The 57,671-nt window shown below is 40.1% G+C and carries 61 protein-coding genes, 1 pseudogene, 1 riboswitch and 1 other annotated feature (2 of these 64 running past the window's edge); of the genes and pseudogenes, 10 read left to right on the top strand and 52 right to left on the bottom strand.

Translation table 11 applies throughout. The features are described from left to right. Together J9537_RS04880 and J9537_RS04875 are read left to right on the top strand one after the other, a co-directional pair. Positions 1–708: the 3' portion of a 4Fe-4S dicluster domain-containing protein gene (locus J9537_RS04880; protein ID WP_218256928.1), read on the top strand. It extends 639 nt beyond the left edge of the window; only the last 708 of its 1,347 coding nucleotides appear in the window; its start codon lies off the left edge, out of view; it ends in the stop codon at positions 706–708. Next, positions 708–1,265, top strand: coding sequence for a BMC domain-containing protein (locus J9537_RS04875; protein ID WP_218256927.1), 558 nt, complete (start codon positions 708–710; stop codon positions 1,263–1,265). Before J9537_RS04880 ends, J9537_RS04875 begins: the two co-directional genes overlap by 1 nt. Positions 1,266–1,322: 57 nt before the next feature. On the opposite strand, the gene J9537_RS04870 is transcribed toward J9537_RS04875, so the two are convergent. The 18 genes from J9537_RS04870 to J9537_RS04785 form a co-directional block, all read right to left on the bottom strand. Further along, a complete protein-coding gene (locus J9537_RS04870; protein ID WP_218256926.1) occupies positions 1,323–2,507 on the bottom strand; it encodes an acetate/propionate family kinase in 1,185 nt (394 codons plus the stop codon). Between the two features lie 76 nt (positions 2,508–2,583). Further along, positions 2,584–3,300, bottom strand: a complete 717-nt coding sequence (locus tag J9537_RS04865) for an MIP/aquaporin family protein (RefSeq protein WP_218256925.1) — start codon at positions 3,298–3,300, stop codon at positions 2,584–2,586. 235 nt (positions 3,301–3,535) lie between these two features. Next, positions 3,536–4,654, bottom strand: a complete 1,119-nt coding sequence (locus tag J9537_RS04860; protein ID WP_218256924.1) for a 1-propanol dehydrogenase PduQ — start codon at positions 4,652–4,654, stop codon at positions 3,536–3,538. A gap of 15 nt (positions 4,655–4,669) precedes the next feature. After that, positions 4,670–6,055 (bottom strand): aldehyde dehydrogenase family protein, encoded by a 1,386-nt coding sequence (locus J9537_RS04855; protein ID WP_218256923.1) that lies wholly within the window; start codon positions 6,053–6,055, stop codon positions 4,670–4,672. Beyond that, a complete protein-coding gene (locus J9537_RS04850) occupies positions 6,048–7,049 on the bottom strand; it encodes a cob(I)yrinic acid a,c-diamide adenosyltransferase (protein ID WP_218256922.1) in 1,002 nt (333 codons plus the stop codon). Before J9537_RS04850 ends, J9537_RS04855 begins: the two co-directional genes overlap by 8 nt. Before the next feature lie 17 nt (positions 7,050–7,066). Further along, entirely contained in the window at positions 7,067–7,330 is a 264-nt protein-coding gene (locus tag J9537_RS04845; protein ID WP_010746534.1) for a EutN/CcmL family microcompartment protein, read from the bottom strand. Between the two features lie 87 nt (positions 7,331–7,417). Continuing rightward, a complete protein-coding gene (pduM, locus tag J9537_RS04840; protein WP_010746535.1) occupies positions 7,418–7,924 on the bottom strand; it encodes a PduM family microcompartment protein in 507 nt (168 codons plus the stop codon). Positions 7,925–7,980: 56 nt separating this feature from the next. After that, entirely contained in the window at positions 7,981–8,826 is an 846-nt protein-coding gene (gene eutJ, locus J9537_RS04835) for an ethanolamine utilization protein EutJ (RefSeq protein WP_218256921.1), read from the bottom strand. Between the two features lie 15 nt (positions 8,827–8,841). Continuing rightward, positions 8,842–9,474, bottom strand: a complete 633-nt coding sequence (gene pduL, locus J9537_RS04830; protein ID WP_218256920.1) for a phosphate propanoyltransferase — start codon at positions 9,472–9,474, stop codon at positions 8,842–8,844. Beyond that, the gene (locus J9537_RS04825; RefSeq protein WP_010746538.1) at positions 9,467–9,751 is read right to left on the bottom strand and encodes a BMC domain-containing protein; all 285 of its coding nucleotides are present in this window, start codon (positions 9,749–9,751) and stop codon (positions 9,467–9,469) included. Before J9537_RS04825 ends, pduL begins: the two co-directional genes overlap by 8 nt. A gap of 237 nt (positions 9,752–9,988) precedes the next feature. Beyond that, positions 9,989–10,564 carry a BMC domain-containing protein gene (locus J9537_RS20785; RefSeq protein WP_218256919.1) on the bottom strand — a complete coding sequence of 192 codons (576 nt, stop codon included), beginning with the start codon at positions 10,562–10,564 and terminating at the stop codon, positions 9,989–9,991. Continuing rightward, on the bottom strand, positions 10,561–10,938 hold the full coding sequence (locus J9537_RS04815) for a glycerol dehydratase reactivase beta/small subunit family protein (protein WP_218256918.1): 378 nt from the start codon (positions 10,936–10,938) through the stop codon (positions 10,561–10,563). The genes J9537_RS20785 and J9537_RS04815 overlap by 4 nt, the downstream gene beginning before the upstream one ends. Continuing rightward, the gene (locus J9537_RS04810) at positions 10,928–12,763 is read right to left on the bottom strand and encodes a diol dehydratase reactivase subunit alpha (RefSeq protein ID WP_218257329.1); all 1,836 of its coding nucleotides are present in this window, start codon (positions 12,761–12,763) and stop codon (positions 10,928–10,930) included. Before J9537_RS04810 ends, J9537_RS04815 begins: the two co-directional genes overlap by 11 nt. A gap of 38 nt (positions 12,764–12,801) precedes the next feature. Continuing rightward, entirely contained in the window at positions 12,802–13,314 is a 513-nt protein-coding gene (locus J9537_RS04805) for a diol dehydratase small subunit (RefSeq protein WP_218256917.1), read from the bottom strand. Between the two features lie 13 nt (positions 13,315–13,327). Continuing rightward, the gene (locus J9537_RS04800) at positions 13,328–13,993 is read right to left on the bottom strand and encodes a propanediol/glycerol family dehydratase medium subunit (protein ID WP_010746543.1); all 666 of its coding nucleotides are present in this window, start codon (positions 13,991–13,993) and stop codon (positions 13,328–13,330) included. Between the two features lie 309 nt (positions 13,994–14,302). After that, positions 14,303–15,964 carry a propanediol/glycerol family dehydratase large subunit gene (locus tag J9537_RS04795; RefSeq protein WP_218256916.1) on the bottom strand — a complete coding sequence of 554 codons (1,662 nt, stop codon included), beginning with the start codon at positions 15,962–15,964 and terminating at the stop codon, positions 14,303–14,305. 19 nt (positions 15,965–15,983) lie between these two features. Beyond that, a complete protein-coding gene (gene pduB / locus J9537_RS04790; protein ID WP_088931994.1) occupies positions 15,984–16,793 on the bottom strand; it encodes a propanediol utilization microcompartment protein PduB in 810 nt (269 codons plus the stop codon). Positions 16,794–16,810: 17 nt separating this feature from the next. Continuing rightward, positions 16,811–17,089, bottom strand: a complete 279-nt coding sequence (locus J9537_RS04785) for a BMC domain-containing protein (RefSeq protein WP_010746546.1) — start codon at positions 17,087–17,089, stop codon at positions 16,811–16,813. 283 nt (positions 17,090–17,372) lie between these two features. On the opposite strand from J9537_RS04785, the gene J9537_RS04780 reads away from it, so the two are divergent. Further along, a complete protein-coding gene (locus J9537_RS04780; protein ID WP_218256915.1) occupies positions 17,373–18,269 on the top strand; it encodes a PocR ligand-binding domain-containing protein in 897 nt (298 codons plus the stop codon). Positions 18,270–18,579: 310 nt separating this feature from the next. Further along, a riboswitch (cobalamin riboswitch) is annotated at positions 18,580–18,761 on the bottom strand. 10 nt (positions 18,762–18,771) lie between these two features. Here the strand turns inward: J9537_RS04780 and J9537_RS04775 are convergent. The 16 genes from J9537_RS04775 to J9537_RS04700 all read right to left on the bottom strand — a co-directional run bounded on the left by J9537_RS04775 (position 18,772) and on the right by J9537_RS04700 (position 30,592). Then, complete coding sequence (locus J9537_RS04775) at positions 18,772–19,212, bottom strand: EutP/PduV family microcompartment system protein (RefSeq protein ID WP_218256914.1); 441 nt, start codon at positions 19,210–19,212, stop codon at positions 18,772–18,774. 3 nt (positions 19,213–19,215) lie between these two features. Continuing rightward, positions 19,216–19,566 carry a BMC domain-containing protein gene (locus J9537_RS04770; RefSeq protein WP_218256913.1) on the bottom strand — a complete coding sequence of 117 codons (351 nt, stop codon included), beginning with the start codon at positions 19,564–19,566 and terminating at the stop codon, positions 19,216–19,218. Between the two features lie 144 nt (positions 19,567–19,710). Beyond that, on the bottom strand, positions 19,711–20,907 hold the full coding sequence (locus tag J9537_RS04765) for an acetate kinase (RefSeq protein ID WP_010746550.1): 1,197 nt from the start codon (positions 20,905–20,907) through the stop codon (positions 19,711–19,713). Between the two features lie 48 nt (positions 20,908–20,955). Next, complete coding sequence (locus J9537_RS04760; RefSeq protein ID WP_010746551.1) at positions 20,956–21,963, bottom strand: class I SAM-dependent methyltransferase; 1,008 nt, start codon at positions 21,961–21,963, stop codon at positions 20,956–20,958. 166 nt (positions 21,964–22,129) lie between these two features. Then, positions 22,130–22,450: a competence type IV pilus minor pilin ComGG gene (comGG, locus tag J9537_RS04755; RefSeq protein ID WP_218256912.1), complete on the bottom strand. Its 321-nt coding sequence runs from the start codon at positions 22,448–22,450 to the stop codon at positions 22,130–22,132. After that, on the bottom strand, positions 22,443–22,865 hold the full coding sequence (comGF, locus tag J9537_RS04750) for a competence type IV pilus minor pilin ComGF (protein WP_218256911.1): 423 nt from the start codon (positions 22,863–22,865) through the stop codon (positions 22,443–22,445). The genes comGG and comGF overlap by 8 nt, the downstream gene beginning before the upstream one ends. Then, positions 22,852–23,133 carry a competence type IV pilus minor pilin ComGE gene (gene comGE / locus J9537_RS04745; protein WP_245001291.1) on the bottom strand — a complete coding sequence of 94 codons (282 nt, stop codon included), beginning with the start codon at positions 23,131–23,133 and terminating at the stop codon, positions 22,852–22,854. Before comGE ends, comGF begins: the two co-directional genes overlap by 14 nt. Next, a complete protein-coding gene (comGD, locus tag J9537_RS04740) occupies positions 23,111–23,578 on the bottom strand; it encodes a competence type IV pilus minor pilin ComGD (RefSeq protein ID WP_218256909.1) in 468 nt (155 codons plus the stop codon). Before comGD ends, comGE begins: the two co-directional genes overlap by 23 nt. Beyond that, positions 23,550–23,819: a competence type IV pilus major pilin ComGC gene (gene comGC / locus J9537_RS20585; protein ID WP_010746556.1), complete on the bottom strand. Its 270-nt coding sequence runs from the start codon at positions 23,817–23,819 to the stop codon at positions 23,550–23,552. The genes comGD and comGC overlap by 29 nt, the downstream gene beginning before the upstream one ends. Further along, positions 23,816–24,829, bottom strand: coding sequence for a competence type IV pilus assembly protein ComGB (gene comGB, locus J9537_RS04730; RefSeq protein WP_218256907.1), 1,014 nt, complete (start codon positions 24,827–24,829; stop codon positions 23,816–23,818). The genes comGC and comGB overlap by 4 nt, the downstream gene beginning before the upstream one ends. Then, positions 24,808–25,740, bottom strand: a complete 933-nt coding sequence (gene comGA, locus J9537_RS04725; protein ID WP_218256906.1) for a competence type IV pilus ATPase ComGA — start codon at positions 25,738–25,740, stop codon at positions 24,808–24,810. Before comGA ends, comGB begins: the two co-directional genes overlap by 22 nt. 93 nt (positions 25,741–25,833) lie before the next feature. Continuing rightward, positions 25,834–26,484: a tRNA (guanosine(46)-N7)-methyltransferase TrmB gene (gene trmB / locus J9537_RS04720; protein ID WP_010746559.1), complete on the bottom strand. Its 651-nt coding sequence runs from the start codon at positions 26,482–26,484 to the stop codon at positions 25,834–25,836. 424 nt (positions 26,485–26,908) lie between these two features. Further along, positions 26,909–27,691 (bottom strand): phosphotransferase family protein, encoded by a 783-nt coding sequence (locus J9537_RS04715; RefSeq protein WP_010746560.1) that lies wholly within the window; start codon positions 27,689–27,691, stop codon positions 26,909–26,911. An 89-nt stretch (positions 27,692–27,780) separates the two neighbouring features. Further along, positions 27,781–28,650 (bottom strand): D-amino-acid transaminase, encoded by an 870-nt coding sequence (gene dat / locus J9537_RS04710; RefSeq protein WP_218256905.1) that lies wholly within the window; start codon positions 28,648–28,650, stop codon positions 27,781–27,783. A gap of 3 nt (positions 28,651–28,653) precedes the next feature. After that, positions 28,654–29,862 carry an ABC transporter permease gene (locus J9537_RS04705; protein WP_218256904.1) on the bottom strand — a complete coding sequence of 403 codons (1,209 nt, stop codon included), beginning with the start codon at positions 29,860–29,862 and terminating at the stop codon, positions 28,654–28,656. Continuing rightward, on the bottom strand, positions 29,855–30,592 hold the full coding sequence (locus J9537_RS04700; protein ID WP_218256903.1) for an ABC transporter ATP-binding protein: 738 nt from the start codon (positions 30,590–30,592) through the stop codon (positions 29,855–29,857). Before J9537_RS04700 ends, J9537_RS04705 begins: the two co-directional genes overlap by 8 nt. 192 nt (positions 30,593–30,784) lie before the next feature. On the opposite strand from J9537_RS04700, the gene J9537_RS04695 reads away from it, so the two are divergent. From J9537_RS04695 to J9537_RS04670, 6 genes and pseudogenes are all read left to right on the top strand, one after another. Next, positions 30,785–31,210 (top strand): HIT family protein, encoded by a 426-nt coding sequence (locus J9537_RS04695; protein ID WP_218256902.1) that lies wholly within the window; start codon positions 30,785–30,787, stop codon positions 31,208–31,210. After that, positions 31,211–31,591, top strand: coding sequence for a YtxH domain-containing protein (locus J9537_RS04690; RefSeq protein WP_218256901.1), 381 nt, complete (start codon positions 31,211–31,213; stop codon positions 31,589–31,591). A 160-nt stretch (positions 31,592–31,751) separates the two neighbouring features. Next, the gene (locus J9537_RS04685) at positions 31,752–32,684 is read left to right on the top strand and encodes a peptidylprolyl isomerase (protein ID WP_218256900.1); all 933 of its coding nucleotides are present in this window, start codon (positions 31,752–31,754) and stop codon (positions 32,682–32,684) included. Between the two features lie 106 nt (positions 32,685–32,790). Then, on the top strand, positions 32,791–33,618 hold the full coding sequence (locus tag J9537_RS04680) for an NUDIX hydrolase (protein WP_218256899.1): 828 nt from the start codon (positions 32,791–32,793) through the stop codon (positions 33,616–33,618). 294 nt (positions 33,619–33,912) lie between these two features. Then, the gene (locus J9537_RS04675; protein ID WP_218256898.1) at positions 33,913–34,392 is read left to right on the top strand and encodes a DUF2798 domain-containing protein; all 480 of its coding nucleotides are present in this window, start codon (positions 33,913–33,915) and stop codon (positions 34,390–34,392) included. Positions 34,393–34,540: 148 nt separating this feature from the next. Further along, positions 34,541–36,085, top strand: a pseudogene (locus J9537_RS04670) (IS1182 family transposase); the annotation flags it as partial. Positions 36,086–36,178: 93 nt separating this feature from the next. On the opposite strand, the gene J9537_RS04665 reads toward J9537_RS04670, so the two are convergent. The 5 genes from J9537_RS04665 to J9537_RS04645 all read right to left on the bottom strand — a co-directional run bounded on the left by J9537_RS04665 (position 36,179) and on the right by J9537_RS04645 (position 42,000). Next, positions 36,179–36,499: a hypothetical protein gene (locus tag J9537_RS04665; RefSeq protein WP_245001290.1), complete on the bottom strand. Its 321-nt coding sequence runs from the start codon at positions 36,497–36,499 to the stop codon at positions 36,179–36,181. Between the two features lie 115 nt (positions 36,500–36,614). Next, a complete protein-coding gene (locus tag J9537_RS04660; protein ID WP_218256897.1) occupies positions 36,615–37,433 on the bottom strand; it encodes a prenyltransferase in 819 nt (272 codons plus the stop codon). A 106-nt stretch (positions 37,434–37,539) separates the two neighbouring features. Next, entirely contained in the window at positions 37,540–38,607 is a 1,068-nt protein-coding gene (gene rlmN, locus J9537_RS04655; protein ID WP_218256896.1) for a dual-specificity RNA methyltransferase RlmN, read from the bottom strand. A gap of 247 nt (positions 38,608–38,854) precedes the next feature. Continuing rightward, positions 38,855–39,637 (bottom strand): glycyl-radical enzyme activating protein, encoded by a 783-nt coding sequence (locus J9537_RS04650; protein WP_218256895.1) that lies wholly within the window; start codon positions 39,635–39,637, stop codon positions 38,855–38,857. 14 nt (positions 39,638–39,651) lie between these two features. After that, complete coding sequence (locus tag J9537_RS04645; protein ID WP_311855540.1) at positions 39,652–42,000, bottom strand: formate C-acetyltransferase; 2,349 nt, start codon at positions 41,998–42,000, stop codon at positions 39,652–39,654. A 177-nt stretch (positions 42,001–42,177) separates the two neighbouring features. Here J9537_RS04645 and J9537_RS04640 point away from each other — a divergent pair, with 177 nt between their 5' ends. After that, positions 42,178–42,936 (top strand): DeoR/GlpR family DNA-binding transcription regulator, encoded by a 759-nt coding sequence (locus J9537_RS04640; RefSeq protein ID WP_218256893.1) that lies wholly within the window; start codon positions 42,178–42,180, stop codon positions 42,934–42,936. Positions 42,937–42,973: 37 nt separating this feature from the next. Here J9537_RS04640 and J9537_RS04635 read toward each other — a convergent pair whose 3' ends face one another. From J9537_RS04635 to J9537_RS04575, 13 genes are all read right to left on the bottom strand, one after another. Continuing rightward, positions 42,974–44,065 (bottom strand): PTS fructose transporter subunit EIIC, encoded by a 1,092-nt coding sequence (locus J9537_RS04635; RefSeq protein ID WP_218256892.1) that lies wholly within the window; start codon positions 44,063–44,065, stop codon positions 42,974–42,976. Between the two features lie 11 nt (positions 44,066–44,076). Continuing rightward, on the bottom strand, positions 44,077–44,388 hold the full coding sequence (locus tag J9537_RS04630) for a PTS fructose-like transporter subunit IIB (protein ID WP_010746576.1): 312 nt from the start codon (positions 44,386–44,388) through the stop codon (positions 44,077–44,079). A gap of 44 nt (positions 44,389–44,432) precedes the next feature. Then, positions 44,433–44,894 carry a PTS sugar transporter subunit IIA gene (locus J9537_RS04625; protein ID WP_218256891.1) on the bottom strand — a complete coding sequence of 154 codons (462 nt, stop codon included), beginning with the start codon at positions 44,892–44,894 and terminating at the stop codon, positions 44,433–44,435. A 3-nt stretch (positions 44,895–44,897) separates the two neighbouring features. After that, positions 44,898–46,844 carry a BglG family transcription antiterminator gene (locus J9537_RS04620; RefSeq protein ID WP_218256890.1) on the bottom strand — a complete coding sequence of 649 codons (1,947 nt, stop codon included), beginning with the start codon at positions 46,842–46,844 and terminating at the stop codon, positions 44,898–44,900. Between the two features lie 307 nt (positions 46,845–47,151). Next, complete coding sequence (locus tag J9537_RS04615) at positions 47,152–49,554, bottom strand: DNA translocase FtsK (protein WP_218256889.1); 2,403 nt, start codon at positions 49,552–49,554, stop codon at positions 47,152–47,154. A 118-nt stretch (positions 49,555–49,672) separates the two neighbouring features. After that, the gene (locus J9537_RS04610; protein ID WP_218256888.1) at positions 49,673–50,500 is read right to left on the bottom strand and encodes a transporter substrate-binding domain-containing protein; all 828 of its coding nucleotides are present in this window, start codon (positions 50,498–50,500) and stop codon (positions 49,673–49,675) included. Positions 50,501–50,523: 23 nt separating this feature from the next. Further along, positions 50,524–51,159, bottom strand: coding sequence for an amino acid ABC transporter ATP-binding protein (locus J9537_RS04605; protein WP_218256887.1), 636 nt, complete (start codon positions 51,157–51,159; stop codon positions 50,524–50,526). Between the two features lie 13 nt (positions 51,160–51,172). Then, a complete protein-coding gene (locus J9537_RS04600) occupies positions 51,173–51,814 on the bottom strand; it encodes an amino acid ABC transporter permease (protein WP_218256886.1) in 642 nt (213 codons plus the stop codon). A gap of 479 nt (positions 51,815–52,293) precedes the next feature. Beyond that, positions 52,294–52,520, bottom strand: a binding site (T-box leader). A gap of 80 nt (positions 52,521–52,600) precedes the next feature. Next, complete coding sequence (locus tag J9537_RS04595) at positions 52,601–53,692, bottom strand: DUF871 domain-containing protein (protein WP_218256885.1); 1,092 nt, start codon at positions 53,690–53,692, stop codon at positions 52,601–52,603. A gap of 20 nt (positions 53,693–53,712) precedes the next feature. Then, on the bottom strand, positions 53,713–55,101 hold the full coding sequence (locus J9537_RS04590; protein WP_218256884.1) for a glycoside hydrolase family 1 protein: 1,389 nt from the start codon (positions 55,099–55,101) through the stop codon (positions 53,713–53,715). A gap of 83 nt (positions 55,102–55,184) precedes the next feature. Then, positions 55,185–56,438 (bottom strand): PTS sugar transporter subunit IIC, encoded by a 1,254-nt coding sequence (locus J9537_RS04585; protein WP_218256883.1) that lies wholly within the window; start codon positions 56,436–56,438, stop codon positions 55,185–55,187. Positions 56,439–56,456: 18 nt separating this feature from the next. Next, on the bottom strand, positions 56,457–57,599 hold the full coding sequence (locus J9537_RS04580) for a GNAT family N-acetyltransferase (protein WP_218256882.1): 1,143 nt from the start codon (positions 57,597–57,599) through the stop codon (positions 56,457–56,459). Positions 57,600–57,612: 13 nt separating this feature from the next. After that, on the bottom strand, positions 57,613–57,671 hold the 3' end of the coding sequence (locus tag J9537_RS04575; protein ID WP_218256881.1) for a PTS lactose/cellobiose transporter subunit IIA. It continues 271 nt past the right edge of the window; the window shows 59 of its 330 coding nt (coding positions 272–330); its start codon lies off the right edge, out of view; the stop codon is at positions 57,613–57,615.

Raw genomic sequence — 57,671 nt, 5'->3', positions numbered from 1 at the left:
TTTTCCCATCAAGTAGTAACGAAGACAACTTCTGGCATCATTATTATGGAGAAACGAGACTTTATCTACGAATTGCTAGAAAAAGAAATCCCTCAGATGATCAATAAAGCCCGTTCCTCCTGTATTCAATGCCGGTTATGTACAGAGCTTTGTCCTCGATATCAGATTGGGCACCCCATTCATCCTCATCGGGTAATGCGTCATTTAACCATTACAGAGATTCCTGAGGATATTGATGACGACCCGATCTGGAAGGAAGCGCTCCTTTGCTGCGAATGTGGGATTTGCGAGACAATTGCCTGTCCAATGGAGCTGTTGCCACGGCAAGTCAATAAGTATGTAAAGCAGCGTTTAGCAGAAAAAGGCATTCGGTATCAGAAAACCGAACAGCCCCTTTCCCCTTCTATCATGCGGGAGTTTCAGCAGGTCTCTCCAGTTAAAATTTTATTGAAGGACGGACTGAAGCAATACGTTGATTTAACAGTCGAAGAATTAGCAAAGTATGAAACGAATCGCGTGACTATTCCGCTGAAGATGCATATCGGCGCACCTTGTGAGCCAACTGTTCAGGTGGGCGATCAAGTCAAAGTTGGCGAGATGATCGGCAGAAAACCTGAAAAAGCATTAGGTGCAGCTATTCATGCAAGTATTGATGGTACAGTGACTGCTATAGATACCGGTATTACAATTGAAAGAAGGGACAACTAATGAAATTAATGGATACGATCGGATTTTTAGAACTAAATAGTATCGCCAAAGGAATTGAGGTCGTGGACTACATGCTGAAAGCCGCTGACGCGAAATTAATCATGGCGCGAGCAAGTTGTCCTGGAAAATACTACATCATGATCTGCGGGCAAGTCGCAGCCATTGAGCGCTCTATGGAAGTAGGCGTTGAACTTGGAGGACGCTACGTCGTTGGTGAATTGGTCATCCCACGAATCAACAGTTCCGTGATCCAAGCCATTAACATGGCCAAAGTACCAGAAAACATTCGAGCAGTGGGAGTATTAGAATATTATTCAGCCACCGGCTCAATTATCGCAGCCGATTTCGCAGTTAAGGCTGCCGACGTTGAACTGATTGCGATTCAGTTAGGTACAGGCATCGCCGGCAAATCCTTCGTTGTTTTGACAGGGGACGTCGCAGCCGTGAAAGCCGCGGTTGAAGCTGGTGCAAACGGCGCTCGCGATCAGGCGATGCTTATCAATAAGATCGTCTTATCCAATCCTCATCCAGAATTGATTGACAGTTTGATCCAATAAAAAGATGCCATGGATTTTTTCGAATCCATGGCATTTTTCTGAGCTCATACACTCTATTTAAATCAATTCGAACGTATCTCTGACAATCATCAGCTCCTCGTTCGTTTCCACGACCAATACCTCTACAGAAGAAGTCGCTGAACTGATTTTTTTATTATTCTGCTGATTTAGCTCCTGATCGATCTGAACACCAAAGAAGGTTAGATTCTCGCAGATCATCTCACGAATAACAGAAGAATTCTCACCTATTCCCGCAGTAAAAATCAACACGTCCACACCATCGAGCTCCGCAGTATAAGCACCAATTGTCTGCTTCACACGTCCTGCAAACATATCCAGTGCAAGCTTTGCCAACTCATTCCCCTTCTCAGCTTCACTGATAATATCCCGTGTATCACTGCTGAAGCCCGTTACACCTTTAAATCCTGATTCACCATTCATCAGCTGGTCCATCTCACTGGCTGAAAGATTCTTCTCATTTTGTAAAAATGGAATAATAGACGGATCAATATCGCCACAGCGCGTCCCCATCATTAAGCCAGCTAATGGTGTAAAGCCCATAGACGTGATCACAGATTTGCCTTCTTTGATCCCACAGATACTCGCTCCATTCCCCAAATGACAGGAAATAATTTTTAACGATTCCAAAGGCTTTCCTAAATAGCTAGCTGCCTCTGTTGCTACAAATTGATGGCTCGTCCCGTGGAAACCATAGCGACGCACATTATTCTCTTCATAAAAACGATAGGGCAATGGATAGATATAATTTTTTGGTGCCATCGTCTGATGAAAGGACGTATCAAAAACAGCGACTTGAGGACAATTAGGCAACTCTTTTTTTAGCGCTTCGATTCCCACGACGTTTACCGGATTATGCAAAGGAGCCAACTTGCCTAAATCTTTGATTTTTATCAGGGCATTTTGGTCAACCAGACTCGATGTCTTAAACTCCTCACCGCCATGAGCCACGCGATGTCCCACGGCAGAAAGTTCGTCTAAACTAGTTAAAATCTTTCTCTCTAACAAAAAGCGCAAAAGAAAATTGATGGCTGCTTCATGGGTCCTCCCCTCAACCGTCGTCTTTACTTTTTCCTCTTTCATTGAATAGGAGAAAATCATTTGATCCTCTAAACCTATTCGTTCAAATAATCCCTTTACTAACAGCTCTTCCTCAGGCATCTCAAATAATTGAAATTTTAACGAGGAACTGCCGGCATTGATAGACATAATTTTATTCGCCATCTTTTCCTCCTCTGCTGATAATAAATTCGGTATCTCGTCATAAAATGATAAGATACCGAATTCACAGCAATAATTTTTATCCTAAACCTTTTACTAATAAGGTCGCGATACAAGCACCGATGATTGGACCGACAATCGGAATCCAAGCATAACCCCAATTCGCATCTCCTTTATTTGGAATTGGCATTACTGCATACATCAACCGTGGACCGAAGTCTCGACAAGGGTTAATGGCATAACCGGTGGTCGAACCTAATGACAACCCAATACCAATCAGAACAAATACAAGCATCAGCGGCTGTAATCCAGGAGGAATGTCAGCGGGCATTAATTGAATTGCTAAGACGAAGAAACAAGTTGCAATGATTTCACTAACTAAATTTAATGCTGTGCTTGGAATGGCTGGTCCTGTAGCAAAAATACCAACACTATTGCCTTCTTCCACTGTTGTCTGTTGGAAATGCGGCCAGAAATGAATGGCAGCAATCAAGGCACCTACAAAGGCTCCAGCAACCTGTGCCAAAATAAATGGCGCTACCTGTCCCCATTCAAAAGAACCTGCTACAGCAAATCCAATGGTAACCGCCGGATTCAAGTGACCAGGTGAACCGAAGTATCCGCTACTAAGCACACCTAGCATAACCGCCACACCCCAGCCTACCGCGATGTATAGCCAACTAGCACCAACACCTTTTGCTAAAGTACCTTTCAAATTGACAGAACAACCAACCCCCGACCCAAATAGGATCAGAACAATCGTACCAAAAAATTCACCAAATACTGGACTATTCATTATGAGACCTCCTTATTCTTTTTAATGTATTTATTTTTCTGTTCAGAAAAATAAGTCTGATGTTCATGCCGTATATCATTCCTCTATACTGTTCGATCTTTAGCTAGTTCTAGTTCATTATTTCCTTTTTTTCTCAAGCAAACTGCAAAAAGAGGAACTGACATCCTTATTCTTTTCAATGTATTCATTTTTCTGTTCAGAAAAATAAGTCTGATGTTCATGCCGTTTGTCATTGCTACTTAATGATTTTACGATAGATCTCTTTGATTTCTTCTGCTGAAAACTGAACCGGATTGGTCTTGAATGTCGTGTCATTCAATGCGTTATTCGCAATCGTATCCTCCGCTTGCAAAGCTGTCTCTTCTTGAATCCCAAAGCTGTTCAATTTAATCGGGGCCTTGCATTCGATCGCTAGTTGTTGAACCGCTTGAGAGAGGTTTGAAACAGCCAAATGATCTGGCAAACTTGGCGGACAGATGCTCAATTTACGTGAAATTCTTGCGTAATTTCTTCGAGTTTCTTTATTCTTGCTATTTGCTTCTATTACATAGGGAAGCAGCATAGAATTTGCTAGCCCATGAGGGACTTTAAAATTCGCGCCCACCTGATGGGCAATCGCATGACAGACACCCAGACCTGCCGCATCAAAAGCCAAGCCTGCCAAGGTAGAAGCCTCATGCATTTGAATTCGGGCATCTAGCTCCATTCCTTGGTTCACACAAGTTGGTAAATATTGGAAAACCAACTCTGTCGCCTTTTCTGCCAAAGCATTGGTATAATTTGTTCGATTTACTGAAGCTAACGATTCCATTGCATGAGTTAAAACATCCAGCCCGCTGAACGCTGTCACCGAAGGCGGGCTAGACATGACTAGGCTTGCGTCTAAGATTGCCTCATGTGGAATGATCGCTTCATGAAAAATCGGGTATTTAATTTTGTTTTGTGTATCCGTAATCACAGATGCGCTTGTGACTTCCGATCCGGTACCGCTAGTCGTTGGAATAGCGACAAACCGCTTTACTTTATTGCCTGTTGTTCGCTTATAGAAAAACAGCATCGCCTTAGCCGTATCAATGGCCGAGCCTCCGCCAACTGCGATAACCACGGTCGGTTGGTGTTTTGTCATCTTTTCGATCCCGTCTATTACCGTTTCAATTGGCGGATCGGGGATAATATCAGAATAAATTTCCACCGTATTTGTCCGCTTCACATAACCTAAAATTCTTTTTAAGCTATCGGACTCCGCTAAATAGGGATCACACACGAAGCAGAGGTTTTCTTTTTCAAATTGCTGCAGTCGTTCCAGACTGGCAAAACCAGAATAGATTTCTGGTTTCATGGACCATTTTTTCAAACAAAAACCTCCCCTCTAGCGAATTGAAAACCCATCAGTCAGCACACAACGGCGTTTTCTAGCAAAATCCCGCGCCGAGGTCGTACATTCTCCTGTTGGCGTGGCAATGGTAAAGGTGGCTGGGCCTTCTCCGCCAAAACCTAAGCCGGCGAAAGAGGAGCCGTTCTTAACAAAGATCGACGTTTGAAACTTCTTCGCTGCGATATTCATTCGACCAACATTTTGTGAATGCATGGTCGCGGTATGATGCCGGCGATTCTCAATCTGCAGAGCTGTTGCTAACCCTTCATCAAAATCCTTCACTGTAACAATCGGTAAAATCGGCATCAGCATTTCCTTCACAACAAAAGGATGAATTTTATCTGTCCGTAAAATGATCACCCGTACATCAAAGTCTACGTTGACACCCGCCTCGGCTAAAATATAATTGGCATCTTTACCAATAAATTTCCGACTAGGTGCACCGTTCTCCATAATGGTCATATCCATCATTTTTTGAATAACCGCGTCGTCTTGTACCAAATAGGCCCCTTGCTTTTCCATCTGAAGGATCAAGTAATCCGCTACTTGTTCTACGACAACGACGCTTTTTTCAGCCGTACAAAGAATGTTGTTATCAAACGATGCACCGATTACAATATCCTTCGCAGCTTTTTCGACATTTGCCGTCTCATCCACAAGTGAAGGCGGATTTCCTTCCCCTGCCGCAATAACCTTCTTCCCGCTTTTCAGAGCTTGTCGAACCACACCTGGTCCGCCAGTAATAGCTAACAATGGCACATCCGGATGTATCATCATTTCCTGTGCTGCATCAATTGAAGGCTCGGCAATTGTTACGATCAGATTCTGGATACCACAAGCTTCGTAAACCAATTCATTCATTTTACTTACGACCCAACTCGAAATTTTCTTCGCTCCTGGATGAACACTAAAGTATACAGCGTTCCCAGCTGCCAGCATGCCAATGACGTTACAAATAACCGTTTCAGCCGGATTAGTACTTGGCGTAACCGCTCCCACTACACCATAAGGAGATAGTTCATACAAGGTCATCCCATTGTCACCGGTCAATGCCTCTGTACGTAAATCCTCGACCCCCGGTGTTTTATCTATCGCCAGCTGCAGCTTCTGTAGCTTGTCTTCGTAACGCCCCATACCTGTTTCTTCTAGCGTATCGCGAGCAATTTTTTCAATGTGCGGCTGCATGCCGCAACGTATCGCGGCAATGACTTTTCTTCTTGTTTCTAAAGTTTGATTCTCGTAGCATTCTTGGGCAAACTTTGCCGCATGAATGGCTTCTTCAACGGTCTCAAAAACACCATATTCCTTCGCTGGAGAGGTAGTTGCTTGAGCTTCTTGAAGAATTTTTTTAATGAGTTCCTTTATTTCTTCTTCATGCATAGCCAATCTCCTTCAACTTCTCTAAACCTTTTTGACCAATCGCCATATCTTCCTCTACGGCGCCACCACTGATACCTAAGCCACCAATGACTTTCCCAGAAACATCTTTAATTACAAATCCTCCGCCAAAAGTAACGACTTGTCCATCAGTCAGCGTTTCTAATTGGTAAAGGGCGCCGTCCGGTTGGACTAGCTTCGCTAATTCATGCGTGTGCATTTTCATGGCAACAGCAGAATATGCTTTTTTCTGGGCCATTGATTCACTGACCAGCAGAGCGCCTGGCATTTGATAAAAGCTTACAAGCTTGCCATTTTTTTCAACTAATGCCATCGAAACAGGTAGAGACATTTTTTCAGCCTGTGCTTCACAAGCACGGAATATTTCTTGATACATCGTTAATGGGCTTTTCTGTAGTGGTACACCCGTTTTTTCGAGATAGCGGCGAAGAATCTCATTGATTAACTTTTGTTCGCTCTCCTTTTGATCTTCCATTCGAGCAAAAATATAAAGACAATCCGATAGTCGATTTACAAATTTTCGAAGGTCCTCGCGTATATCTGTTGCTTCAGATAAGTCCGTCAATAAACGTTCACCCCGGCGACAAACTGCACGAGCTACATGTAGCTGAGCGCCTGAATGGGTTTGCCCCGGCAAAATGAACTGATGCAATTCAGGCAATCGTTTAGTGTACTGATCGATCCATTCTTCCATTTGGTGAATGTCTTTTGATCCAATCAATGTGCTTTTCTCTTCCAATTTCGTGAAATCTTTTTGTGTCGCGATTTCCGCATTCAATTGGAAAAGCTTTTGTTGGACCCATTCTAAATGCTGAATCGTTTCTGAATCCCTTGCCAATTTCTGAGCTACACTGACTTGGGCGCAACATTCATCAAATGTTCCGTAGGTATCGACACGCAGATCTGATTTTTTTACTCTTGTTCCATCAAAAAGGCTTGTTGTTCCTTTATCTCCCGTTTTTGTATAAATCGCCATATACTTTCCTCAGCTCCCTAAAAATCAAACGTGTCAATAATTCCAACAATTGCATAATCAACAGCATCTGAAGGAGTCGAAAACAGTTTTCTGGCAGAAGAGCCACTAGTTAATAAAACATAATCTCCAATACCAGCCCCTACTGTATCCGCCGCCACCTGCTGGAAGCGAATATCCTGTTGCTCAGAGTTAATCGGTTGAATGATCATCAATTTTTTTCCAACTAATGAGGCATCCTTTTGAGTTGAAACGACACTTCCAATTACTTTTGCCATCAGCATAGGGTTGAACTCCTTTCTCTAATTAAGGATGGGTTACTTTTCGTGCATTTATCATACAAATCCATTTTCACGTTCGGCTAGTTTCCTTTAAATTCCTGCGAAAAGTAGAACGGACATCCTTTCTTCAACAACGACTTTTCTTTCCCGCAATCGATCCCTCGCCAAATCTGTAATGAGCTGATTGGATGCAATGAGTAGAATATCCTGCTGCGTCAGCATCGCTACTTGTTGGTAAGTAATGACCCTTTTTGGTAATAGAAAGTATTGTTTTCCTTGATTATTAAGCAGCCGAACACTGCATTCGTTGAATAATTCATTGGGAATCAAATCTGTGTTTGAGAAAGCAAGTTCAAAGGTCAGACGACAATCATAGCTATAACTTTGATACAGCCATTTCACCAGTGGATCTTGTTCGTCTTTTTTTATGAACCGCTCTAAAAATAGGATATCTACCTCGGTCAAATGAATATGCTTGTTATATAGAAAGCTTCTAATTCCTTGGCTAACAGGGGAAGGTGTACGACAAGAAAGAACTAAGGTATTTTGCTCTCGTTCATTGATAATTGAAATAATACGCTTAATTAACTCGTCCATATTCTTACTCCCAGTTCTTATTGCTAATATAGTGACTGTTTCCATTGGATCTCGCTTTACATCAAATCCATGATTGGCTTAGATGACATCGCAATTCCAATTGGTGTTACAAATTGAGGATATTTCGGTTTGTATACCTCTTGTTTCAAATACGTTGAGAATTCTTTTTCAAACTCAGATAGATACGAGGCGCCACCAACAACATAAATCGGTTCTGTTGGATGCTTTCGCAGGACATTGGCAGTAATATTCGCCATTCGTTGGATCACTGGACGGCAAATAATAAAATTCTCTCGATCACGTGCTGGATCTCGCTTAAGCAGTTCAGCCTCTTCAATTGATATTTTATTATTTCCAGCAATAACCAAGGTCATATGTGTCCCACCAGTGGGTTCATCCTCGACGATGATTGGCTTTCCCTGTTCAAAAATACTGATACCGGTCGTTCCACCACCGACATCTACTACCGCACCTTCAGTTACACCTAAAACTAGAGCAGCTGCTGTAGGCTCGTCGACTAGTTGATCCGCCAGCATATTGGCACTTTCAATGACATTTGCCACAACTCGTTTGTTGTTTCCCACCGTTCCCGGCGGAATAGCGCCTGATGCTGCTTTCAACGAAAAACCAAGTATTTCCTCTGCTTGAATACGCAAACGATTCACAATTTGGACTGATTGTTGATAATCAACGACTAGTCCATCTCGGATAACGTTTGCATACTCGAAGGCACCGAAAACCGGCTGATTCTTTCCATCTAAAACAACTAATACAATGGAGGAAGTACCTAAATCGACTCCAACTTTATAACCATCTTCAGGATTAAATGCCTGCGCTTGTTTGGTGTTCACAAGTTCATGAAAAGAAGTTAATAATTGATTGGCTTTTTCGATTGATTCCATACTTCCTCCTCTGGATTATTCCTTGATAATCCGTCCTCTTGTATTTGGCTGAATATCCGCAGCGTTGGCTTCATCTGTATCTACATGCATCTCTAAAACAAAATTTTTTCCCGGTCGCAACTCTACATCGTGAAAGATCGTTCTCCGTGTCCCTTCGAAAATCTCTACTGAGACAAGCTGTCCCTCCTTCAATTTCAAGCGTTCTAAGTCCTGAAAATTAAGATGGATATGGCGTTTCGCTATGATTGCCGCAGGAATTGTCAGTTCTGCCGCCTCACTGCGAATCATGACTTCCACTGCATCGTCTAAATTTCCAGACAAACGAATCGGTGGCTGAAGACCCAAATTTCGTGCATCCGTTTTTGAAATTTCTACCTGAGATCTTTTGCGTAACGGCCCTAAAATTCGAACCTTTTTAATTTCTCCTTTTGCTCCTACTAAGGATACTGTCTGTTTCGACGCAAATTCACCTGGTTGTTTCAAAGGTTTTAGAGGTTCTATCGTTTCATTCGGAAATAGAATATTGAAATGTTCTTCCGTTAAATGTATGTGTCGGTTAGAGATGCCAATTGGAAATGTTTCTGCTTGCATCTCCAATAACACTTCACGAACAATTTTTCTGATTTCCTCGACACTGTAATTATTCATTGCCTACTTTAGGGACCAAAATTTCGTCAACATCACGATGCGGTCTTGGGATTACGTGAACGGAAACCACTTCCCCCACTTTATCAGCAGCCGCACTTCCTGCGTCCACTGCCGCTTTTACTGCACCAACATCTCCACGAACCATCACAGTAACTAATCCAGAACCAATTTTCTCAGTCCCGACTAAGGTTACATTCGCCGCTTTGACCATCGCATCTGCTGCCTCTACAGCTCCGACAAGCCCCTTTGTTTCAATCATTCCTAATGCATCATTCATGTCTATTCCTCCTATTTCATATCAGAGAACTAATTTTTCCTAACGTAAAAATTAATCCTATTTTCAAGCCGTATACCATTCCACTATACTTTTTGTTCTTAATTAACAGTTTCTTTCAGATTGATCTCTTTTGAATCTAACTGCTAAAAGTGGAACTGCCATCCTATTTCATCTCAATGAACTAATTTTTCCTGACGTAAAAATTAATCCTATTTTCAAGAGCTCTACTTTCTGGCGCTATTTCTTCTTTTTGGACTCCGAAGATTTCTTTGATCCTTTAGGAGGATTCTTTTTCTTCTTCGGTTCTTCCTTGATTGGTTTTTCTTTTTTAACCGGATCTTGTTTGATTGGCTCTTCCTTAATTGGTTCTTCTTTTACCGCCTCTTTTTTGTCTGTTGTTTCTTTAATCGGTTCCGCCACCACTGGTTCCTCTTCTGACTTCGGTTCTTCTGAAACTTTTTTCGCTTCTTCTACTACAGGTTCGTTAACCATTGGCGTTTTTACCGATCTTTCCGCAGGTAAATCTGAGGCTTTTTTCTCCTTCGCAAAGAAGAATTTTTCTAAATTATTGGCTGGGCGAGGAATAACCAGTGCTGACAAATACACATTGTTAGCGACTGCTTTTGCTTTACCAGCATCAACCGCTGCCTTCACAGCGCCAACGTCACCAGCAACCTTGACTGTCATCCAGCCGAACCCTTTAGCCTTTTCAACGCCTAAAAGTTCAACATTTGCGACCTTAACCATCGTATCTGATACTTCGATAGCACTAGCCAGACCCTTCACCTCGACTAAGCCAATTGCTTGTTTCATAGTTTCACCTCCATAGGATCAATTGATTTGAATGGCACACCCTTTACTAAACGTGCCGCATTCCCGCCAAACCTTTTCAAAATCATCGGCGGACAAGTTACAACTCGTTGAATCGATTGATAAGGAGTTTCTGGTGCCAAATTTTTATAGTGCAGAGCTGCTTCATTATTTACGTAGCCGATTCCAACATTTAAAGAAGAAGTGTTCGCCGCGACATAAGCAGCCTCTGTCGCTGTCGAAAAATCTCTTTGCTCAATCGAAAAAGGAATTTTTTCTTCTTCCAAGCCATAAAGAATGTATTGAATATCCTCCGTTGACACATTTTTAGAAATATAGATCAATACAACTGGACGAACATTTAAATCAAGCTCCATCGAATCCCTCCCTTAGATAGGAGAGAATTAATCCCGTTGCCACTGCGTTCCGCGGTCCTTCGATTTGTCGGATATTTCCTCGACCCGCAACTAATCCATAATGAGACAGTGCATTGGTGACGATCTGAGGTATTTCAAAATCCAGAGCAGAACCGCCAACGATTACGACAAACGGAATATCTCGAATACTTCCTGTCGGACTAACACGCCGCAAAGCTCGTAACGCATTGGTTACAAAAACACGTTCTTTCGCTGTTTGTCGAACCAATCGGATTTTCTCGATGGAATCATCTCCTGGTATTGGTACATATCCATCAGGTGTTACCACCACCACTTTGGCAAACAAAGCTGGATCTAAAGGTTCATCAAAGAATTGAACAGAGCCATCTTCATGACGGATGTAGAAAATATTCTCCACTTTAGCTAAAGGGTACTTCTTGATGTCCTCAGCTAAATAAACATCCTCTAAACCTAATTCCGATTGAATCAGCATCGTTACCATATCTCCTGCACCAGCCAAATGTGTCGCCACGATTGTCTCGTCTTTTTTAATAATGGACGCATCTGTTGAGCCCGCACCTAAGTCTAGGATCGCCAGCGGTGCAGAAGTTCCTGGAGTCGTTAACGCTCCTAAGATCGCCGCTTCAGCCTCCGCTCCGCCAATTTCAACTTTAATACCTAAGTCCTGTTGAATTTCATCAGCAATTTTGGACATCTGCAAGTGATCAGACTTGACCATTGAGGCAATCCCAACCGCCTGTTCCATTGAAAACTCTCCGGCTAAACCACCTTTGACACTAATCGGCACAAAGGTATCCACCGCCAATAAGTCTTGAATAAAGATTTGATTGACTGGTCGATCTGTCAATTCAGCCATTGTTAAGCGAACTTTTTCCAGCATACCGCCAACATTCGTTCCAGATTCTCCAGTAACGTTATCGATTACTTCAAAGGCCGATACTGCTTCCATGATTTTTTCAGCACCCGCCGAAATTCCTACTGTACTGCGACGATTTCCTCCAGTGATCTCGATTTTACCAGCAGGTATTGTTCGTGCTTTGACATCACCCTTTGGCGTTTTGATCACCACCGCAGAACGATTGCCAATTAAGGCTCTTGCAACAGGGACAATATTTTTGGTTGCCTCCGAATCAAGATCAAAAACCGTCGCAATTCCATAAGGATTTGATAATTGAGAAACCCCGCGGCCTGTTTCCGCTACTTCAACCGCAGCCAGCATGTTTACTGGTACTTTATCAATATAGGAAACTTCATCGACTATTGGAATTTTATGTGTTAGACGATTGTTCACCAAAACACCATCATCGGATTGCATGATCGCAGCAGTAATCAGATAACCATTCGCGACTAGCTGATTGATTTTTTTAGCCACATCATCAAAATCAAAGGATTTATCAATGATTAAAATATAAGGGATCTCTTTTTTACCTGCTTTTTCAAGCTCATCAAACCGAAGCGTTGTTCCTACACCCAGTCCTAAACCACCAGGTGTTTTCGGATTGTGTCCAATCATTGTTGATTCAGTAATAATGGTTTCTGTGATGGTTTCCATCGCCACATCCCCGATAACGGGCGTTGCTTCATTGATCCTGATCAGATCAATGTCTTCAACCTTAAGGCGATTTTTTGAACAAGCCTCATTAATCGCTTTGTAGATACCAAATAGATTCTTCTTCGTTCCTTTTATTCCGGTCGTATCCGCAATTGCTGATTCTAGGAATCGGACATGCTGATGGTCATCGACTTCAACTAAAGCGACTTCAGTTGAGGAATTTCCAATATCAATCCCAATTACACGTTTCATCATTCATTGCTCCTCTTCCTGAATTTCCGAACTAGAATTTAGTTGTCACCTTTAAGTTTTTTCCGTTTTTCATAATGTGCTGCCGCTTCCCGAACATAAGCTGCACTGATTTTTGCTTGGTATTTTGTTTCCAGCTCATTGGCGATATCCAACAGCTCTTGCTTACTTGAACGGTAAGGGCGCAAAGCATTATACATTTCCAGCACTCGTGCATCAGGAACAGCCGTTAACTCAGACGCACGGTCAAAGTTGTTCGCAATTGTTTTTCTTCCAGCACTGGTTGCGATCTCCCCTTGCGCTTTCAAAATGCGAGGAGTAATTTTTAGATCATCTGGTGTTAATGAGCCATTTAATACGTTCTCTAGCGTGATATCATCCAGTGTCTTGCCAGTATTCGTTTTAATCCAATCTGGATGGTTTTTAGCGATTGGGTAATCCGCTACTGTCGCTGCCCCAGAACTTACTGAATTTTCTGGCGCGGCAGGACTTGCACCGCTATTCATATCTTTTAAGATTCCTCGAACCAAACTTTCAATAGATTGTTCATTCATTCTAGTCACCTCACTATAAAGTTACAGAAATTTCTTCTGCTGGTTTTCCGATTACCACGTGCTTTGTTTCTTTAATATGGAGCAAAGCAGATAACGCTTGATATTTAGGTCGTGCCATTTGGTCATTCATCATTGGCACAGGGTTTGGTGATTCACCTTTGGCATATTTTGCAGCATTTTTCCCGATTGCACGATAGGTTTCTAAAGTAATCAGCGGTGCTTGAGGGAACAATTCTAGATTTGATAGCGGTTGCAAATCTTTTTGGTGAATGATCGCTGTTCCTTTTGATTGGATCGATACACAGACACCTGAGCCTGACAACTTATCTCCTTCGACACCGGCAAAGGCAACATCAGAGGTTCGATAAACTTTTACAACTCGTGCCTTTAAGCCTTCTTCTTCAATCCCAGCAATAACTTGCTTCAGAATATCTTTGTGGGGTACACCAAGAATGTTGGTGGTTTGTGATTCTGCAAATGCCGGTGCCACAGCAATAACTACTTCATCCTGAGAATTTCCTGGTTGAGCAACACCGACAGATTTAAACCAATCCGATGATGCTGCAGGCTCTGTCTTTGTTTGTTCAAATGCAACAGGCTGGTCTCCAGTACTCGCTTCCATTTCCGTCAACACTTCTTTGATAATGGAGCGCAAAAGATTTTCATTCAGTTCTGTCATTTTTAATCCTCCTATTTCATATTAAGGAATTAATTTTTCTAACGTAAAAATTAGTCTTATTTTCTCGCCGTATATCATTCCACTAGGCTTCGATCCTTAATCATAAGGCTTTTGCCTATTGAGTTTTTCTTACCTTTCTAAATGCAAAAAGTGGAACTGACATCCTATTTCATATTAAGGAATTAATTTTTTCTAACGTAAAAATTAGTTTCATTTTCTCGCCGTATATCATTCCACGATGTTTCAACATTTAATGTTTGATGCCTTCACTCTCCACTGATCGTATGGTGAAAAGTAGCGGGGGCATTCTTAAATGTCTTTCGGATTGATTGCTTTAGGAATTGCTTTAACTTTTTCCCATTCTGAACCATCTAGTCGGTAGCCTGTTCCTGGTCCAGCGTAATCATTCTTGTCGTTCACCGCAGAGATAACATTCCAATCTGCATCAAAGATTGAAGACGTTTGAAGGAAGTCGCCAGCTACACGCTGTTTCAAAAGATTAAGCAAGCTCGTCGCCACATCTTCAAAACCACTTTCTGACAATCCTTTAACAAGATCCAATCCTGTTTTCCCTTGCGTTAACAATTCCTGTGCCGCCTTGATATCTTGAACCATGTCGCGTTCAGGCATATCCTGTGAGCCGCGAGCATAGGTTGCTGCTTCAACCTCTTCATCGGTGATGGTTGGCAAACCTAATTTATCGAAGAGACCCTGTAATGCTCTCGCTGCTTTGTTACGCACTGCAACGACATCTTCTTCACTGACTGGACGTAATCCACCGTCGACCTTCAAGTCACGTTGAATGACATTGTAATCATCAAAATCATCAGCATCGAAGTTTGAACCGGCAAACATGTTGTCATAGTTTGGTGTTGCCGAGTAACCTGATGAAATGAAATCTGTTCCTGGTAAGAACTGCATCAATAGACGAGCCGTTCTCCGAATATCAGAATGTGAGAAGGTTTGGTCATTTCCAGAAGCTACTTCTAAATCAAGCAACATGGCAATCAAATTTTCAGCTAAAATCGCCCGAATCCCTGACGGAACCGCTCCTGGCACACCGATACAACTAATCGAACCATTTTGTAAGCCTTGAACACCTGCTGCTTTTGTTAAATAAATACAACGGGTTTCTAGATACAGCATCGATTTACCTTCCGCATATCCCATTTGTACCTCTGATCCAGTTCCAGAAGTAAAGCGCATTTTCAAGCCGCGAGAAGCATAACAGGAAGCCAAAAATCCTTTCGACCAAGGTGTATCGTCTCCGTCAGTAAATACCTGTTCGGTTCCATAGACAGAGATCGTTTCTGCATAAGCAGTGAACCCACGCATCCCTAGATCCAGCTCCGTTGCTTCCTCCAATGAACATTGAGTTAATACGCCTGGACGTCCAGTTTGCGAACCAACCATGATTGCCACCGCATTGAATGGCGCATAACGAGCTACGGCAACGGTTGTTTCTTGTTCATCAAATCCACGCAATGCTCCTTCAGCAGCGTCTGCAGCGATTTGAACAGGATTGTCCCGCACATTCGTTACGTGTGATTGTGTTGTTGGCCGACGACGCGCCCGCATTTTTTGGACCGCCATCATCATTTCAACCACGTTCATATAACCAACCACTTCATTCAATTTTCCTGGTGTTGCCGCTGTGGTTAATTGAACGATTTCTTCTCGAGAAATGTTTGGATCAACGATTTTATTCGCTAATTCTTTCGAAGGAATGGCCATCACTTCTTCGGTACGAGTCAAGTCAATTCCATATTGAGCAATATATGAATCAATCAAATCAAAGTCAGCTTTGTCTTTTCCATCAAGCTCAACCACTTCGCCATTGACGATTTTAATACTTGGTTTAGGGTCATTAGGGCTTTGCATCGCGATTAAGCCTTCTTCTACCCACTCATCCACGAAACCATCTTGATTGACCGGTCTTTTTTCTAGTTCTTCAAATCGTTTTGATTTCATCTATTTTTCACTCCCACTATTAAATGTATGATGGTTGATCATTTTTAGGCGTGCTTCCCATGGTTCCAAGTAACTGACAGCCAATGTCCCGAGCTGAGATAATCGCTTGACGCACAGCGCCTGAATCGCCTGTGATTGTCATCGTTACCTCATTGGAGAAGCTTTGCCCATTTTGCGGTGTCGCATAAGATACTACGTCAACATTCGCTGATTTTAAGGCTGTATCTGCCATTACTACACCAATAGCAGCAGGAGCTCCTACTAAAATTCCGAAGGCTTTGCCAACAGGGGCACCAAAGACTTTGTTGCAAGCATAGCTAGCACGAGCAGTATATTGACATTCGATGTGTCCAGCTTCATTTCCATATACATCACCAAAAGTACGTGTATCTACTTCCTTCAACGTTACTTCTACTGCACGTTTCACGTCTGATACATCATCACCGCCAAAAATCACGATCGATCCGTGACCGGCGCCACCTTTTGTATCGCGAGGCATTTCAATCAAGATTACTTCCGTATTCGTTGCTTTCACCGCTTCATCAGCAGCCATAATATGAGGTCCGGCACCAGTACGGGCACCAACAATTCCGATTGAACGATATTTTTTCTCTAATTTCATTGTTTCTAAAAGAGAGGAATCGACGTTAGCAATTACTAACCCAATTGTATCTCCAAATTCTGTCGCTCCTACAAATTCAGTCAATGCACATTGCTTTTCAATCATTTTTTGATCTCCTCCGTTAGTTGTTTTCATCTCATTTCCTGTTTCCATTTTTGCGAGGACGCGCTTCATGATCTCTTCGATCTTTTGATCCGTGTTTGCCATCAGCTATCCCACCCTTTCTATTCTGATTTAGGGAGCAAGCCTTCAACTTCAGTGTGTGGACGTGGAATAACATAATTAGAAACAACTTCTCCAACTGCATCGGCCGCAGAAACACCTGCATCAACTGCTGCTTTTACCGCACCTACATCTCCTCTTACCATTACAGTGACTAATCCAGAACCAATTTTCTCCGTTCCAATTAAGGAAACATTCGCAGCTTTTACCATCGCGTCAGCTGCTTCAATAGCACCAATCAACCCCCTAGTTTCAATCATTCCTAACGCTTCCTGTTGCATAAAACATTCCTCCTAATTATTTTGATAGCACTTACATTTATTATGATAAACAAAAAAGATAGAACAAATTTGTCCTATCTTTTAGTCCGATTATTCGCAATATTAATATTTTGTCATCACATTATGTCAAGACAACGCCAAACAAGCCTTAATAAGAAGTCAATTAAGGTCAAAAAATAGCAAAATTTTGTCTTCTGCTAGTCAAAATAATGTTATTGGTATTATCGCGATTTAAATTGAATTTGTGTTCTGGTAGAATAATAGATGACTAGGAGGCGCTTACATGGAAAATATCAGTACATTGAATTCGCAAAGTTCCTTGCAACTTTCCAAAACAATCCAAGATTTCGCTCTAGCAGCAGATTTTGGCTCGGTCCTCGTTGATATACATGGAAAGGAAACTTCTGACCTGTATAACTTTTCCCCTTTTTGTCAGATTATGCGTTCGAAGCCAGAGTTTAAATCTCTTTGCCAAAAATGTGATGCATTTGGAGGCCTTGAAGCCTCAAAAAATGGTAACCCTTGTATTTATCGTTGCCATGCTGGACTTACAGATATCTCATTACCTATTATTCGCAATAATCAATTGATTGGATTCGCATTATTTGGTCAAGTAGAGATGAACGATGACACTGAGAACCCATTTACCCGCATCCACCCGATCGTTACTCACTGGGAATCTTCCCCAGAATTACGTCAAGCTAGAAAAAAAATAAAGACAGTTAATACGACTCAAATTGAATCTGCGGCTGCTCTGCTCAAAACAATTGGCGACTACCACTTTAACGACACTGACCCACGTGAACAAATCAAGTTTAACTTTCATTCAAACAAAAAAGAGACAAAAAATACAATAAATTCGAAAAACGATGAGATTCGCAAGGCGATTTCTTATATTGATACCAATTTAACCACCAACTTAACGCTTGAAGATGTGGCTAATCATGTTTACTTAAGCCAATTTTATTTCAGCCGTTTATTCAAAAAAGAAATTGGTGTCAGCTTTATTACCTATTTAAATCAGCAACGAATTGAACAAGCGAAAGTTCTTTTGACTCAATCCAACTTGAGTATAAAGTCTATTTCTCAAAATATCGGCTATTCTCAGACTAGCTACTTCTGTAAAATATTCAAAGAACTTGTTGGTATGACACCAGTCAATTATCGAAAAATCAAATAACTCCTGATAAACAGCCGAATTACGGCTGTTTTTTTGCGAGTTCTGCTTTTCGCAGTGTAAAGGGATTGGACTGAAGAAAACAATCCTAAGGAAGTTCATTTTTCAAAAACCGGAAAAAATGAGCTTATTTCGTTACGCATGCGATTCCACTAGTATCATTATTCACAATTTAATCTAAATCAATGATTTCTTTTTTCGATGTACAAACTGCAAAAAGTGAAACTCGAAAAAAAGGTGAGGTGCCTGGAAGACACCTCACCAAATAAACGTCAATCTGACACTTTTAATGGTGAAATAATTCTCCCAATACAATTATCTCAGCAAGTGGGCAGGTATCCTGACTTCGCATCATCCTTCACCTCGCCTTCCCGAAAGTGGCTTATTGAGATGTCGTCCGCAATACAGTAGAAAGGGTCTGCCAAGGATTCTCACCTTGTTCCCTGTTCCAAATGCTCTTATTCAATTCTATCCGCCTACATAATAACTCAGAATGTATGCGTTGTCAAAATTCATTCGTTAATAAGAACTCTTTCAAACTTGAGATTCCTTCTTGATTAACTGCAGATAAGGAAAAAACTTTTTTTGCTCCAGCTAACCGAAGTCTTTTTTGCGCTATATCAAATTCCTCTTGGCTGTGCTCTATATCTGTTTTCGTAATAATTCCAATCATCGGTTTCGTAAAACGTGAAGAGAAACAAGGTGGAAAATAATTTTGTTTACTCGTAATACTTTGAACAATGGCAATGCAATCCGCACCGACAGCGGAGCTCACCAAAGCATTGTAATAGAACCGATTTTCCATAAACTCACCCGGTGTATCGATCACATTATCTGTAAAATAGACCTGTTGTGTTTTATGATATTTGATTTCCCATTCATTAAGAATTTGCATCAGGGTTGTTTTCCCCGATCCCGTCTCACCTATAAATATAACTCGCTTCATCCGTTATGTCCTAGTGGTTTCTGCAACATCAAAATCTAAAATCGTTGCGAGTGAATTCGTTACCTGCTTTAGGGCAAATTCTACAGAGGACACTTCACCGATAATCACGACTGCTCCGCTAAAACGATCCATAAAACCAATCGATACATTTCCTGATTTTTTAGCAATGTCCGCACCAATAATTGACGCTTCACTTGGTGTAATGGTTAAAATACCAATCGCATCACCAGTATGTTCAAGACCAAGCTTTTCAAAAACTTCTTGATTGGCATGTGGAATCAAATGAGCAAGCGTGACCTGTTTCCCGGGAACATATTCTTGAATAGAACGTTCAATATTTCTTTTCTCACTCATGACAGTCACTCTCACTTTCATAAAAAGTTTAGCATAAAAAAATAGCATAGTTTTGTTCTAATACAACAAAATTATGCCTTCGGATTTCTTACACAACAATGACTAAAAAAAGCCTTTGTCTCCAGAAGACAAAGGCTTAACAAACTATTTCCCTAAACGCTCAACATCACGAGCAATCATTACTTCTTCATCTGTTGGAATCACATAAACCTTCACACGAGAATCCTTTGTTGAAAGCTCTGCTTCTTTTCCGTGGATGCTCTTATTGATTTCTTCATCGATTTCAATGCCGAACCAAGTCATTTTTTCTAGAACCATGCGGCGAACAGGATCAGCATTTTCACCAACACCAGCTGTAAAGACAATAGCATCAACACCGTTCATTACTGAAATGTATTGAGCAATATACTTACGGATGCGATCACAATAAATATCTAAGGCTAGAATAGCTTCTTCATTGCCTTCATCTGCTCCGTTCTCGATATCACGCATATCACTTGAGATACCAGTTAGTCCTAAAACACCTGACTTTTTATTTAACACATCAATCATTTCGTTGATGTCTTTAATTCCTGCTTTTTCCATTAAGTATGGAAGTAGCGAAGCATCGATATCTCCTGCACGAGTTCCCATTGTCAAACCTGCTAAAGGTGTGAAGCCCATTGAAGTGTCCACTGATTTTCCACCTTCAACAGCAGTTACTGATCCGCCATTACCGATATGTGCAGTGATGATCTTCGTTTCTTCGATAGGTTTGCCAAGCAATTCAGCTGCACGTTCGGAAACGTAACGATGACTTGTTCCGTGGAAACCATATTTACGAGCAGAGTATTTATCATAATACTCTTTGGGAATACTATATAAATAATTTGTTGCCGGCATTGTTGCATGGAAAGAAGTATCAAAAACAGCCACACTCGTTACATTTGGTAAAATATGACGGAAAGCTTTGATTCCCATGGCATTTGCTGGATTATGCAGTGGTGCAAATTCACTTAACTCTTCAATTTTGGCTAAAACATCATCATCGATTAAAACAGAATCTTTGAAGTATTCGCCGCCAGCTACCACGCGGTGCCCAACGCCAGTGATTTCATCAAATGATGCAATGATTTTAAGTTCAATTAATTGATCTAATAACATTTGAACCGCAACTTCATGGTCTTTAATATCTAAAATTTGTTCAAATTTTTGTCCATCGCCATATTTAATTGTAAAGATTGAATCGTTCAAACCGATCCGTTCAACGATTCCTTTTGCGATTACTGATTCCTCAGGCATTTGATAAAGCTGCCATTTCAAACTTGAACTACCTGCATTGATTGCAATTGTTTTTGACATTTTTACTCTCCTTTATAATTGAATTGCTGTCCGCTCTTTTGAGCAGTTTTATAAATTAGAAGACTTCCAGTCCTCGAATTTTTTGAAGAATTCTGTTACTTGTGCTGGATCTTTTAAGGATGGTAAGTGAACCAGCAAAACTTTTTCCGCCTGCTGAGCAGTTTCACCTTTTTTCTGCAGTAGTAAAATACTCTTACGCGAATGTTCAGACTTAAATAATTCATCCGGCAATTGAATGATTCCCTGCAGCAACACATCATCCTTCAACCATTTTTGCAGTAATGGTCCCTGCTCAGTCTCAAGGAAATTACTAGGAACTAAGAATAGACCAAAGCCATCTGGTTTCACGTACTTCATTCCTTGCTCCATTAAAAGATGATGGGCATAACTATGCTCCTTCTCGGAATGGGTAGCAAATTTTTCAGCCTGCTGATCATTTGGATAATACCCCACAGGTAAATCGCCAATAACATAATCAACTGGATCAACTAATAAGTCTTGCAGACTATCTTGGTGGAATAATTGAATTTCTTCATCCATTAAAAGACTGTCTGAAGCCGCAATTGCCAATAAAGTTTCGTCGTTATCCACGCCGATTCCTTTGACAGTGTAGTTAGCCGCTTGCAAATTGATCACTGTTGTCAGTAATAGATTGCCCATACCGACAGCAATATCTAAAATATCTAATGGCTGTTCTTTTTTTAACGTCAATTGTTCAATCAAAAAGACAAATAAAAAGCCAATACTATCAGGCGTCAATTGATGATTGGGCTGTAAACTTTCAGTTTTCGATCCTTTTAGTAAAACTAATTGTGTCAATTTCCGCCAATCTTCTTTTTCTAACTCTAAAGCTAATAATTCCTGATAGAGTGCCTCTACCTTTTTCACAGTAGCTTCGTCTGGCTGTTGATCAAGCACACGTACTTTTGCATTGTCAACTAAGTTCTCCGTATTTTCGATGTAAGCGTCAAAAAAAGAAGTCCCTAGTGAATGCTGCAATGCGATGATCGCTTCTTCCATCAAAGAAAAAGCTGTCTCAATTTTCTCTGGATTCATCTTGCACCTCACTAACTAATATAACACTCACGATACCTGTTCTATTTTAGCGGACATGTTCCAATTAATCAATCGCTTTCTTTCTTTTATCATTGATTTTCTAATTCCATATAAAAGTATCTTTTACAATAAAAACACTCGTTTTCGCATGAGCTCACGCGCTATATCAGTCTGAGGAGTTTGATGTGCTATTTTTTTCATAAAAATGATATGTTTTCTTTTTAATTTTCACTGTAATCTTTACCCGATCCTGTTCATTCTGATAAGTGATCTCTCCTTTGTTAAACCCCCATGTCCCTTTTTCTGACGTTAATTGAGGATACTCAGCTAAAAAAAGTTCCTTGGCAATTTTAGCTTGATACAATTGCTCAGTCCGTGATGCCAAATCAACCGTTTGGTGATAACTGGTTACCATATTCATCAATAAAAAACTAAACAAAAAAATAGCCAACAGTACGGATAACAGTATTCCGCCTTGGCTATTCAAAGATCCATGTTCCTTCTTTCTTTTTCCCATCAGTAAAGGTAACGATAAAATCCACTCCATGATTTTTTTCTTGGCACACAAATTGATCCACTCCCGTCAATAATGGCTGATTCCCACCAGACTGTCTTTTAATAATTCTTCTATTTACTTTTTTTATGACCAATGAAACCACTCTTCCCTTATCTTCTATTTCAGTTGAAATTTCAGTCTGCGTAGTCCCGATATAATTCACCTCGCTCAACTCATTATCCAACTGAAGCAAGAAAATTTCCCATTCTAATTGATGATAACTACTCATAGCTCGCTCCATTTTATGGGCATGATGAATTAGACCTGAGAGCAGCAAAAGAATTCCGCTCAGCATCAATAGAGCGACTAAACTTTCAAGCAAGGTAAAACCACTATTTTTTGACAATCAGAATTCCTCCTTGCTGGTTTGATGCTCGACCTTGCTCTAAAGAAACTTCTATCTGCGGCTTGACCGGAGGAACAGAATGCAAACGACACCGTCGAGTCTCATTATAAAGGTCACGATAATTTGCGATACTGCTTAGACGTTGTTGGCTGTCCTTCTGCATCTTCACCGTTACTTCTACATAACTCGAAATAATAATGATCAAAACCGCCAGACTGATTAGACTTTCTAACAAGATATATCCATTATTTCCTTTCAAAACGACCACTTCCCATTTGGAATTGATAAATAATTTGACCATTATCATAAAAGACAACTTTAGGAATATTTCTGTTTCCCGGCTGATCTGTTGAAATATTTCCTTTTCCTGCACTGAAAAAGATTGTGTCCCTACTTTCTAATTGAATATTGTCCGGTACATTAAGCCGTTTCCACGGCAGCTCTGTATGAATCGTATAAAATATGATCCTCTGTTGGTCCTTATGAAGCTCAATTCGAGTGCCGCGATGGTCAGTAATAGCCACTTGTTGTAAATGTAAAATTGATTTCTCAAATTGGTAGTAGAAGAACTTCTTCTCCAACTGAGACTGCCAACTTTTAAGCGCAATTGTTGGTAATAAAACAAAACTGCAAACCAAGAATAAAACGAGCAACGTTTCAAAAAGTGTAAAACCACTCTCACTACTATTCTTTATTGCGTTCATAGGCTTCATATTGCTTCTCCTTAACATAGCCCTGATCAATTAATTCTTGTTTGCTCGGTGTTCTACCATGATCCAACTCAAAAACCTCAATCTGAGTTTCGACAACTTTTGCAATAGCCGCATCACTTTTCTTTGTGGCACTGTCTTTTTGATTGATCAGCTTTGGTACAAAAAGCAGTAATAGTAAGCTGATTACGAAAAGAACAACTAGCATTTCTATTAATGTAAAGCCAGAAACTTTTTTCTTCACAAGATTCCCTCCAGATTTGTCATTGGCAAGAGCATCGTCAAATACAAGCTGATAATCAATAAGGCGACAAGTAAAAAAACAAACGGCTGCAACCATGAACACATAAACTCTAGCTGATTGAAAAAACGGCGCCAAACTAGTTGACTGTATGTCAATAATTCTTTTCCTAAGTTTCCTCGAGCTTCTCCTTGAAAAACGATTCGACTAAATTCCTTAGTTAGAAAAGGATACTTTCGTAATTCCTCCGCTAAAGCATTTCCTTGAGCTAGACGAACTTTTAAATCACCAGCCAATTCCTGCATCAAAGACTTGCCATCAATTGCTAACAAGCAGTCAATGATTTGATTCAATTCCAACCCTTGCTGAAATAATTTTCCCCACTCTAAGGCGAAATACGCTGAATAATAGTTGCTGAATAGGGTTCCAATTAAAGGAATTCTTGCTAGATAACGAAACCGAGCTAAGTATGTATATCTTTTACCAAAATAATGCCAACAAAACAGTAATAGTAACAAAAAAAACAATATTCCTAGTCCAATGAAAGGCACTGCTGTAATCAATTGAACTGAAAAATCATCCGGTTTGATCATCCCACCAGCCAGTAATTGCGGTAATAGGAAAAAACGCATTCCTAACAAAATAACCAGTAAAAAAAGAAGTAAAAGAACGGGATAAGAAACTGCTTTAAGAAAATTTTCTCGTTGACGCTGCATGAGTTTCATCTGGCTTGCAATACCTAATAGCGTCTGAGACAGGTTGCCATGCGAATCGGCCAGTTCAATTTGTAAAAGCTGGTCATTCGAATAGTCTAATCGTGCAAAGCTCTTTGCCAGACTTTCCCCTTTGTTTAGATCAGTCTGAATACTCTCTAAAATCGTCGTTCTAAAGAGATTCGCATTGCTGAAAAAGTCAAAAGCCTGCTGCAAGCTAAACCCGTTTTCCAATAAATCTCCTAACAAATGAACAAAATCAATTCGCTGTTTTCTAGTTAATTTTGTCCTGCGCCGCATGCCTCTAGCCCTTCCTCCCATGTATATAAAATATCCTCTTGATAGAATCGATAGCTTGTCAATAATCCAATTGTTTCATCCAATGGCAATAATTCCTGATAAACAATGCCCTGCAAACATTCCTTGAGCAGAGTTGCTTCGCCTCCCAATTCAAAAACCCTTGCATGAGCAGATTCCAAGCTGGCAGCATGCAGAGTCGCGTAAACACAATGTCCTGTCAAAGCTGCTCGAATTGCACCTTGAATTGTTTTCGTGTCGCGTATCTCTCCAATAATTAGAACGTCTGGATGATGGCGCAACGATAATTTGATCAATTCTTCATAGCTTTGATAAATTTTTTCATTTACCTGCAACTGCAAAAAATCAGGCTCTTCTATTTCTACTGGATCTTCTATTGTTAGTACCCGTCCATCTATTTCTCTAGCTAGTTTGTACATTAACGTTGTTTTGCCTGACCCGACTGGACCGCAAAATAAGTAAAGACCTCTTTTTTTGCTATGCTTTCGAATAACCTCTAGCTGTTCTGGCACATGATAGACTTCAGAACTGCGACCAAATTGGTGTAAAAAGCGAACGACTAAACTTTCTCGCTGCAAATAGTCTCCCACAGTGGAAAGTCGCAGTCTTTGTTCACCATGAGGCAAGGAATAGGAGATTGCACCCAATTGCGCTTTTCTTTTTTCGCTAACGTCCATCTGACCCAGATACTTAAACCGATTAATCAGCTGCAAGGCTGTATCCACACACAATTCATTTTTAACATAGGATAGATTTGAGTTTTCGCGCTCATAGAAGGGGCCTCGCCGAAAGAAGCAGCGGTACTTCTCTCCTTGAGGTAATAAATATAAGTCTTGCATTTGATGTTCGAAGCCATGTTGAATCAGATCATCTGAAAGCTTTTCAATCTCCATTCCTTTCACCTCAAAAATAATATACGTAAAAAAATCTTTTGGCTTCAAAAAAAGAAGATAAACCAAAAAATTGATTTACCTTCTCAAAAATTCTTATTTTGTTTTGTCTTGAAAGCGTGCCTCTACTCGATAAATACGCTGCCCTTTGTTAGAAAATTTTTCTTCGTATTCAGTCATAATATTTCCTTCATATGAGCTCTCATGTAGATCCAACCAGACTTGCTCAAGCGTCATCCCGTATTTTGAAAAACTGCTTAAGGAATATTCAAATAAGCCTTGGTTATCAGTTTTGAAGTGTATTTCCCCGGCAGGCCGCAAAATCGTTTCATCTACAGCTAGAAAACTAGGGGACGTTAGACGGCGCTTCTCATGTTTCTTCTTCGGCCAAGGATCAGAAAAATTTAAGTAGATTTGATCAACTTCACTATCTGCAAAGTAATTAGTCAACTCGGACCCATCGACATGCAATAATTGCAAATTAGGTAGCTCTGCCTCAACTAGTTTGTCCAACGCAAGGGAAATAACACTAACTTGCATCTCTATTCCAATATAATTGATTTCTGGATGAGCAGCAGCCATTCCAGTAATGAACTGACCTTTTCCCATCCCAATTTCAATATGAATCGGATGGTCGTTGCCAAAACGTTCGGACCAGCGACCCTTCCATCCTTCTGGATCTTGTACTACATATTCAGGACGAGCTGCCAACATTTCAGCAGCGCCTGGACGATTTCTTACCCGCATTGTTTTCCTCCAAATAATTCGATAAATAATTCACTCTATTTCATGCACTTAGTAACTTCTCTTTTGTATAACTGCAAAAAGTTGGACTCGCAGCTAGTTCTAATTTCATATTCATTTTTCTAAAGAGCAGAAAAATAAGTTTTTTTCTCACTTCGCATACGATCCAACTATACTTTACGCAGCATAATATACTTTAATTAAATATTTCATCTCGAACGTTATTATCCTGCGAAAAGTTGGACTCGCAGCTAGTTCTAATTTCGTATTCATTTTTCTAAAACACAAAAAATGAGTCTGTTCTTCACTTCGCATACGATCCAACTATACTTTACGTAGCATAATATACTTTGACTAAATATTTCATCTCGAACATTATTGTCCTGCGAAAAGTTGGACTCGCAAAAAAGAAGGCTGAACGAAACGTTCAGCTTCCGGCAAAAATTCGTTTTAATTGTAAAATTGATTGATTCATATGATGGTATTCTTTACGCTTGTATTGACGAGCGATTTCTAAAAGCAAACTCATCAGACCATACCAATAAACCCGCTCCATGTTCTCATCTGTTGGCCGAATACCATATCGTACAAGCCACTTACTCCAGCTGGACAATGGCACGTAATTACCTAAAATCGTTCCAACATCCAGTGCTGGATCAGCAAACATGACTGAATCCCAATCAACTAAATATAAATAATTCGAACATACTATCCAATTTCGATGATTTACATCGCCATGAACAACGGTGTAATTCTTTTTGGCATACGTTGGAATATTTTTCTTTAAATAATCATAGACTAACTCAATAAAGCTATTTTGCTCAATCATGGTTGGCAAATTCGCTTCATAATCCGCTAGAAGCTGTTGCGGCGACACTTGACGTCCACCCATTTTCTTCAGCATGACTTTCAATGAAGGTGAATGATGAAGATGATACAAAACATCCACCACGTCATTACGACGAGGAATTTCTTCTGGTTCGAGGATTCGCCCATCTAGCCACTCTTGTGCAGTTAACGTATCCCCATTCCCTGTCCGCTTGATCCACACAAGCTTGGGTGCGATTCCTTCACGGGATAAAGCAGCCAACATCGGAGTGGTATTTCGTTTAATGAAGACGCGATCTTCGTCTCGATAGCCGATATACGTTTTTCCCGTATCACCTTTGATCGGCTGCACACGCCAGTCACTATCTAACTGAAACTCCATTCCCAAGGCCCTCCCCTAGCATTTTAAACGTATTTACTATTTTAGTCGGGGAAAGGCACTTCGTCAAGGGCATGTATGTTCTTCTTTGATTATTTTTCATCGCGATGTGCTTGAACCGCTAAGTTCACCGCTTCAATATAGGCATCAAGAACTTTTTTCGTAACTTTCCCTGGCATTCCGTCACCAATTTTATGATCATTGATCTCAACAATCGGCATTACTTCCGCTACTGAACTAGTTTTAAAGCATTCATCCGCGGCCAGCAATTCCTTTTCAGTAAACGTTTCTTCTCTCAGCTCAATCCCTAACGCTTTAGTCAGCTCGCGAATTTTAATTTTTGCAATTCCTGGTAAAATCAAATTGCTGTCAGGGTGTGTATAGATGATATCGTCTTTTACCATCCATAGATTTGATGCGGAGGCCTCTGTCACGTTGCCATCACGAACCAAGACGGCTTCGTCATACCCTTTTTGTTGTGCTTCATCTAGAGCAAGAATATTTCCTAATAAACTGATTGATTTAATATCACAATGCAACCAGCGCTTGTCTTCAACGATTCCCGCACGAATACCAATATTTTGCTTTGCAGCCGGACGTGAAGCTGGTTGAATATCCGCCATTAAAACAGGCTGAACCTCTTTTGGATCTGGAAAATCATGCAAACGTGGCTTCGCAGTCCCGCGAGTCACCTGGAAATATACACGGGCATTGTCCAATCCAACCTCTTTGGCTAAACGATGCAACCGTTGGCTTAATTCTTCTCTAGTAAATGGAAGGGTCATTCTAATTTTCTCCGCACTAACCCATAGACGATCCAAGTGTTCCTTTTCCATGTACATATAGCCATCATAAATACGAATCACTTCATAAATACCATCGCCAAATTGGTAACCACGATCTTCCAAATCAATTTTAACTTCTGATTCATCGACAATTTTTTCATTCCATAATACTTTCATCCACTAAGCCTCCATTTTCTTTATTCTTACCGGGAGATACAACCATGCAAATAACCCGATCTCAATCAAAAGCAACACAAGTAAAACCAAACTTTCAACAACTGACAAGTGAACCAAACTACACAAAGCGAAGAGAAGCGCTGCGCCAAACAGCAACATCACCATTAATCTCTGCAAAGCAGTTTTTTTATATTTCATTTGTACTGGATAAAGCTGGACCGCACTAATGTAATCAAATTGATTGTACAAGGGAATCATTTGGAACCCAATCAAATAGATAAACAATGCGCTGATACCGATTATAAAGCGAAAATCATTTAATGAGAACAATAACACACTGCCAACAATCAGCAAGCGGAAAAATAAGCCCCCGAACTCCGCACCACGTAAAGCACCTCTAGCAAATAAATACAAATACGTATTTTCCTGTTTGGAAGAGATTCTAGCTAATAGAAAATCCAAGTATTTACGACGATGGACTTTTGCTTCGACCTCCGGCACATCGGTAAATAAGTTAATGAATTGATAAATACGATGCAATCGCGCATTTTCACGGTCAATCATTTTACTCCAGTCCAGTAAACGGTCTTTTTCTTGAGTTAAGGATAAGAAACCAAACGTCAAAACAAAAGCTAGCACTGTGCCAACCCAGGCAGTAACATAAAGACTAACAAAAATTATCGCCCCGCTGGCGATAAACCATAATAAGAATAATCGCCGTGCTTGCTCATGAGTTTTCTGATAACAAGCTAGTCGTTGTAATCTTAGATGAGAATATTTCAATCCCCACAACATGAATAAATAGAAGAAAAAATTTATGAAGCTGATTTGCTTAGCTAAAACGACTAATGGTAGTAAGGCACCACAAACAAGCAGCTCAACAGCAAATGGAAATGCTAGCGAGTGACGCACTCCGCGACTTAGATAGCTGCCCATTTCTTTTTCCTTAGGTAATAAAAAGGTCATATCCGCAGGCTCCACCAGTGTGGCTAATTTGCCAAATGGTAAAATAAACCACCACACGACAGCAACAATCGGCAAACTCCATGGAAAATCTGGCGGCAGTTGTTTTAATAAATTCGAATAATAAAAGGCTAGGCCGCCGACTAAAAACAAGCACACCAAGACAAAATGATCATTTAACACGTAACGCATATATTTCATCATTTTTTTCTGATGGCGTTGTCGCCTTAATAGAAAAAAATCATGCATGTTCTTTCTCCTTTGTCAGTGCGATATAGATTTCATCTAAAGAAGAGCCAGGTAACTCAAATTCTGTTTGCAGCTCCTGCAGAGTCCCCTGCGCCCGTACTTCCCCTTCATGTAATACGACGAAACGATCACAATACTTTTCAGCCGTCGCCAAAATATGCGTGGACATCAAGATAGCCGCTCCTTGCTGCTTCATCGTCACCATCAGTTCCAACAAAGCATTGATCGCTAAAGGATCTAACCCTAAGAAGGGTTCATCAATAATGTACAGACTTGGTTGAATCAAGAATGCACATAAAACCATGACCTTTTGCTTCATTCCTTTAGAAAAATTTACAGGAAACCACTCAAGCCGATTTTCTAAACGAAAAGTCTTCAGTAGCGTCTCTGCTCTTTGCATCGCTTCTTCTTTAGGAATACCATAAGCCATCGCCGTCACTTCAATATGTTCTCGTAGAGTCAACTCTTCATATAATGAAGGTGTTTCAGGAATGTAGCCGATTTTTTTTCGATAATTCTCTGGATCCTGTTGTAACGTCAAATTATCTACCGTAATAGTTCCTTTTTGCGGTGTCAATAAACCGATGATGTTCTTGATCGTAGTGGATTTCCCCGCACCATTCAAGCCAATCAAGCCGATCATTTCTCCATTTTGGACTTCAAAATTAATATCTTTTAAAACAGGCAAGTGGCCGTAGCCGCCCGTAACATGCTGAATTGCTAAGCTCATCTTTTTCCCTCCAATTTCTTAGTTAGTATTATAGCAGAATCCTACAAATATTTAATGTTCTCCTGACCTTTTCCAGCACAAGTATAACAAGTTATGGTAAAGTAAAAGAAGAATTTACGGCTGTTGTTGAATTTCTTTTTAACAGCGTCGCCATAAAATAAAAATCATAATTGATCAGAAAGGATGTTTGCAATGGAAAATTGTATTTTTTGTAAAATCATCGACCAAGAAATCCCTAGCTACAAAATTTATGAGGATGAAAAAGTTTATGCCTTTTTAGACATCTCACAAGCGACAAAGGGTCATACTCTTGTTGTTCCAAAACAACACGTTACTGATATTTTTGAATATGATGAGACATTAGCCGCAGAGGTTTTTGCACGGATTCCTAAAATTGCCCGTGCCATTGAGAAAGCTTTTCCTGAGATGGAAGGACTAAACATCCTAAATAATAATAAAGAATTAGCTTATCAATCAGTCTTCCATTCTCACGTGCACTTAGTTCCTCGTTATAGTAAAAACGATGACTTTTCCATTCACTTCGGTAATCATGCGGAGCAGCAGTCTCCCGAAGAAATGCAAGCGATCGCTGATAAGATCAAGGAGCAGGTGAAATAAATGAGCTTTTTTAAAGGAATTCTATTTGGTGCCGGACTTGGGACACTAGGCGGTCTTCTGTTAGCCCCTCGAAAAGGGGAAGAAACAAGAGAAAAACTAATTACGAATACCCGAGAACTTGTTGAATTAACAGACGAACTTAATGATAATTTGACCGATTTTAGAGAGTCATTGGTGACTCTAAAAGGAACATTTGATACGCTGGTCCCTGCCTTTAAATCAGGGGTTGAGAAAGATATTGAAGAGTTTCGCTTCCAAGCAGAGCCTCGCATTCAACAAATTCAGGCTCAAATAGAAAAAATCAATCAAGCATTGCCTCAAGCAGAAGAGACAACAGTCATAAAAAAAGGACGCTTCTCTTTAGAACGTCCTGTTGAATAATAGTAAGAATTAAGTTGTTTCACTTAAGTAATTATGCCTTTATTATGAATTTTCTCGGAAACTATTTTTAACCCCCTTTCCTTTACATTTTTAGGTGTGTTATAGTTGAAAAGGAATAACAAACGTATGTAAATTAAATTTTAGGAGTTGTAGCAAAGAAATGAAAAAAAAGATTCTTTTAGCCACTGCTGGCTTACTTAGCGTAGTTGTACTGGGGGCTTGTTCAGGAAGTTCTAATCAAGACATCGCAACAATGAAAGGCGGAAAAATTACCGTCGAAGATTTCTATAATGAAGCGAAAAAAGAACAAACAAACCAAAGTTTAGTTCGTAATATGATCATCTACAAGGTTTTCGAAAATGCTTATGGTGACAAAGTAACCGATAAGCAAATCGACAAAGAATACGATAAGCAAGCAAAACAATTAGGCGATAGCTTCGAAAGCCAATTGAAATCTGCTGGCTATACCAAAAAATCTTATAAAGAGTATTTGAAACAATCACTAGCTTTCCAAGAAGGGTTGAAATCTCACGTGAAGATCACAGATAAGGATCTAAAATCGGCATGGGATTCATTCCATCCAGAAGTAACTGCACGTATTATTTTGGCAAGCAGCGAAGATGAAGCAAAAGAAATCAAGAAACAACTAGATGATAAAGGCGATTTTGCTAAAATCGCAAAAGAAAAATCACAAGATTCAACAACAAAAGAAGATGGTGGAGAAATCAAATTTGATTCACAATCATCGACCGTTCCATCTGAAGTCAAAGAAGCAGCCTTCAAATTGAAGAATGGCGAAGTTTCTGATGTAATTACTGCGATGGATTCATCTACTTACCAATCAAGTTACTACATTGTCAAAATGGAGAAAAACTCTTCTAAGGGCAATGACATGGATAAATACAAAAAAGAATTGAAACAAATTGCTGAAGATACAAAAATGGCTGACCAAACCTTCTCTTCTGAGGTTATCGCAAAAGAATTGAAGAAAGCCAACGTGAAGATCAAAGATGATTCATTCGAAAATATTTTATCTGACTTCTTAACAACAAATAGTTCAAGCAAAAAGGCTACAACTGAGTCAACAAAATAATTCGTATAAAGCAAAAGGGGAATTCCAAGCGGAGTTCCCCTTTTTTAGTTATTCATGCTACAATAAAGTAGCGAATACTTATAGTAAGAGGATGGGTGAACAACGCATGAAAAAATTTGCCTCTAAAGAAGCAGAAAAAGATTATTATGAACACGAAGCAGATGAAGCTGAATTCGTCGCTTGGTATAAAGAACAAGATCATCCCGAATATGACAAGCCTTCTGTCACCGTTGACATTGTCATTATGGGCTATAACAAGGAAGAGGATCAGCTGAAAATATTACTGATTCAACGTCGTGGAAACCCCTATCGGAATTCTTGGGCACTGCCTGGCGGCTTCGTCGAACGCAATGAATCAACCAATGACAGTGTTCGGCGCGAAACCGCTGAAGAAACTGGATTGACCATTGGTCGCAAGAGTGTCGAGCAGCTTCATACCTTCAGTACACCAAATCGTGATCCTCGTGGCTGGGTAATTACTGTCAGCTATTTAGCATTTATTGGTCAAGTACCACCAACGGCTGGTGATGACACACAAGATGCCCGCTGGTTCAATCTTGAGCGTCATGGTGAAACGATTTCTTTAACCAGCGATGACATTTCAATTGAGATTGAGCTAGAGGCTGGAAAATCGGTCGGAAAAGATACCTTAGCCTTTGACCACAACGAAATCATTCGCAAGGCCTTCAATCGAGTTTTGAATAAAATGGACCACGAACCACTAATTCTACAAGTTTTAGGTGAGGAATTCACCATCACTGAAGCACGCAAGGTGTTTGCGAAATTTTTAGGGGTTGATTTCAAAACAGTGGATCATTCTAATTTCAAAAAAGCAATGCTGCAATATTTTGATGAAATTGGTGAACGCCCTGTCGGAATTGGCCGTCCTTCAAAGATTTACCGTTTAAAAGACGAGATCGGTGAAAAAAAATAAAATTTTTACTTACATGAAATTGAAAACTGTGTATATAATGGAAAAAGCAAAAAACGTCTTTCCATAACGCAGTGAAGATTCCCAAAGTGGTCATCGTAGCGAGTTATACGATGGCCGCTTTTTTGTGAGTTCTGCCTTTCGCAGACAATCAAATAATGAAACGAATACATTCTTTGCTACATTTTATTTAAAGTTCCGTTTGATATATAGCTTCCACTAATATCTTTGTTCAGGTTATCGAAAAACGTTTTCTTTCTATAAAAGTCGCTGTATTCAAATAATAGGAGGATTTTTATGCCAAGTAATAAAAGAGAAAGTTTTGTTTATACAATTATGATGTGTTTTGTGATGGTGTTCTGGATGAGTTTGTACAATATTTATTTGCATTCAGGAGCCTTCACTTTCGAAGTTCTTAAATCAGCCTGGCTCGGCTTGCCGCTAGGTTATTGCTGTGCTTTACTGTTGGATTGGTTTGTCGTTTCGGGTCCTGCAAAAAAAATAGCCTTTAAACTTCTACCTACCTTTGCTAGCCCTTTACGTAAAATTTTAACCATTTCCAGCTGTATGGTTTTGCCAATGGTCTTTTTTATGTCACTATATGGTACGCTTGAGGTACTAAGCCAAACCCACGAATGGCATCTGCTATTCATTATTTGGGGAACGAATATTTTGAAAAATCTTGTTATGGCTCTACCATTTCAAATACTAATCGCAGGTCCACTTGTTCGCAAAGTTTTCAGAAGAATTTTCCCTGAAGGAACAATCACAGCCTAAAGAAAAAAAACGAGGCTGTGACATAAGTCTCAAAAAAAAGCACTAGAAACGACGTAAAAACGTCCTTTTCTAGTGCTTTTTGGGTAAAATAAAAGAGTACGGTAGCACCCGTACTCTAAATCATTCAATCCCCGAAAGGATCAAAATCATGCATACAAATTATAACATGAATCAACTCACTTTAGATATCACAACTTCTTATATTCCAAAAAAAGACAGCACTGCTTGGTTTATTAATGAACTCGTTGAATCTCTTGAAATCACGGATTCCTATCTTTTTGGTCGTCCCCGGAACTATGATTTGAGTGCGATGTTAAAACTGGTTCTTTTTGCCTATACCCGTAGTGTGTTTAGCAGTCGGAAAATTGAACAGTTGGCAGAAGAAAGCCTACCGGCTCGTTGGTTGACCCAAGAACAGATGCCTACCTATCGAACCATTGCCCGCTTTCGTGTTTCCAATGAGTTAGAAACATTGATCGAAAAAGGGTTGGATTCGTTGGTCCATTATTTAAGAGAGCGACAATTGATTAATGATTCGATTTTTATCGATGGAACGAAGCTCCTCGCAGATGCCAATAAATACAGTTTTGTTTGGAAAAAGACCACGCTCAACTATGACAAAATGAATCGTGAGCAGATCGTCTCTTTGATGTCTGAACTGAAAGAGGCACATTTAGCGAGTCACGTTCCTGAAGGAACCTCACTCACATTAGATATGATAGATGAAGTACTGACGAGGTTGGAAATACGGCTAGAAGAATTGGAACAAGAAGTACTTGAAACCAGAAAGGTTTCACCAAATCCAGCCAAACAGCAGCGCCGTTTATTAAAAGCACAAACACGAAAACTAAATGAACGGCGTGAAAAAATGGTCGATCATCAACAGCGCTTAGTTATTTGTGGTGCCCGCAATAGCTATTCAAAAACAGATAACGATGCCACATTTATGCGTGTCAAAGAAGATCCTATGCGCAATGGGCAATTAAAACCTGCGTTCAATCTTCAAATAGCCACCAGTAATCAGTTCATTTTGGGTTATGATGTCTATCAAAATCCAACGGATACCAAAACCTTTCCCACGTTTATAAAAAAATTGAACGTGGCGAATCGCCTCCCAATGCATATTGTCGCGGATGCAGGGTATGGTTCAGAACAAAATTATCGGTACCTTGAAGATGAACTACCGAACCACACTGCATTGATCCCTTACTCAACGATGTTGAAAGAACAGAGTAAGAAGTGGCAATCGGACGAACGAAAAGTGATGAATTGGACGTACAACGAACAAGAGGATTATTATCTTGATCCAAAAGGTGTTCGTTTTAATTTCAATGCGTACAGAACAGAGACGGATAAAGTCGATGGGTTTGTCCGAGATTTTAAAGAATACAAAGCAGAGAAATACACAGAAAACAAAGAAGTGATTCAAGAAGCGTTGACCCAAGGGGGAAATACACGCATCATTAAGGTCAATCCTTCGTTAGAATATTTTAAAGCCAAACAACGCACCTTGCTTTCAGAACCTGAAAATGGAAAAATCTACGCACAAAGAAAAATTGACGTAGAACCTGTTTTTGGATGGATGAAGGCTTGTTTGCATTTCACTCGGTACCATGTTCGAGGCATGGAAAAGGTGAAAAAGGAAACGGGCATCCTTATCATGGCATTGAATATGAGAAAGTTAGCGGCAATGAAACGGCTGGGCACCTTGGGTACATAGAAATTGGCGTCCATAAATCATTTACTGATTTATGGACGCCAATTTTTTCCTATTAAAGACTATGACTTATGTCACGGCCTCGTTTTGCTTAATGAATGTTGCTAATTGTTCAGTGAGGATATATACCTGCTTTTCAAGAATTGCCACTCGCTTTTCTAACTCATCGTTTGAATTCTGTCCTCGCTCCTTTTTTTGAGGAGAATATCTTCTCGGTAACCCTGATGACTCATAGCGCTCTAAAAGCTCAGGGATTCTTTGATTGTCAACGATGACTTGTTTCGTAATCAAGATATCGCCATCTTCAGTGACCCGCCGATTTGTACTAGTCGCCATTCCTTCTAACGCGTTTAGCCCTACCGAGTAACTCGTCAATTCCTTTACAATCATTTAATTTTCCTTTAACCAGCCATAAAACGTATTTTGATTGAGTCCGTATTCTCTTTTAATCTCAATTAATTTCATTCTGCACCTCCCTATTTACTAAAAAGAGACGCAAAAAGAGCTATATTGCTAAATTATTCAAAATTTCTTGATAACGTTCCGTTGCCAGATCACTCGCTTGGTCCTTTTTACAAAAACTCAATTTTCGTAATTTAGGAACAACTCGCTCAACAATGATTTGTCCCTCCTTCGTTTTTTCCTTCAGTGCTTCAAATGCTTCTTTGAAACGTACATCCTGTCGGGCCTTTTCATAAAAGGACAGTACATAGAGATAATAAAAGAGATCATATCCGCGAAACGGATACTCTACCTGCATAAATAAGGTTCCGATTCCATAGTGGCAAGGACCAATTGGAGCTTTTGTATCCCAATGGTGCAACAAAAACTCTACTGCATCATCGAGTTCCGCTTCTTCAATGAATTTTGTCCGACGGAAGAGCTCTAATGCATTTAGTGTTGGTAATGGATTAGAAAACTCTGTCTCTGGTCCTCGTCCAAAATAAAATTTTTTGCACCACCAGCCGCCGTCTTCGTATCGAGTCGAGAGCAAATGCTCTTGTGTTTGCTTCATTCGCGGATCATCCTCGTGTCCCAAACGAACTAAAAGAGTCGCTGCCGGGATCGTTTGACAGGGGAAAACGGCGCCTTTTGGATAAAGTTTAAATTCACCAGGTTCACGCCAGCTTTCCCATATAAGTTCTGCTACTTTTTGCAGAATTTCTTCCTGCGGATCCATCCCTAACTCCAATAGGTATTCCGCTGATTCTAAACAAGAAAACGGCGCCCCTTTGCCTAATCGCCTATCCTCTGTCGTCCAATAATCCCATCCTTGATCATACCGATGAGCTAAAATTGCTTGAATGTCTGCTGCTTTATCCATTTTATTCTCCTTGAATGCCCTTTCTTTTCAGTGTATCATAGTCATTCCAGTTATTTTCGTGATTAATTAAAAAAACTTCCTCACTAAAAATGAGGAAGTAAGCTATTTATTTCGCTGTTGCTTTTTTCATTTGTTTACTGCGTAATTGTCCGCAAGCTGCGTCAATGTCTGTTCCATGTTCCTTACGAATCACACAATTGATACCATTCTTTTTCAAAACATCGTAAAAGCGTAACACATCTGCTTTACTACTACGTGAATATTGGTCATGTTCACTGACTGGATTATAAGGAATCAGGTTCACATAAACTAATTTTTTCTTGTTCTTCATCAGATCCGCCAATTCCTGTGCGTGATCTGGTCGATCGTTTACTCCAGAAAGCATGATGTATTCAAAGGTGACTCGACGATTTGTTTCTTCTATATAATAGTCAACAGCTTCCATCAATTTTTCGATGGGGAAACTACGATTGATTCGCATGATTGATGAACGAACCTCGTTATTAGGCGCATGCAGTGAAATTGCCAAGTTCACCTGTAAGCCATTTTCTGCGAACTTCTTGATCTTAGGAACCAAACCACTTGTGGAAACCGTGATGTGGCGTGCACCGATTGCCATCCCCTTATCATCATTAATCACATTTAGAAAGTCCATGACATTTTTATAATTATCAAATGGCTCGCCGATCCCCATAACCACGACATGGGAGACACGCTCCTCTTCACCGCGTTCATCAAAATAATGCTGTACCAACATAATCTGAGCAACAATTTCACCAGCTGTTAAATCACGCTGCTTCTTCAATAATCCTGAAGCACAGAAGGTACAACCGATATTGCAGCCCACTTGAGTCGTTACACAGACAGACAATCCGTATTCTTGACGCATCAAAACAGTTTCGATCATCAAATGATCCGGTAATTCAAATAAATACTTGACCGTTCCATCGCTGGCTTCCTGCACAACTAATTGCTTTAATGGATTGATAACAAAATTTTCTTCTAACAGAGCAATCGTTTTTTTCGATAGGTTGCTCATCTCCGCAAATTCAGTTACACGGCTGCGATATAGCCATTCCCATACCTGTGTGGCACGGAATTTCTTCTCTCCATGTTCTAAAAACCATTCGACCAATTCTTCTCTTCTTAAACCATAAATTGAGGGTTTTTCCAAGGTGTTACCTCCTACTACATTCTACCGAAGCGCTCGCTCATTATTAAAGGACAAGCAAGCTCACTAATAAGATCAGAAATTTCAAAAAATTTCTCTTCGTACGTCTTCCACTTTTCGTAACATTCGAAAAATGGCGACATTCGCTACATACTATAACCGATTCACAAGGAGAAAACAATCAACTTTGGAAAAAAGAAAAAAATTCACAAACTCGGTGTTCCAGAAAAAAAGAGAGGTAGTTACCCTCTCATTCCAATCCGTCAATATTTGCAGCGATCCCCTCACGTTCAAACAGTTCTTTAATCGTATCAACTTCTACTTGAGTCAAGACCTGAACCTCTTTCATATGATATTCCCAACCCAGATACTCATACTTACTGCTGCCGTATTGATGGAACGGCAGCAAATGTACTTCTGTTACTTTTCGTGCAGTCAAAAATCTAATTAACTGCTGAATATTGCTCTTGTTCGTCGTGTATGAAGGGATTAATGGAATTCTCGGAATTAATTGGATCTGCCTTTGTGTTAAAAGATAGTCAAAATTTTCTTCTACGATTTTAGAATCCAATCCGATAACTTTTTTTGCTTCGCAATGGTCCATAATCTTCAAGTCGAATAGTACTTGATTAACTACAGGAGCAATCTTCTTTAGTCGTTCAACTGGAAAACACCCAGTTGTTTCGATGGCCGTATGAATACCAAGGTCTCTCAACTCCCGTAAAAATTTTTCGGAAAAATCAGCCTGCATCAAAACCTCTCCACCAGATAAGGTTACACCGCCGCCAGACGTGCGGTAAAAAATCTCATCCTTCAGTACTTCATCTAGCAAGTCGTCGATTGAACGCCATTGCCCAATTTGTTCTGTTTTGCCATTTTTCTTCCAGCTAACAGGCTCTACATTTTTTTGTGACTCAGGATTGGAACACCAAGGACAGCGCAATGGACAGCCCTTTAAGAAAATTAATGTACGAATCCCGCCGCCATCATGTACAGAATAACGTTGAATATTAAAAACTAACCCTTGATCCATTTCTATCCCTCATCCTACAATTGATGTTCGACACGCGCGATAATGTCATCCTGAATTTGTTTGTTCAAATCTACGAAAAAGGCACTGTAGCCTGCGACACGAACCAATAAACCTGAATATTTTTCTGGATGCTTTTGTGCTTCCAGTAAGGTTTCTTTTGATTGAACATTGAATTGAACATGTTGAATTTTTAATTTAGTAAACGCCATTAAGAAATCAGCAAATTTGTTTAATCCCTGCTGTCCCTTCAAAGTGTTTGGCTGAAACTTCAAATTCAACAAGCTGCCATTGACGGTCAAATAATTATCTAGCTTGCTGACTGATTTTAATACCGCGGTAGGCCCTAAATGATCTCTTCCAACCATCGGTGATAAACCGCCGTCAGCTAATTGTTCCTGTGCTTTGCGTCCGTCAGGTGTCGCACCGACTGCTTCTCCTAATGGTATATGAGCAGATACTGTATAAGCACCCGGGATAAATTTACCGCCCCTTACATTTTCGTATTTTTCTAACTCTTTAGCATAATGACGAAACAACTTTGCTGCAATAATATCTAGCTCTTCATCATCATTGCCGAATTTTTCAAAGTCTTGAATCACATGTGTTTGCAAGTCAGCATACTCGCCTGAAAAGTTTGCTTCTAACGCCTCTACTAACTGACTAAAGCTCATCTCTTTCTTTTCAAAAACCATTTTTTTGATAACATATAGAGAGTCACTTAGATTAGCCTCGCCGATACCTTGCACTCCTGAGAAATTATAACGTGCGCCGCCTTCTGTAACGTCTTTGCCCTTTGCTAAACAATCATCGATCAACACAGATAAAAAGGGTGTCGGCGCATAATGGCGGTGACCTAAGTCAACAATGTTTGAGCCCTTGACTACTAGTTCAACATAATAATCAATTTTCTTTTCGATCGTCTTCACCAACTGGTTATAGGTTAATTCAGCATCATCTCTTAACTCATACATACTCAATTCCATAATCCTTAGTAAGTTAAACAGTGCGATATCGTGCAGTCCGTAAGTTTTGCCAGGAATCGATGTCTCGACACAGCCCACCGTCGCGTAATCCCGAGCATCATCAAGGGACACTCCTTTGCTCAAAAAGGCTGGAACACAAACCTCATCGTTAAATAATTGTGGAATGCCTGTCCCCAATCGAATCGTCTCGACAGTTTTAAGCAAAAAACGTCTGGGAATTAATTCGTTCATACGTACCGATAAGTTTGGCTGAGGCAACAAGATTTCATGATAAAGCTCCAACATTACAAAAGATAGCGGGTTTACCGAAGTATGTCCTAATTCATCTAGTCCACCTAAAACAACCGTATAGCCTGTTGGAAATCCAGCAAAACATTTGGCACTACTCTCAGAACGCAAAAGCACAACATCATTTGTCTTAATATAAAAGTCTCCCAGAACTTCGTAGAGGAATTTTTCATCCACTCCTGCTTGCAGTGACATTTGATAAAAAGGATACAAATATTGATCCATTCTCCCTAAAGAAAGGGATGAAGCATTTGATTCATATTGGCCTACAATACTAGTCATCCATAATAATTGCAGCGCTTCGTAAAAAGAATCCGGTTTTTCATTACTTAGTTTGCGGCACATTTCAGCGATCACTTGCAGTTCTCGACTTCGTTGCTGGTCTTTTTCACTTCTACTGCTCTCTTCTGCTAATTCTGCATAGCGGATAAAATGATCCGTCATCGCTGTAAATACGATTTTACCTGCCTGATAGAAATGATTATCTGGCTCTTCACTAATTTTTTTCTCTAATAGAATAAGATAATTCCCAATCCCTCGCGATAATATTCCTGGGAAATCCATAATGATATGCCCTTGGCCTTTATCTGTTTGATTCAGCTTGAAAACTTCATCTTTCAGTGCCATCTTCACTTCATCTGTCAGTTCACCATTGATAAAATCCTTCATCGAACGTTTTTCCCAATAAGGGTATAGCTCTTCCCGATAAATTTTTTTATCTGCCTCAGTGAATTCAAATTGGTCTTGTGGACGTGAAGCGATCGTATTAATTTCCTGCATAATCCAATAAGGATCCATCTCGGGTGAAAGAATTCCTGACCGCGGACGAACCGTCCGGTTTCCCACTAGCAATTCTCCTTCACGAATACTAATTTCCACCTTTTCAAGGATATGAGCGACCGCTTTTGCCCGACGAACAATTGTGGGTTCACCTTCCGTCTGACGATAGCTTTCTGTGTAAAGTAGTGCACGTTCTAAGGAAATTTGGCGTTTCTCTTTGAAGAGATGATCCTTCATCATTTGAATACGTGGGTTCCCTTTTACTACTACATTAGCAATATTTTTTTCATGATTAATAACTCCCGTTCCCAAGTTTTTCACTCCTTTTTTATTTCTATTTTCCATTAGTATAGAAAGTTTTTTTACTTCAAACCATAGACTTCTTTGAAATATGAGAAAAAAGTTGGATTTGTTCAACTTTTCCCAAGTTTTAGATTGTTTTTGTTGGATTCTCATGCTACCGTAAATGAAAAACGGGAGGATTGATGAATGAAAGCTGCTGAAATCGCAAAACGTCGCAAACAAATCACTGAACTTTTATATCAACAAAAAGAGATCAAAGTTCGTGAATTAGTGAGAAAATTTCAAGTCTCCGATGAAACCATCCGAAAGGATTTAGCCTATTTAGCTAAAGAAGGAATATTGGAAAAACATCATGGAAAGGCCAGATTGATACTTGAAAAAGAATTGGCTCCTGTTTTCCAACGAACGACACAGTTTCCTGAAAAAAAAAAACTCACGCAAGCGGCTATGAGGTGTATTACTTCAGAGGATTACACGATTGGCTTAGACCAAGGCAGCACCTTGGCCCTGCTCGCTAAAAAAATGCTTTCTTTAGAAGAGAAGCAAATTTTCACTAGCTCCTTAGCAGCCATTACTCAGTTAGCCAGCGGTCACCATAAACTTTTTTGTTTCGGCGGTGAATACTCTCCTGACGATATGGCTTTTCGCAATAGCGGCAGTGAGATCTACCCGGATATTCAGTTCGATCTATGCTTTTTCGGCTCCAGCGGGGTTAAAAATCGTAAAGGTTTTTGCACCTCTTCACTGATTGATGCTGAAGCTAAGCGGCGAATGCTAAAAAAATCTACTAAAACAATCGTTCTGCTTGATCACACAAAGTTTGAAAAGACCTCCCTCGTTCAAGTTGCTCCTTGGTCTGAAGTCGATATCGTTATCTCAAATAAAGAGCTCCCATTAGATTACGAACGAATGATCCGTGCATACGCAAAATTGATTTTGGTTTAAAAAAGATGCGCCGAGCATTTGTCGGCACATCTTTTTACTACATAATCTCAATATCTAGATCAAAATCGTCTTCCAGAGCAACTGCTTGCATGGATTCATCAACAATCGGCTTCTTCAAAGCAATGACGATTCCTGCTGTAATGACAGAACCAATCACTGTTCCGAGAATATACACGAACGGATTTTGTGCAACTGGCGCAACAATCCATCCACCCCAAGGCGCTGGGTTACCAGCACCTAGAACCATCACTATAGCCGCTCCAATAGCGCTACCGATCATATTTGCTGGAATGCAGCGTAGAGGATCTGCTGCAGCGAAGGGGATCGCTCCTTCTGAAATACCAACCATTCCCATAACGATCGCTGCTTTACCTGAATTTCTTTCCTCTACTGTAAATTTCTTAGGTGCAACTATTGTCGCTAATCCCATGGCAAGCGGTGGAATGCAGATTGCCGCTCCAATTCCCGCCATGATCGTTAACGCGGTTTCACTAGGCAAACCAGTTGCAGGATTGATCGTGCCTACCATTGCAGAACCAAAGCTAAACGCTACCTTATTGATTGGACCGCCCATATCGGAAGCAATCATTGCTCCTAAAATTAATCCTAAGACTACCAAATTTCCAGTCCCCATGGATTCCAACCATTTAGTTAATGCCGTCATCAATGTGGCGATTGGCTGACCAATCACCCAATACATCAAAATACCAACGATCAATGTGCCAAATAATGGAATAATAAAAATCGGACCTAATGAACGCAAACTAGATGGTAATTTAATTTTCTTCAGGTAAAAAACCACAACTCCTGCAATGATCCCTGATAAAATCCCCCCTAAAAAACCCGCTCCAATATTGCTAGCGATCAATCCGCCAATAATCCCCGGTGCCAATCCTGGACGATCCACCATTGAAAAGGCGATATAGCCAGATAAAATTGGTACCATCATGCCAAGTCCTGTAATACCAATATTCGCGATGTCGGCTAACCAGCCTTTATCTGGCACAGAAGCATTTCCAGAAAGCAGCACGCTCAGGGCCAATAAAATTCCACCAGCTACAACGAATGGAATCATGTAGGAGACGCCCGTCATCAAATTTTTTCTCGTATTTTTTAATAGTTCTATCATTCCAGTTCCTCCTATTTTGCTAATTTTTGTTGGAGTTTTTTGACAATCGCTTCTCCTTTGTTGATGCAATCACCTGCACTCACACGGACTACTGGTTTTCCTTTGAAGCGTTCTTCGTTTTTAATTCCGATGTTATTGGTCAAAATCACCGCATCCGCACTTTGGATCTGATCCATTGATAATTCATCTTCGATTCCGATCGATCCCTGTGTTTCGACATGAATTTCAACGTTGTTCTTTTTCGCCGCTACCTCTAAGCTTTCTGCAGCAAGGTAAGTGTGGGCTACGCCTGATGGACAAGCAGTTACAGCAACTAATTTCATAGTTTTCGCTCCTTTATATCATTTAAATTTGTTTGTATTAACTTTTATACTAAGACACCTGCCAAGCTGTCATTAAGCAGTTCGACGATTTCGCAATCACTTGAAGCCTGTTTTAAAGTGTCACGAAACTCTTGATGAACTAATTTTCTTGATAATCCAGCGATTATTTTCAAATGCTGATCCCCTTGACATTCTTCTGGAACTGCCAATAAAAAGACTAATCCAACACTTTCACCATCAAGACTTTGCCAATCGATTTTATTGTTCAAGCGTCCGAAGGCTACGGTTGTCTCTTTGACATGGGGACTTTTTCCATGAGGAATCGCGATCCCAAAGCCGATACCTGTTGTCGTTAAATTTTCTCGTTCCACGACACTTTCAATGTATCCGGCATGATTATGTAGTCGTCCTGCCTGATTAATTCGATCTGCTAGAATACTGATGGCACTCATTTTTGAGTCCGCATCAACTGCTAAATCAACTAATTCTTCGTTAATTACTTGCATGTTTTACCTCCTGATAATATTGTTATAAATCTCTTTTGCATTTCTTTCTGCGAAAAAATTTGTCAACTGTTTCTCTGATTGGACGATTTTATGAATATCAGTAATTACACCACGAACAAGTTTACGATCATTTTTTGCAATACACATTAAAAATACATAATGTACTTTTCGCTGGTCCCAAATAATCGGCTGTTCAAGAGTGACGACGGCAATTTTCGTTTGCAGAACATTTTGAGGAGACGCATGAGGAATTGCTACACCTGTTGCTAGTGCCGTTTCACCAATTGCCTCACGGTCAAAAACTTCTCTGCGAAAAGCCCTTGTGACTATCTGCTTCTTCTCTAAACGATCAATCAACCAATGTAAACAAACTTCCTTATTTGAAAATTTTTTCTGTGTGTAAATATACTCCAAGTCAATCACCCTCTTCAAAATAGGTAATTTGATTTCCTCGGCTTCCTCTGCATCTTCAGAATAAAATAAATGTGCGTAAAATGCTGTGATATTTATAATATCTTCTTGGGTAACTAAGGTAGAAACCGTAATAATTGGTTTATTTATCTTTTCTAGCTTAATGGAAGAAATGACCAGATCAACATTGCTCAAATTTTTCTTATAAAGTTTATCTACTGTTGTAACTTCAGCCGTATCCTGTGCCGGTAAGATTCGTTTAATTTTATTAAAAATCAATTCGGAAGTGCCGATACCGTTTGGACAAACGATTAAAATCTTTTTACCATTTTGACTTTTTTCCAATGAAACTTGAAAGTACATTGCCACTAAAGCGACTTCTTCATCATTAAATTGGACACCCAATTTTTCTTCGACATTTGCCAACGCATACCACGTCGCACTGAAAGTAATTCCATACTGATTCCTGATTTCTTCGACTAATGGATTCGTAATCACGATCCCCATTTTTAATCGATAGACCATCGGAACAAAATGACTGGCAAATCGTTCAGATAGTTGCGTGTCTGCTAAGAAATCAATTTGCATCATTTCACTCATATTTTTTAAAATCGCTTGGATCGTGCTTGCATATTTCTCATAACGCTTCTGTTCTTTCGTATTTGGCTTGACTCCGTACCCGACTAACTGACGATTCACATAGGAAACATCGTCTTCGTCGAAATCAAACGTTATGACTTCCGCAACCTTTTCTAATAACTCATTTGCCATCAAAAACGTATCAATCAGTTTTATTTGATCAAATAAAAACTCTTTTTCCTCGATATGTTTCCCTTTACTCAACCGAAAACAAAAGACAAGTAGTCGAATAACGAGCGATTTTACATACTGTTCTGGAATACAGAAATCTGTTTGACTTCTCCACTTCCTTACTTGTTCCAATAGAACTTTGACTAATTGTTGTGGGAGCAACTGAAATAATACGTATTGCGTTGCTTCATCAAAAAGCTGATCCGTATCAATACCATGGACATCCAAATAATCTTCACAAAAACGAAAGAGACTATTTTGAATTTCCTCCTCATTCCCGATGATTTTCGTTCCGCGTTTTGAGGATGACAGTATCAAACGATACTTTTCAGTAATTTTCTCCAAATCGCTAACAATCGAGCTCGGGCTCACATGAAACTGTTGTGCAAGCTTCTGCTGCGTCACAGTCTTATCTTCGATCAATAGTTGTTTCACAATCTGCCATTGACGTTCCCGCGATTCAACCACCGCTTCTTGTCTGGCTCCGGTAATTTGTTCTAAAAAGTGCAGTTTCGCTTCGACTGTACCTCTTAAATGAATACCAAGCCGTGGTTTCTTTTCTAAGAAAAGCTGTTCCTTTGGTAACAAAGCTTGAATCTTTTCCAAATCAGAATAAATGGTTCGGTTTGATTTTTCCAACTTCTCTGAATAAAAAGACACCGGCAGATATTGCTCATTCTGTACAAGTAAATGGATTAATTTTTTTTGCCGTGGATTCAACCCTTTCATTTTTATTCCTCCAATTGTAAGCGCTTATCAATCTAACAAAAAGATAGCACAGGGTTTTTCTATTGTATAACACATAAAAGTTACACATTAATGTTGAAATTTATTCTTTCCATCAATTTCAAGTCCAAATATTTCTTTATATTTCCACTTTAAACCCTATACTATCAAGCTTTTTACAAATTCTGCCTATAATTAAAGTCGGAAAAATAAACAGACAGATTCAGTCCCAATTAGTTTCCGTTATGCACATATGTGCAACTGCAAAATACAAAAAAAGCTTTGCCAAAAATAATTTGGCAAAGCTTTCCTATTCATCTAATGGATTTTCTGGTTCTTCCTCAGCTTTTTGCAAGAGTACTTCACGTGGTTTACTACCTGTTGAAGGTCCGATTACTCCGTGTTCTTCTAGCTCATCAACGATTCGAGCTGCTCGATTGTATCCAATACGGAAACGTCGCTGCAGCAATGAAATACTAGCCGTTTGCATATCCACCACTAAGGCCTTCGCTTCTTCGTATAATTCATCCTGAGGTGTTTCCGAAGGTGACGAGGTGGTTTCCTCTGTCGGCATCATTTTTTCTTCGTAATGAGCCTCTTGCTGATCGGAAACAAATTCCACTACGCGTTCTACCTCATGGTCTGAAATAAATGCACCTTGAACACGGATTGGTTTGTTTTCACCCATCGGCAAGAACAGCATATCCCCGCGCCCTAAGAGTTTTTCAGCACCATTGCTGTCGATAATTGTCCGTGAATCTGTCCCGCTGGAAACGGCAAACGCGATTCGCGAAGGCACATTCGCTTTGATGATCCCCGTAATAACATCAACACTTGGTCGTTGTGTGGCTAAGATCATATGAATCCCAGCCGCACGGGCCATTTGTGCCAAACGAGTAATGGCATCTTCTACTTCGTTACTAGCAACCATCATCAAGTCAGCCAACTCATCAACGATTACAACGATGAAGGGTAGGATAGGGCGATTTTGTCCATCTTCTAAATTCTTTTGAATGACTAATTCATTGAATCCAGAGATATTACGAACACCAGTAGCCGCAAATTTTTCATAGCGTTCTTCCATTTCCTGAACCACTTTTTGCAGAGCCTGTGCTGCTTTTCGCGGGTTCGTAACAACCGGAGTCAACAAATGGGGAATACCGTTATAGACATTCAATTCAACCATTTTCGGGTCGATCATCATTAGTTTTACTTCATTTGGTTTTGCCCGCATCAAGATGCTAGTGATAATTCCGTTAATGGAGACAGATTTCCCACTTCCGGTTGATCCTGCGACTAGTAAGTGAGGCATTTTTGATAGATCCGCTGTTTGCACCATCCCAGAAATATCTCGACCTAAAGGCACTTCTAGCAGCTTGTCTGGATGATTTGGCTGCGCCTCAATGATGTCTCGGAAGGAAACCATGCTGATAGTACTGTTAGGTACTTCGATCCCAATCAATGATTTCCCAGGAATCGGTGCTTCCATCCGCACATCTTTCGCCGCTAGGGCCAAGGCAATATCATCTGTTAAATTCACGATCTTGCTGACCTTCACACCGACTGCTGGTTGAACTTCAAATTTGGTAACCGATGGTCCTAGGCTTGCTTTAACCACTTTTGCATCTACACCAAAGCTATTAAAGGTTTTTTCCAGCACTTTGATATTTTGCTCGATTTTCTTATATTCATCGCTTTGATCTGCAGCAGGAATCGAGTCTAACAAGGTTGAAGGCGGCAACTGATAATCGTGATCCTCTGGTTCAGCATTGATCTCAAATTCCAAATCTCCTGGATCTTCAATGTCCTCTTCATCGAATGATTCTTTTTTCATTGGTGCTGGAGGAACAGTCGACTCTAGGTTTTCCTGGAAGCCTTCGATTGGAACTAAAGTCATCTGTTCTGGTTCATTGACTAAGTGCTCTTGGCTTTCTTTCGCTAATTGTTCCCCTGGTGTCATTGAACGTACCTTGTTCTTCTCGCGCTCCGCCCGTTCAGCTTCTTTTTTGGCTTTTTCAGCTGCCTGCTTTTCTGCCTTAGCCTGAGCCTTTTGCGCCTGTCGTTCTTCCTTTTTAGCCGTTTTTATCGCTTTTTTCTCATCTGACTCAGTGAATTTCTCTTGCATTGTTTCCACAAAATTTGATAAATAGTCGATCACTTGATTGAATTCTAGCTGACTAAATAAGAATCCACCTAAAATTAATAGTAAGACCGCAATCAAATAGCTTCCAACTTGGGATACTAAGAAATGAGTTAGACTATACAGCACGCCTCCCAGCATGCCTCCGCCGACATTTTGTGTAATTTGATTACCTAAGAAATCCGTCATCAATAAATCCCATGTGATCTTCAAAATATTGGGGTCTTTGCTTTGCACATTAGCAAATAAACGAGCATGGATAATCAGCAGAATTCCCAAATAGAAAACACCGATTCCGATCCAGCGCCGCGGCTTTGTTAATCGCAATTTCGTATTCTTAGCAACAAGTAGCCCGCCATATAGACCCAAAAGTATCGCAAGAAATTGATACGTATTCCCACCGACTAAGCGTAATACATTTGCAATCAGATTTCCTAAAAATCCTAGCTTAAACAAGGAGAAGACTGCGAATAAAATAAATAAAAGCCCAATGACTATAATCAGGCGCTGTTCTTGCAGTTGTTTTTGTTTTTTTGTTTTTCTTTTTTTCTTTGTACGCTTCTTTTGCGCCATGCTATCCCTCTTTCCATTCTGTACCATTATACAAAAAAAAGAAGGCGAACAAAAGTTTTGCTCGCCTTTTCTTTTTGGTTAATTAAAGTTTAAAATTTAGGGGGATTTAAAAAGTCAATTAGTCTTTTGGTAAAGTGAGCTCTTCACCAAACCATTTTTTAGAAATTTCCGCATATTTACCGTTATCTTGCAATTCTTTGAAGGCTTCATTGATTTTATCAACTAATTCCTTATCCCCCTTACGAGCTCCCACTGCGAAATTCTCATTTTTGAAACCAACGCTTGAAATGTTGTATGCGTCTAGTTTACCAGCTTGCTTCAGGTAGTAATCTGCGTAAACCTTATCAATCAGCAGACCATCAATACGACCATTTTCCAAATCGATCATGGCTTCATTGAAGCTGGCATATAAAGTAGCATCATTATCCTTTACAATATCCTTTAAGGTTTTTGTTTCATTATTGAAGGCTTCATAACCGGAAGATCCTTCCTGTGCCCCAAGAATTTTCCCCTTCATGCCTTCAGCATTCGTGATGCCACTGTCTTTTTTCGTTACTAGCACTTGTTCATTTTGTGCATAAGGATCAGTGAACAGAACTTTCTTTTCCCGTGATTTTGTTACTGTGTAACCATTCCAAATCAAATCAATTGTCCCATTTTCTAATTCGCTTTCCTTCATTGACCAATCGATTGGTTGGAAATCGGCTTTGATCCCGTATTCTTTGAAGACTGCTTTAGCTAAATCAACGTCAAATCCAACGATTTCTCCATCCTCATCTTTGAACCCCATCGGAACAAAGGTATCATCTAAACCGATCGTTACTTTTTTGTCCTCTTCAATCGTCTTCCAGCTATCGGGACTGCTAGCCTCTTTTTTCCCACAAGCAGTTAACGTCACCAATGTTAAAACAGCCACCATTCCTAAAATAATTTTCTTCATTTTCATACTTACTCCTCCTACATCCTTTTTTATTTGATAGGTTCAACCTTCAATAACTGATCACCAATTTCCTCAGCGAAAACTAAATCATGGGTAACCACGATTTGGGTCACTCCATCTGCCTTTAGCTCTAAAATCAGACTAGCTACCTGTTGGCGCAAAGCTGGATCCAATGCGCTCGTTGGTTCATCGTAAGCCAATACTTTAGGATTCATTGCCATGGCTCTAGCAATAGCCAGCCGCTGCTTCTGACCACCTGACAACTGATACGGATAGTTATCCAGCAGCTCTTCAATTCCTAACAAACTCGCCAAGTGTTTTGCTTTATTTGTATAGGTCTCTTTGTCTTGCTTTAAGACCAAACGTGGACCAATCGTGATATTATCCAATACACTCAAATGTGGAAACAGTTGAAAATCCTGAAAAACTACTCCAACAACTTGCTCCTGTTCTTTCGAAGACGTTGGATCAAACGGTTTTCCATCTAATAAAAACGTCCCGCTATCTGACGTTTCTAATCCAGCTAAGGTTCTCAGTAACGTCGTCTTACCACCACCAGATGGTCCAACGATTGCTAAGATTTGACCGTCTGGAATAACTAAATCCAAATTATCAATAACCTTTTTGTTGCCAAACGATTTATTTACTTTTTTTAATTCAATCATTTTTTCCACCCGCCTAACGATAATAGTTCAAACGATTTTCTAATTGCTTCAAGATAACTGACGTAATTCCCGTCAACGCCAAGTATATGATGGCGACTCCGAAGAGCGGCAACAAGGTCGTATCACGTTCCATCGCGATTTTACCAGCACGCATGACATCAGATAACCCTAAAATGTAAACTAGTGAAGTATCTTTTACTAAATTGATGACTTCATTCCCAACAGAGGGTAAAACAATTTTTACAACCTGCGGAATAATGATCCGTGTGATTGTTTGAACGGGGGTTAATCCAATCACTTTTGACGCTTCGTATTGACCTAACGGAATTGATTGAATCCCGCCGCGGAAGATTTCCGCATAATACGCTGCATAGTTCAATACAAAGGCGAAGAGTGCCGCTTCAAAACGATCAAAAATGATTCCAACTAGCGGTAATCCATAGAAAACAAATATCAATTGCAATAGTAGAGGCGTCCCACGCATGATCCAAACGTAAAAACGTAAGATCCATTGCAACGGTTTAAAACGGCTCGCTAAACCAAATGAGAGTAAAATTCCTAGCGGCAGTGAGCCCAATATCGTATAAGCAAATAATTTCAGTGTGATCAATGCCCCTTGCAATAATTGCGGCATAACTTCGATCAAATAATTCATCCCAATATCCCTCCATGTTCTCGAAAAGTGTACGGCCCTTCGAGGTTTCTTAATCGTGACTTCGTTTTTTTATTAAGGTGGAAAGTGCTCGTTGCGGATAGCTCTTTGTTTTTGAGTGGCAGCTAACCTCAATTAAAGGAATTGTTCACTACGCATATCATTCTACTAACCTCTTAATAATTCCAGCTAGCTCCAGTTAAGGAAATCTTTTTCCAAAAAACAGAAAAAGATTTTATCGTCGTACGCATACGATTCCGCTAAACAGCCCATTCAATAATTTATTCAGATACTTCGAATAGTATTCGCCTTCTAAATAAACTGCGAAAAGCGTAACTCGCAAAAAAAGCCCTCTGGTATCTCTACCAGAGGACGTCGTATACGTGGTTCCACCTCATCTTTGTCCTTTTCTCACGAAAAGCACCTCTACGGGTCAGCCGTTCCAGCAGGTGAAAATAAAAAAAGTCCTTTAGTCGCTAGGACTAAAGGACGTAATTACGTGGTTCCACCTTTTTTCATCGTCGTCTCACAACGAACGATCTCAACTGGTCAATCTGACCTCTGCGCTAACGGGCTCACCCGGATCAACCTACTTTATTTCAGCTGATCGACTCAAAGATGTGGTTCACAAATCACTGCTGTCTCTTCTCACCAACCAGAGACTCTCTGAGAACAAATGAACTGCTACTCTTCTTTTCATTGTCGTTTGATTAAGTTGAGTCATACTTTACACGCCTTTATCGGGTTTGTCAATAAAGAACCTTCATCTTTTTATCATAACCTTCAAACTTAGTTTTTAGAAACGAACTGGAATTTTGCCCAAGGCTTCAAGAAATCCAGCATAATCAGCTCTTCTTGCGGGATTCTGCCAACTAAATTTTTTCGTGGATCACTATGAGGTTCCAAAACGATCTGCAGCTCATTTTTGTATTTTCCAAACGCATCATTTCCTACGACAACATCACCAACTTGAAATTCTTGCGTATTGTCGTGAACAGGATTTGCAACATCGGCGTATTTCACTCGAACCATTGTTGAACGAACTGTCGTTGCAGTGATATCACCACGGCGAAAATGTTTCGGATCGGCAACAATTTTACGTTCGATTTCAGTTGCCTCAGGTACGAACTCGATTCCTAAGCTCAATTTATAACGATCAACTGCCGCTACTTTTTCTAATTCTTCATCAGAAGCATAAGCATTTCCGATAATGACTGTATCAATCAATCCCGTTGCAAACATATGGCGTGCCTGCAAATCAATCGGCAAATGACGATGCATTTCTAGCGTTGGTAGACCATCATTGACATCCCATGGGCCATACTCTGCATCGTGACTGGTAATAAAGGCCGCTGTCTTAATCCCATGACCTTTGAACCGTTTACTGCAACTAATAAAGAAGTCATAAGGTAACGCAGAACCTTCTTGCGGATAAAAATTGTGACAGCCGTAAATAAATGGTTCATTTGCTTCATAAGATAGGATGTTATCAAGATAAGCGACATTGTTACTCATGTTCAACTCGATCGCCAGACCTTCTGGATTGTAACTCAACATGGCTTCTTTGTTTCCATCAAAGCCCTCATCCAAACGAATTCCTTCGGCACCAAGCTCTGCAAAGAAGCTTAAATCATCATAAGAAATCCCTAAATCATCAAAAATAGAAGGCGCAATATCTAAGACTGTTTCAAAGCCCAATTCCTTCGCGTAATGGATGATACTGCCAAACTTTTCGCTGACTTTTTCTTTGCCTTCAGTTACCTCCAGCATGCTCATAAAGATTCTAGTATATCCGAGTGCTGCAGCTTTTTTGATATAGTCACGATCCGCCTGCGGATCACTATGATCGGGATAAACCGAAATACCTAATTCACGTTTCACTAATTTTCCTCCTCTTTGAGTTACTCTGCTAAGCCATTTCGTTCAGTCACTTGCTTAAACCAGTAGCCTGACTTCTTCACCGTTTTGATTTGAGTATGGATATTATTTGAAATAAATCCATAACGATTCTTATACGAGTTTAACCAAGACCAGCAATCAATTGGTGTCCACATATGGTAACCAAAGCAGTTTGAACCTTCTTCAATACCCTTATGTAGCCACTCCAAATGTTCTTGCACAAAATCAATTCGATAATCGTCTTCGATCATTCCGCCTTCATTCTTGAAGCGTTCCTCATTTGAGACGCCCATACCATTTTCAGAGACATACCAAGGGATATTTTTGTAGTTTTCTTTGATATTCACTGCAATATCATATAAAGCTTTCGGATAAATTTCCCAGCCACGATCTAAATTCACACGACGGCCTGGCATATCGTAAGCGTCATAATATCGATCTGGCATCCATTCGCCGACAGAATTTGGAGCTACATCGGGTGCCTTCACACGATTTGGATGATAGAAGTTTACTCCCAAGAAATCAACCGTGTTGTTCTTTAAGATTTCTTTTTCTTCCTCTGTTGTTTCCCACAAAACCTTGTCCTTCGTCAATAACTCTTCCAGCTCGGCAGGAAAATGACCATAAACTGCAGGCTCTAAGAACATTTTGTTATTCCAAAGTTCCGCGATCCGTGCGGCTTCTTGGTCTTCTGGTGAATCAGAAGCGGCATAAGTCGGTGTCAGATTCAAAATGGTACCAATTTTTGCATCTTTGATGGCTAACTTACGGAAAGCTTGAATCGCTTTAGCCGAAGCTAAGTTCAAGTTATAAGCTACTTGTACTGCTTTTTTTCCATCAACAATATTTGGGTAATGGAATTGGAATAGGTATTCCCCTTCTACAACTACCATTGGCTCATTATGAGTTGCCCAGAATTTTACACGATCGCCAAATAATTCAAAGCATTTTTCAGCAAATCCAACATACAATTCTACAACCTTTTTCGATTCCCAGCCGCCATATATATCATATAATTCCACTGGTAAATCAAAATGATGCAGATTCATTACAGGAGTCATGCCTTCTGCCAACATTGTATCAATCACATTATTATAGAAATCTACAGCATCCTGATTGACCGTATTTGTTTCCAAATCATCGATCAAGCGACTCCACTGGATACTTGTCCGTAAACTATTCATACCGATTGAACGCATCATTTGAATGTCTTCTTTGTAACTGTTGTAAAAATTTGATGCAACATCCGGTCCTACCTGATTATGGAATTTCTCCGGCTCGATTTCAAAATGGTAATCGAAGACATTGGCATGCTTTTTATTAAAACGTCCTTCGCTTTGTGGGCCAGAAGTTGCCGCGCCCCACCAAAAATTCTTTGGAAAAGTTTTCATTGTAAATCTCCTCATATTAGATCTTTAAATTTTTAATATAAAAGGGGTTAGGGATCAAGCGATCCATAACCCCCAGATAAACCTTATGCTTCAGCTACTTTTTTAAGCTCTTGTCTTGTTGCCAATGAAACAAATGGTACGTACATAACGATTGAGATAACCAAGTTTACTGCTGCTAAAATGGCACCTGAGAAGCTTTGTGTTGCTAAGAATCCACCAATGATTGGCGGTGTTACCCATGGTGGCATAACTGTTGCTGCCGGTACCCATCCAAGACTCGTTGCAAAATAAGCTGTTGTTACACAGACCATTGGTGTCAAAATGAATGGAATGAACATGATCGGATTCAATACTAATGGTAGTCCGAACATCAATGGTTCATTGATATTGAAAATACCAGGAGCTGCGGCCAAGTTGTTTACTACCATAAATGGTTTGTTCTTACGTCCAACTAGATAAATTGCGATAATCAAACCGATTGTTACACCAGTACCACCCATATTAACGAATGAATCGATAAATGGTTTGTTTACGATATAAGGAGCTGCTTTACCAGCTGAAAGTGCTGCATTGTTTGCTTCGATTGCAGGCGCGTTGATTGCTTGCATGAACGGATCGATCATGTTGGCACCGTGTAATCCAAAGAACCATAGGAATGGTGTAATGAAAGCAATTAATAATGCAGAACCATAAGAGTTAGCCAAGCCCATGAAAGGTTCTTGAACCAATGCATAGAATTCAGCAAACATATCTTCAACACCAAATCCGGCAATAACTGCAGCGATCAAACCGAAGATTGATACAGTAATCATTGCTGGGAATAAAGAAGCAAATGAGCGGGCAACTGCTGGCGGAACGCCGTCTGGCATTTTGATAACTAATTTTTCGTTACCAACTAAACGAGTGAAGACTTCTGCAACAACAATACCTACGATCAACGCTACGAATAAACCGGAAGAGTTCATTCCGCTAGTCGCTGCACCTAAAGTGAAGAAAGAAGCGACAGATACAACCCCTGTACCGATTGGATCTTTACCATAGTGATGCGCTAAATTATAAGCGACTAAGAATGCAATGAAGACTGAAAGAACACCAAACGTTCCGTTCCAAACTGCACCGCCGAAGCCTTTCCAAGCTTCACCGCCAAAAATACCATTCATAAAGTTCTGGAAAGCATCAATTGGCAAGTTATTAAGCATTACTGCTAGCGCACCTAAAATCATTAACGGCATTGTTACTGTAAATGCATCACGGATTGCGATTAAATGACGCTGGTTCCCGATTTTTGACGCATGCGGGATAAAGTGTTTCTCCATAAAATTAATAAATCCATCCATTTTTGTGTTCCCCCTATTTTAAAAGTAATCGTAAAAACTTTGTCGACCTTTTGGAAAAATTTCCCCTTCAAACGCTTTTGAAGCGGTGACCTTGCCGAGAAAAATTCCCTCAGCTAAAGTCAATTCTCCCAATAATAATTCACTCCACCCATGAATCGAAGCTTTGATGGTACCTGCTTGTTGTACTTTTTTACAATTCCCCTGACTGACTAGCCAGCTACCAACATTCCAAGGACACTCTTTATCTTCAGTTACTTCAATAATAATTTCTTTTTGGCAAATCGGAATTTTCGGTAATAATTGCTTGATGTCAATAATTCGACTCATCATGTAAGGTTCTAAAGTAATCGTAAAATATTCTTGTTCACGAAAACATTTTTCAATAATCTCATGAACTGGTGCGTGATAAAGAAATTCTTCAAATGATGAGACATGGGATTTTAAGTACGTTAACAATTTTCGCAGAGCTAGTTCCGTTTCATAAGCAAGCTCGTCTACTACTAATGTGTTGCCTTGCATCCGATAAATAATGTACCCTTTCGCTTCTTCAGCGTCATCATAAACTACAGCGTAGAAGCGGTGAGGATAGTAGTCATTTAGACGTTCCCACCACCAGTCTTCACGGACAACCGTTCCGACTTGCTGCTGGTTTAATAAGCGCTGATAAATCGATTGGATCACTGACTTCATCTGTTGCCAGGTTCCACGTTTAACATTCCCCCTTCTTTCACTTGTCAAATAATTAAAGGCCAGTGCTGGAATGCGATAGGTTTTTCTGCGGCTGGTAGGCTCATAACCGAATTGACGATAAAAATCTTCGGAAAAAGGAGCCAATTGTGACACTGCAACACCCTGTTGGTAAAGATCGGACAAAAGTTCGGACATGATACCGCTGATGCCGCCTTTGCCTCGATACTCTGGATAACTAGCCACATAACCAACGCCGGCCATTTTGACTCTCTGTTGAAAAAGCTGAATCTCAAAATGATTCGCCATCACTAAATTCGTTAACTCACTCTCTTGGTAAACACCATAAGCATCGGCATGTTCATACCGTGATAAAAAGAGTGGGTCGTTGATGATTGGCTGCTGCTTTCTAAAAGCGTATTCAATTAAACCTGTGATCGCTTTCAACGATTCCTGATCACGAGCTAATTTCACAGGATCACTTCCTCTATTCGTTCCCTAAACGTTTGTAAATATCTACTACTTCTTTTGCCATATCATTGAAAG

Origin of the sequence: Enterococcus raffinosus (genome assembly GCF_019175485.1) — a bacterium.
Taxonomy (GTDB): Bacteria; Bacillota; Bacilli; order Lactobacillales; family Enterococcaceae; genus Enterococcus_A; species Enterococcus_A raffinosus.
The sequence above is the reverse complement of the archived record's forward strand: the minus strand, read 5'-3'. Positions and strand labels throughout refer to the sequence as shown.

What these genes read in the sequence shown, in the direction of transcription:
- J9537_RS04625 (WP_218256891.1), bottom strand. Translation starts at nt 44,894, where the DNA reads ATGCAAGTAATTAACGAAGAATTAGTTGATTTAGCAGTTGATGCGGAC.
- J9537_RS04800 (WP_010746543.1), bottom strand. Translation starts at nt 13,993, where the DNA reads ATGACAGAACTGAATGAAAATCTTTTGCGCTCCATTATCAAAGAAGTG.
- J9537_RS04870 (WP_218256926.1), bottom strand. Translation starts at nt 2,507, where the DNA reads ATGGCGAATAAAATTATGTCTATCAATGCCGGCAGTTCCTCGTTAAAA.
- pduL (WP_218256920.1), bottom strand. Translation starts at nt 9,474, where the DNA reads ATGAATAATTACAGTGTCGAGGAAATCAGAAAAATTGTTCGTGAAGTG.
- J9537_RS04660 (WP_218256897.1), bottom strand. Translation starts at nt 37,433, where the DNA reads ATGGATAAAGCAGCAGACATTCAAGCAATTTTAGCTCATCGGTATGAT.
- J9537_RS04810 (WP_218257329.1), bottom strand. Translation starts at nt 12,763, where the DNA reads ATGAAACGTGTAATTGGGATTGATATTGGAAATTCCTCAACTGAAGTC.
- J9537_RS04845 (WP_010746534.1), bottom strand. Translation starts at nt 7,330, where the DNA reads ATGCTGATGGCAAAAGTAATTGGAAGTGTCGTTTCAACTCAAAAGGAT.
- J9537_RS04705 (WP_218256904.1), bottom strand. Translation starts at nt 29,862, where the DNA reads ATGCATGATTTTTTTCTATTAAGGCGACAACGCCATCAGAAAAAAATG.
- J9537_RS04665 (WP_245001290.1), bottom strand. Translation starts at nt 36,499, where the DNA reads ATGATTGTAAAGGAATTGACGAGTTACTCGGTAGGGCTAAACGCGTTA.
- J9537_RS04600 (WP_218256886.1), bottom strand. Translation starts at nt 51,814, where the DNA reads ATGAATTATTTGATCGAAGTTATGCCGCAATTATTGCAAGGGGCATTG.
- J9537_RS04675 (WP_218256898.1), top strand. Translation starts at nt 33,913, where the DNA reads ATGCCAAGTAATAAAAGAGAAAGTTTTGTTTATACAATTATGATGTGT.
- trmB (WP_010746559.1), bottom strand. Translation starts at nt 26,484, where the DNA reads ATGCGGGTAAGAAATCGTCCAGGCGCTGCTGAAATGTTGGCAGCTCGT.
- comGD (WP_218256909.1), bottom strand. Translation starts at nt 23,578, where the DNA reads ATGAAGCCTATGAACGCAATAAAGAATAGTAGTGAGAGTGGTTTTACA.
- J9537_RS04765 (WP_010746550.1), bottom strand. Translation starts at nt 20,907, where the DNA reads ATGTCAAAAACAATTGCAATCAATGCAGGTAGTTCAAGTTTGAAATGG.
- J9537_RS04700 (WP_218256903.1), bottom strand. Translation starts at nt 30,592, where the DNA reads ATGAGCTTAGCAATTCAGCATGTTACGGGCGGCTACGGCCACTTGCCT.
- J9537_RS04685 (WP_218256900.1), top strand. Translation starts at nt 31,752, where the DNA reads ATGAAAAAAAAGATTCTTTTAGCCACTGCTGGCTTACTTAGCGTAGTT.
- J9537_RS04695 (WP_218256902.1), top strand. Translation starts at nt 30,785, where the DNA reads ATGGAAAATTGTATTTTTTGTAAAATCATCGACCAAGAAATCCCTAGC.
- pduM (WP_010746535.1), bottom strand. Translation starts at nt 7,924, where the DNA reads ATGGACGAGTTAATTAAGCGTATTATTTCAATTATCAATGAACGAGAG.
- pduB (WP_088931994.1), bottom strand. Translation starts at nt 16,793, where the DNA reads ATGGCAAACACGGATCAAAAGATCGAAGAGATCATGAAGCGCGTCCTC.
- J9537_RS04775 (WP_218256914.1), bottom strand. Translation starts at nt 19,212, where the DNA reads ATGAAGCGAGTTATATTTATAGGTGAGACGGGATCGGGGAAAACAACC.
- J9537_RS04610 (WP_218256888.1), bottom strand. Translation starts at nt 50,500, where the DNA reads ATGAAAATGAAGAAAATTATTTTAGGAATGGTGGCTGTTTTAACATTG.
- J9537_RS04780 (WP_218256915.1), top strand. Translation starts at nt 17,373, where the DNA reads ATGGAAAATATCAGTACATTGAATTCGCAAAGTTCCTTGCAACTTTCC.
- J9537_RS04590 (WP_218256884.1), bottom strand. Translation starts at nt 55,101, where the DNA reads ATGAAAACTTTTCCAAAGAATTTTTGGTGGGGCGCGGCAACTTCTGGC.
- J9537_RS04690 (WP_218256901.1), top strand. Translation starts at nt 31,211, where the DNA reads ATGAGCTTTTTTAAAGGAATTCTATTTGGTGCCGGACTTGGGACACTA.
- J9537_RS04715 (WP_010746560.1), bottom strand. Translation starts at nt 27,691, where the DNA reads ATGGAGTTTCAGTTAGATAGTGACTGGCGTGTGCAGCCGATCAAAGGT.
- J9537_RS04785 (WP_010746546.1), bottom strand. Translation starts at nt 17,089, where the DNA reads ATGCAACAGGAAGCGTTAGGAATGATTGAAACTAGGGGGTTGATTGGT.
- J9537_RS04620 (WP_218256890.1), bottom strand. Translation starts at nt 46,844, where the DNA reads ATGAAAGGGTTGAATCCACGGCAAAAAAAATTAATCCATTTACTTGTA.
- dat (WP_218256905.1), bottom strand. Translation starts at nt 28,650, where the DNA reads ATGAAAGTATTATGGAATGAAAAAATTGTCGATGAATCAGAAGTTAAA.
- J9537_RS04650 (WP_218256895.1), bottom strand. Translation starts at nt 39,637, where the DNA reads ATGGATCAAGGGTTAGTTTTTAATATTCAACGTTATTCTGTACATGAT.
- J9537_RS04680 (WP_218256899.1), top strand. Translation starts at nt 32,791, where the DNA reads ATGAAAAAATTTGCCTCTAAAGAAGCAGAAAAAGATTATTATGAACAC.
- J9537_RS04770 (WP_218256913.1), bottom strand. Translation starts at nt 19,566, where the DNA reads ATGAGTGAGAAAAGAAATATTGAACGTTCTATTCAAGAATATGTTCCC.
- J9537_RS04585 (WP_218256883.1), bottom strand. Translation starts at nt 56,438, where the DNA reads ATGGATGGATTTATTAATTTTATGGAGAAACACTTTATCCCGCATGCG.
- J9537_RS04825 (WP_010746538.1), bottom strand. Translation starts at nt 9,751, where the DNA reads ATGAATGATGCATTAGGAATGATTGAAACAAAGGGGCTTGTCGGAGCT.
- J9537_RS04760 (WP_010746551.1), bottom strand. Translation starts at nt 21,963, where the DNA reads ATGAATCCAGAGAAAATTGAGACAGCTTTTTCTTTGATGGAAGAAGCG.
- J9537_RS04630 (WP_010746576.1), bottom strand. Translation starts at nt 44,388, where the DNA reads ATGAAATTAGTTGCTGTAACTGCTTGTCCATCAGGCGTAGCCCACACT.
- J9537_RS04605 (WP_218256887.1), bottom strand. Translation starts at nt 51,159, where the DNA reads ATGATTGAATTAAAAAAAGTAAATAAATCGTTTGGCAACAAAAAGGTT.
- J9537_RS04795 (WP_218256916.1), bottom strand. Translation starts at nt 15,964, where the DNA reads ATGAAATCAAAACGATTTGAAGAACTAGAAAAAAGACCGGTCAATCAA.
- J9537_RS04850 (WP_218256922.1), bottom strand. Translation starts at nt 7,049, where the DNA reads ATGGCGATTTATACAAAAACGGGAGATAAAGGAACAACAAGCCTTTTT.
- J9537_RS04815 (WP_218256918.1), bottom strand. Translation starts at nt 10,938, where the DNA reads ATGGAGCTTGATTTAAATGTTCGTCCAGTTGTATTGATCTATATTTCT.
- comGA (WP_218256906.1), bottom strand. Translation starts at nt 25,740, where the DNA reads ATGGAGATTGAAAAGCTTTCAGATGATCTGATTCAACATGGCTTCGAA.
- J9537_RS04855 (WP_218256923.1), bottom strand. Translation starts at nt 6,055, where the DNA reads ATGCATGAAGAAGAAATAAAGGAACTCATTAAAAAAATTCTTCAAGAA.
- J9537_RS04875 (WP_218256927.1), top strand. Translation starts at nt 708, where the DNA reads ATGAAATTAATGGATACGATCGGATTTTTAGAACTAAATAGTATCGCC.
- comGB (WP_218256907.1), bottom strand. Translation starts at nt 24,829, where the DNA reads ATGCGGCGCAGGACAAAATTAACTAGAAAACAGCGAATTGATTTTGTT.
- J9537_RS04640 (WP_218256893.1), top strand. Translation starts at nt 42,178, where the DNA reads ATGAAAGCTGCTGAAATCGCAAAACGTCGCAAACAAATCACTGAACTT.
- J9537_RS04635 (WP_218256892.1), bottom strand. Translation starts at nt 44,065, where the DNA reads ATGATAGAACTATTAAAAAATACGAGAAAAAATTTGATGACGGGCGTC.
- J9537_RS04615 (WP_218256889.1), bottom strand. Translation starts at nt 49,554, where the DNA reads ATGGCGCAAAAGAAGCGTACAAAGAAAAAAAGAAAAACAAAAAAACAA.
- eutJ (WP_218256921.1), bottom strand. Translation starts at nt 8,826, where the DNA reads ATGGAATCAATCGAAAAAGCCAATCAATTATTAACTTCTTTTCATGAA.
- J9537_RS20785 (WP_218256919.1), bottom strand. Translation starts at nt 10,564, where the DNA reads ATGAAACAAGCAATTGGCTTAGTCGAGGTGAAGGGTCTGGCTAGTGCT.
- J9537_RS04805 (WP_218256917.1), bottom strand. Translation starts at nt 13,314, where the DNA reads ATGAATGAACAATCTATTGAAAGTTTGGTTCGAGGAATCTTAAAAGAT.
- J9537_RS04865 (WP_218256925.1), bottom strand. Translation starts at nt 3,300, where the DNA reads ATGAATAGTCCAGTATTTGGTGAATTTTTTGGTACGATTGTTCTGATC.